Here is a 57,671-nt window from a genome sequence, read left to right as displayed (position 1 = left end):
GTCATGTTACTGCGCATTTCTCCCGGCGTGCATCCATAAGTCTTACGGAATAGCCGGATAAAGTAACTGCTCTCCATGCCCAGATTAAGGGCAATTTCCTGGATGGGCAGCTCCGGGTTCTCCTCCATCAGCTGCAGCGCCCGGGTTAACCGCAAATTCTGCAGATACTTATGCGGGGTGACCCCGAATTCCTGAAGGAACAAACGCTGGAAATGCTGCACGGAATAGCCGACAGCGGCGGCCAGATTGGCTACAAGCAGCGGTTCGGTATAATGGGTATTGATCAGGCTGACGGCTTGCTGCAGCGCTTCGTTGCGGACCGTTCCGGCCTCCGGGCGCTCGGGGGCGCCGGCGGTCTGCTCCGCGGGGCGCAGCAACAGCAGCAGCCGGTAGAGGATGGCGGACAGTTCGGACTGTCCGGTATTGTGGCCGTTCGCCTTATGCCAGATGTCGCCGATGGCCTCCCAGCAATCCTTGAAATCGGCGGGCAGAGAAGGCGAGGAGGGCAGCAGCCCGAGCGTATGCAGCACCGGCGAAGCCTCCGGGCCATAGATGCCGATGAAGCCGACCCGCCACGGCTCATGCGACAACGGATAATACTCATGGCCGCGGTCGGGAGGAAAGGCAAAGACCATTCCCGGGCCCAGCACGGTTTCGCTTCCGTCCGCAAGATCGCGGAACAGGCCCTGTCCGCTGTGGATCAGAAACACCTGATGCACGGGAAAACCGCCCGGACGGACATGATGATACTGGATGTGGCGCCCGGCAGAGTAGGGGTACAGAGGAAATGCTCCGGAACCGCGCGGCAGTTCCACCAGCGAAAAAGGCAGCATCGATGTTCACCTCATCTTCATTTTGTACTATGGAATCGCGAGATTAATCCTACAGGGTGTAATCGTTTATCCTATATTATATATAGTATGAACAATCGATTCTGTAAAGGCTGGTTCTTTTGTCTGGAAGAAATCAGAGAAATGTACCACCCTGCACAGACTAGAGTACGAAAGGATGAAGATGAACAATGACGATGAAATTACCTCCGGTCAGCAGCAAAGCACCTGTAATGCTGCATGGGGCCGATTATAATCCCGAGCAATGGCTGCGTTATCCCGAGATTCTCCGCGAGGATATCCGCCTGATGAAAGAGGCGGGCTGCAATGTGATGTCCGTCGGTATTTTTTCCTGGGTGTCGCTGGAGCCGGAAGAAGGCGTATTTACATTTGAGTGGATGGACCAGCTGCTGGATTCGTTTGCCGCGAACGGTATTTATGCCTTTCTGGCTACGCCGAGCGGTGCGCGTCCGGCCTGGATGTCGCAGAAGTATCCCGAGGTGCTGCGGATAGAGCGCAACCGCGTGCGCAATCTGCACGGGGTCCGGCATAATCATTGTTACACTTCACCGGTTTACCGCGAAAAAACAGCACTTCTGAACGGAAAGCTTGCAGAGCGGTATGCGCATCACCCGGCGGTGATCGGCTGGCACATTTCCAATGAATTCGGCGGCGAATGCCACTGTGACCTTTGCCAGAATGAATTTAGAGCGTGGCTGAAGGTGAAATACGAAGGCAGCCTGGACCAGGTGAACCATGCATGGTGGACTACGTTCTGGAGCCACACCTATACTTCGTGGGAGCAGATCGAATCCCCGGCTCCGCACGGCGAGACGCAGGTGCACGGCCTGAACCTGGACTGGCGCCGCTTCGTCAGCGAGCGGACGATCGATTTCTGCCGTCATGAAATCGAATCCGTGCGTTCCTACAACCCGGAATTGCCGGTCACGACGAATATGCACAATATCGACGGCGTCGACTACCGCAACCTTGCCCGGATTCTCGATGTTGTTTCATGGGACGCTTACCCCGACTGGCATTATACGGAAGACAACGACGATGCACGGTTAGCTGCCTGGGTAGGGATGCAGCATGATTTGTTCCGCAGCCTCAAGCACAAGCCGTTCCTGCTGATGGAGAGCACGCCATCGCTGACCAACTGGCAGTCGGTCAGCAAGCTGAAGCGGCCGGGAATGCATAAGCTGTCTTCCCTGCAGGCTGTGGCCCATGGCTCGGATTCCGTGCAGTACTTCCAGTGGCGCAAGAGCCGTGGCTCCAGCGAGAAGTTCCACGGTGCCGTGGTGGATCACAGCGGCCATGGCGATACCCGCGTCTTCCGCGATGTCGCCGAGGTCGGCAAGGCGCTGGCGGACCTGACAGAACTGGTAGGCACTACGGCGCCGGCTAAGACGGCAATTCTGTTCGACTGGGACAACCGCTGGGCCATTAAGGATGCCCAGGGTATCCGCAATTCCGGGCTGAAATACGAGGAGACTGTTCTTCAGCATTACCGTGCCCTGTGGGAGCTGGGGATTCCCGTGGATATCATCGGTTCGGATGACGAGCTGTCTTCCTATTCATTGGTCATTGCCCCGATGCTGTACTTGATCAGCGAGGCGAATGGCGCACGGATTGAGAAGTATGTTGAAGAGGGCGGCAATTTCCTGGCTACCTACTGGTCCGGCGTCGTCAATGAGACCGACCTGTGCCATCTCGGCGGCTTCCCCGGCCCGCTGCGGAAGACGCTGGGCATCTGGGCCGAGGAGACGGAAGGACTGCACAGCCGTGATCTGAACGGCCTGGTCATGGAGAGCGGCAATGCCCTCAAGCTGGACGGAGAGTATGATGCGCATGAAATAGCAGAGCTGATTCATCTGGAGGGCGCAGAGGCGTTGGGACATTACCGCAGCGACTTCTATGCCGGCCGTCCGGCATTGACCGTGAATAAGCTGGGTGCAGGCAAGGCGTATCACCTGGCGACGCGGGTGAAAGATCCGGCGTTCTATGTGGACCTGTATGCTGCCATTGCAAGCGAAGCAGGTATTGCCCGTGTCCTGGACAGTGAGCTGCCGGCGGGAGTAACCGCACAGCGCCGCACCGACGGCGAGCATGATTATGTGTTCGTGCAGAACTTCAGCGGCAGTGTTCAGACGGTTGCGCTTGATGGACGGGAGTATACGGATATGGAGACCGGTGAAGCCGCTCCGGCCGAACTGCAGCTGCCGGTGAACGGGCTGGCTATATTGAAACGCAAGGCGGCAGGGGTTTAACAGTCATATAATTTGAGCCTGTAAGCTCCCGGCAAGCATTTCAAAGATTTACTTGAGCTGTAACTGAATAAAGGCAGAACCTGCTTCTGAATAGCCCGCGCTTGATTGTCTTCAAGCCCGGAGCTGTTCAGCCGGGGTTCTGCCTTTTATTGTAGGTATACAAAGCGGAATAGCCGTATAAAAATTATGCGCTGCGCTCTGCCTGCCGAAGGGACCGGGCATAGAGCATTCCGATCAGAACGGCAGAGCAGGTCAGTACCGCCGCAAACAGATAGAGCTTGACGATGCCGAACGTCTCCGCTACCCAGGCCATGCCCAGCAGCGAGATGCAGAAGAATAAATGCATCAGCGCCGCCTGTGCGGACAGCACCTTCGGCAACTGCCCGCTGCTCACGCTGCGCTGCACCAGCGTCCGCCGGGTGACCGCGCTGAGCTCGGCGAATGGGCCCATGATCAGGACCAGTACCAGGGCGGTATAAGGAACGGTATTGACCGCATACAGAAAGGTCAGAATCCCGTAGCCGGCCATGCCGGCAAGCATGAAGGGCAGCAGGCGGTTGCCGATCCGGCGGACCATGGCGATGACCAGCAGTCCGCCGCCGACGGTACCGGCAAAATAAACCGCATTGATAAATCCCCACCATTCCTCGCCTTGGCCCAGCGCCTGCTGTACAAAAGCGAGCATAAACGCTCCGACCCAGACGGAGCCGCCGAGCATGTCGATGGCGTCGATGGCGGTCAGCGCCCGCAGGCTGCCGGTATGCCAGATGATCCGCCAGCCTTCGGTCAGCAGAGCCAGACGGGGCGCAGCGGCTTCCCCTGGCTCTGCAGCATTCTCCCGGGCGGCAACCCTAGTGCCGTCCCGACCGTCCGCAGGTTCCCGCACCTGCAGGGTAAGCAGGGCAGCCAGGCCATAGATAACGGCGGTGACGAGCAGCGTGGGACCGGTCCCGATCCAGGCAATGACCAGGCCGCTCAGTCCCCAGCCGGCGAACTGCACGACCTGGTCGCTCACGGAGAGCAGGCCGTTGGCCTTGAGCAACCCTTCCCGGGTACCGGACAGCCGCGGAACGAGTGCATTGCGGGCGGGAACCGTCCAGCCGTCCAGAAAGGACATCGCGAAGATCAGCGGGAATACGACGAGCAGAGAGGCGCCTGTTCCTTGGATACCGAGATAGACGGACATCACGGTAAAAAAGAGAAACTGGCCGGCCTGCGACAGCAGCAGTAGCCGGGGCAGCCGGTAGCGGTAGATCAGCAGCGGCGCCAATAAACCGCTGAGCATCTGCGAGAGCGAGCGGAACAGCGGGACCAGCGTGGCGGAAATCAGGCTGCCGGTGTGGTCCAGCACCAGCACGGTCAGAGCCATGATGTACAGCACATCGGCTGCATTGGCAGCGGTTTGTGTGCCCCATAAATAATAGAAAGCTTTGCCAAGCTTGGGTGAATTCATGGTGAAGTCTCCATAGGAATAAATTAATTGGTATAATTAAGCAAATGCAGCCGCAATACCTTCGATAACCTTTGAATAATATGCTGCCTCATGCGGCACGAACTGGCCGATTTCCGCCATCTCGTCAATTTCTGTGCGGAGTCCTGCACTCATCCGGAAGCCGCGGATGCGGATGGCAGCGGCTTCGCCCTGCCAGAGCCTGCGGAAGTCGGCGAAGCTGGCCGTGACAATGCCGGCCACTTCTTCTTCCTGCAGATGAAAGGCTTCGAGAGAGTAAGAGTTACTGAAGAGATAGACGTTCGCCCGCTCTTTGTCGGAGAAGCCTGCCGATTCCATGGTATACGGCACGATGCCGAGCGGAACCAGTTCATCAAAGCTTACCGTAATCCCGAGCTCCTCCCGGATTTCGCGGATGCCGTCCTCCGGGGTCTCGTGGGCCAGCAGATGCCCGGCGGCGGTAATATCCAGCAAGCCGGCGTAATCCCGTTTCTCCGTGCTCCGCAGCTGAAGATACACGGTCAGCTCCTGCTGCTCCCGGCCGACGAACCAGCAGTGGAAGGTCTCATGCCACAGGCCCAGCCGGTGAACCTCAGAGCGGGGTGCGGCTCCGGTAATGTTGCCAAGTTCATCAAATGTTGTGAGCAGCTCGTCGTTCATGCGGAACTCCTTTCCTAATCGTTGGTTTAGTCAATCTGTTGAAAATCATATCTACATTAGATTACCACAATGGTGTACAAATAAGGCAATAGGCGGGGAGGGAAAGAATGCAGCCTCTTGCAGTAATGGATAAGGAAACCTTCCAATCATTAAGTGATGAAGCCCTCGGGCGTGCCTGTATGGAACCGGTATTCGGCCAGATCCGGGGGAAGTCTCCGCAGCTCAAGGCCCGGGTGGTTGCAGAGCTTGGCCAAGGCCGGGCGGCGCTTTGCATGTTCCGTGTGATGTACGACCACAGCAGCCCTTCGGCAGCGGAATTTTATGCCTGGATCAGTTATATGCAGGAGCAGCCGGGGTATTGGAGCGGAGTGCTCCGGGGTCTTGAATTTTTTGGGGACCGCATCATGTACGGGTTTCTGGAGGAAACGCGCCAGACCTTTGCGGCCTGGAATTTGCGCGGGGGAAGAGGGTGGGAGGAAACGAGCCTGAGTGATCTGGAACGGGATCCGGAGCTGCGCAGAATCGCAGAAACCCTTTATGTACGGTTTCAAACGGTTGCGGCGGAGAGCTTGAGAATCATTGCGGCTTATATCCGCGAGCATCCGCAGGAGTTTGTAAGGTTCGGTCAAGATGATAGCTTCCCCCTCTAAAAAGAACAAAGCCGTACGGATACACCGGTAACCGGTGTTCTGTACAGCTTTGTTGACCGTACGCAGATTAGCGGGCGAGCCATCCGCCGTCTACGGCAAGAATATGGCCGTTCAGGTAATCGGAAGCTGCGGAAGCAAGGAACACAGCCGGTCCCTTCACATCATCGGCAGTACCCCAGCGTCCGGCCGGAATGCGGTCGAGAATTGAATCGGAACGCGCTTGGTCGGCGCGGATCGGCGCAGTGTTCTCGGTAGCCATATATCCCGGTGCGATAGCGTTCACGTTCAGGCCAAACTGTGCCCATTCATTGGCGAACGCTTTGGTCAGGCCGGCAACGCCGTGCTTGGAAGCGGTATAGCCGGGAACGTTGATGCCGCCCTGGTAGGAGAGCATGGAGCAGATGTTGATGATTTTGCCCGTGCCTCTTTCCAGGAAGTGGCGGCCGGCGATTTGCGACAACAGGAACACGGTGTTCAGGTTGAGGTTGATGACATCGAACCAGTCTTTTTCGCTGTGGTCTTTGGCCGGTGTGCGGCGGATCATGCCTGCGCAGTTCACGAGGATATCCACTTTGCCGGTCAGCTTCAAGGAGTCGTCGAACGCACCCTGCAGCTTGCTGTGATCGCTCAGATCGGCTTCAATGCTTACGGCTTTTACGCCGAAGGCTTCTGCTGCCTTAACGGTTTCTTCACTGGAGTTCAGCGATACGGACACTACGTCTGCGCCTGCTTCGGCGAATGCCAGAGCGATGCCTTGGCCCAGACCTTGAGCGGCTCCGGTTACAATTGCTGTTTTGCCTGCCAAACTGAATAATGATGACATGGATGAATCTCTCCTTTGAGTTGAGTGAGTAGATGGGACTCCGCTAATGATTCTTTATTTGCCGCACTCAAGCTGCACGCCTGCTGCCCGGAACTGTTCAGCTGTCCCGTCCGTAAGCCCGCTGTCCGTCAGCAGTACATCCACTTCCTGAAGGGAAGCGAAGGTGCGCAGGGCGGTTTGCCCGAATTTGTGATGGTCGCAGGCGGCATAGACGGTGCGGGCCGTAGCGACGAGGGCCTGTTTATAATCGATCAGATCACCGGTGTAAATCGACAGCCCTTGTTCAATATGAACGGCTGTAGCCGACAGAAAGGCTTTTTCTATATTTAGCTTGCGAACGTAGGCGACGGCCTCCGGTCCGGCCAGCATGTTGCGCACCCGGTATCCGCCGGGAACCACGAGCCTGATGTTGTCCTTCGGAACCAGCTCGCTGATAATGTACACATCGTTGGTAACGACAGTGAGAGGAGTATTGCCGAGCCGCCGCGCGATTTCCAGCGTCGTACTGCCGCCGTCCAGCGCAATAATGTCATCCGGTGCAATGTGGGCAACTGCGCAGACGGCAATTTCCGCCTTCTCATCGGCGTATTTGTCCAGTGGGTCCCTGGCCGGCAGAATACCGAACTGGTCGCTCTGCGCCAGCACCGCCCCGCCGTGCACCCGCACAATCAGCCCTTGCTCCTCCAGCTTGCTGAGGTCCTCGCGGATCGTCTTCCCGCTGACCTGAAGCTTCTCGGTCAGCTCGTTCACCGTAACATCCTTCTGGTTCAGCAAAACTTCCATTATCATCTCATGTCGCCGTATCGGGTTCATCCGTCTGCCTCAGCTTTCCGTAATTGTTGTGATGCTATTTGAGTTCCTTCATGGATACGGGGTCCATATCGTCATAACGTTTGTTGTCTCCGGCCATGCTCCAGATGAAGGTGTAGTTGTTGGTGCCTACCCCGCTGTGGATCGACCAGCTCGGCGAGATCACCGCTTCTTCATTGCGCATAACGATGTGCCGGGTTTCGGAAGGCTCGCCCATCAGATGGAACACAACGGCATCGTCCGGCAGATCGAAGTAGAAGTAAGCCTCCATCCGGCGAGGATGGGTATGGGCCGGCATCGTGTTCCACATGCTGCCTGTCTTCAGCTGCGTCATCCCCATTACCAGCTGCGCGCTCTGTACGCCGTTCGTATGAATGAACCGGTGAATCGTGCGCTCATTGGAATTCTCAAGGCTTCCGAGTGCGGCGGATTCCGCTTCGGCCAGCGAAGTCTTGGTGGTCGGATAAGACTGGTGAGCAGGGGCGGAGTTCAGGTAGAACTTGGCCGGCTTGGCGCTGTCTGCGCTCTTGAACACCACATCCTTGGCACCCTGTCCGACAAACAGGCATTCTTTGAAATCGATCTCATATTCAGTCCCGTCAACGACGATCGTGCCTTTGCCGCCGACATTGATGACGCCCAGCTCACGGCGCTCCAGGAAATAAGTGACACCCAGCTCTTTCAGGTTTGTCGTGAGCGCCACATCCTTGTTCACCGGATTTGCGCCGCCGACGATCATGCGGTCTTCATGGGTGAGGACCAGCTTCAGTTCATCAGGCGCAAAAATAACAGGAATATGGAACTCCTCACGCAGACGCCCGGTATCGAACTGCTTGACTTCATTGGGATGGGAAGCAAAACGTCTTTCCATTGCGGTTTCATTCTCCTTTGCGAAGCAAAATGTTGTTCGTATAGGTTCAATTTAATCCATATTGGTTCATTTGGCAAGAGGTAATCTTTTTTAGTTCGTTTAATTTAGTTCATTTATGAGATTATACGATTGCCATATGAACTAAAACAGCGCAAAATAAAGGGCGTAGCCGAACAAATATACAGTAGCAAGGGGAGAGTGAACCGCGTTGGAAGAGTCGCTTAGCCGTACGCCGCGGGAACGCAGACAGGAGATTATATTAAAGATCGCGGTTGCCGCCCAGAGCCGGGAGCTGCTGCCGGGCGGATTATGGTTCCATGATGATGTGCGAAATAACTTCTATTATGCTTCATACCTGCTGGCGGCAGCGGCGGATGCTTCGCTTGATGTCCCGTTTGGCCGCGAAGACGCCAAGCGCAAGGCAGAGGCGGTGCTGCTGGAGACGGTGCTGCTGCAGAACAGGGTGCCCGGCACCAGTCTGTACGGGCATTGGCCGCTGAACCTGAGTCCGGTGCCGCGCGCAGCCAGTCCGCATGCCCTTCCCGCAGAGCTGATGGGCAGCCTAATGGTATGGTTCTGCGCAAAATATGGGTCGCACCTGGGAGCTGGTCTGAGAGTGGCTTTCCACACGGCGATTGGCCATGTGTACCGGAGCGGATTCTTCCGCCGGCCGGTTGAGGCGTTCAACCATCATGAGGCTAAGTCTACGGCCGCCAAGCTGATTTTCGGTAAACGGTTCAATGATGAAGAGCTGCGGGAGGACGGCAAGCGGAGCCTGATCACTACGCTCAAGCATCTGCGCAGCCAGGGGATGCCGGAATATGGCGCGCTCCCCTGGTTCTGGCACTGGGTGCAGGCCTTTACCTGCGCCTGGGAACTGGAGGAGGAGACCGAGATTTCACAGCTGCTGGCCGTTATTCTGGATGAGCTTTGGCAGGTGCGGGCAGAGTGGTATCTGCGCGGAGCCTGGGTGGGCGCACATTCCAGGGGCTGGCCGCATGATATGCCGGCAGACGGCAATGTTCTGCACGACTACATCCAATTCGGCGATTTCGAACTGCCTGCCGCGCTGCCGCGTACGGAGTATGCCGGTCTGCTGTTCTATGAAGCGCCGGAAGCGGCCCGGCGGACCGCACTGAACCGGCGGGCGCCTGTGGAAATCAAGAAGCTGGTACACAAGGTGCCAGCCGGTTCGTCCGCACCGGAGCAGCCGCTTCATTCCTATGCTTATATTACCAAGGATTTTGCCGCAGGAGGCATGTGGGAAAGGCAGGAAGAGTTCGATAATGAGCAGCTCCGCTGGAGCCTTTCCTTTCCGGTGAGGGGTGACGGACTCGGGAACCAGCTGTACTTTTTCCATCCGGGAGCAGGGTACCGGGAGGGGGACCCGAGACACCAGAGTGAATCCATGGAAGTCCTGTATCATCAAAATACGGTGTTGGGGCTGTTTCCGGTTCCCCGGGATAATAAAACTGCGGCGTCCGGCGTTCTGCCGCACGGCGAATGGCTGCAGAAACCCGGCGCTATGTTCGGCAGGATCGGCAGTGTATACGTTGCCGTGTTTCTTCCAGAGTCTTACGAGTTACGCGAATATGCCGCTTATCTCGGGGTAATCCTGCCCGCCGGTGCCGGAGGCGTGGCGGTGGAAGCCTTAAGCTCAGCGCTTGCCGCAAAGCGGGGAATCCACAGTCTGGATCAATTTGCCGAGGTGATGTCGCAGCGCGCGCCTGTCTTTGCGGCAGACGATGAACCGGAAGCGGAATACCGCAACTGGTGGAACGAGCGGCTGACCCTGCGCATTGCCGGGACAGGGGAAACGGAGGCCTATGTGAACGGAAGCCTTATTTCTTTTGACGATTACACGGTCTGACGCTTCCGGATTACTGTTTCTTCTGCGCACCTTAAGGTTGATGATATGCCTGCCCATGGTATAATGGAATGATAAGCGTGCAGGTGGGCTTAATCCCTGGAGAGGACAACTACTGGAGGAATAGCGTGGCAAAAGCGAAAGTGGCCAAACGGCCGACAAGAGACGAGTTTGTACTGGAGGAAATCGGCAATCAGCTGACGGAAGCGATGCATGAAGCCTCCGAAGTGCTGCTCACAGTTTGGGGAATGGAAGAACCGGTACGGGGGACGATTGTAGGCATGGACCCGCGTACGGGCAAGGTGCATGTCGGCAAGGATGAAGCGATTACCAAGGTGCCGTTTATGGATATTATGGCGGTGAATTATCCCCGGGACTAAAGGAGCGGGGACGCTCCGGTGCAGCGGGATAACTTCAGTTTGGCATACGGATAGAAATGCTTGGTTTAAACCGAATATCGGGTATTTGACCATAGACAAGGCTCCATGAATTTGCATGGAGTCTTTCTGTTAAAAAAGATCATTGCTAAAGCAAGCTTTTCGTTGACGGGAGTTCTTGCCGCAAAATAAGAAAACGCTTACATTTGAGGTGCCGGACGATGTGCGCATCGAATTCCAACCGGCTATTATCAAATGGAGGCCTGATTGAAGTGGCTGCACGAACAGGCAAGATCTGGTTCCACAGTTTGCTGGCCATCGCTCTGTTTGCGGCATCGATATTTTGGTCGCCCGCCCTCTCCCGGGCAGCGGGTGAGAATCTGCTCGGCAACCCCGGCTTTGAAGCGGGAGATGCGGGCTGGGAGAAGTGGGGAAGCCCTGCAGTGTCCATTGCGGAGAAGCACAGCGGGGCTAAGAGCCTGCTGGTAAAACGGAATACGGGAGGTGCATCGGCTGCGGTTCCGGTGACGCCCGGCAAGACGTACCGCGTCGGGTTGTGGGTCAAATTCGCCGCAACCGGTGTGACCTCGGCTGCGGTGGATATGGATTATTTCGGGTCGCAGCAGGGCAAGGAACGGCTGACCTTCTCGGGTTCTACCAGCTGGGAATACCGTCAGCTGCTGTACACGCCCGCGCCCGGCGTCTCGTATGTCCGGCTCTCGTTCTGGAACGGCACAGCCAAGGATTATTATATCGACGACGCCGTGATCCGGGAGAATGTCGACATTGAACGGCCTACTGCTCCGGGCGCCTGGCAGGCAACGGCCGAACCGGAGTCGCTTACGTTAACCTGGGCGGGATCTACCGATGATATGGCAGTACAATCCTACGAGCTATCCTACAAAAAAAGCGATGTACCCGGCTGGAGCACCATTTCCGTTCCCCACCAGGAAACGGTGACGCATTATACGTATACGCTGGATCAGTTGCAGCCTTATTCCGTATACGCGGTGATGCTGCGTGCCAAGGATACGGCAGGCAACACTTCGGAGGCGGTGATGGGGCTGGAAGCAACGCCGGGAAACAATCTGGTGCTGAACGGGGACTTTGAGGCCGGCGGTATTGCGCCTTGGGTTACGGTGGCCGGTACGGTCCAAACGGCGACCTATGACACCTATGGCGGGCAGTACGCGCTGCAGCTGTCCGGAGGAGGCGCAGCCATCCGCACAGAAGAAATGGAGGCAGATGAAGGAGGAGCTTACCTGGTATCGTTCTGGAGCCGTTCGGACGCGGCGGCGCCGCAAGCGCCAACGGTTAGCCTTGCGGTTTACAGCGGCAGCGCAGAAACGGTTTATCCGCTGGCTGCTGCGCCATCAGCGGTCTGGAGCCGCTCGCGGCAGCTCATAAAGGCCGGAACTGATGCGGTCTCGATGACACTTCGGGCCGAGAATAACGGGGCTGCGGAGCTGATGCTTGACGAGGTATTCGTCGGCAGGCTGCCGGCCCTGCCCGGAGATCTCGCTCCGGAGGTTCCCGCCGGGTTCACCGCAACCGGTGTCGACGGGGTGTCGGCGGATTTGGAATGGCAGGCCGCGGACGGTCCGTTCGGTGTCCGGGAATACAAACTAAGCTACAAGCCGGTCTCCGCAAGCGGGTGGAGTACGCTCACGGTTCCCTACGTTGCAGGCCAGACAGCTTACAGCTATAAGCTGGAGGGGCTGGTTCCCGAAACGGCCTATGAGCTTGAGCTCAGGGCGGTGAGCGAAGGCACAGCCATCTCGGCTCCGGCCGCTGCAACGGCCGCCACCGGCACTATGGAGCCTGTGAATCCGAATGCCAGCGCGGCAGCGGCAGCGCTGCTGGACCGCCTGTACGCGACCGTCGGCCATGCCGTCTACACCGGCCAGCATAATTATTATGAAGCACCGGGTGAGTGGTACGATACCGCTGCAGAATTGACGGGCTATTATCCGTCGCTGTGGGGCTCGGATTTTGCCTATTATATCGGAGGGGACATGGCGGCGCTGCGGCAGGGCATGATCGACGAGGCCATCGCGCAGGGCCAGGCGGGTGCGATGGTCACCCTGACCTATCATCAGATCCGCCCGTCAGACCCGGCGACTTCCGGCTGGGAAAGCGTTACGGGCGATGTTACGCCTGCGCAGATGGCGGATATTGTCACGCCCGGCACCGCACTCTACGCCGCATGGTTAGCGCAGGTGGACGAAGTGGCAGGATATTTGGCGCAGCTGCGGGATGCCGGAATTCCGGTGCTGTGGCGGCCTTATCATGAGATGAACGCCGAGTTCTTCTGGTGGGGCGCCCGGCCGGAGCTGTTCCGCCAGCTGTGGCACAATATGTATGACCGGTTCACCAATGAACATGGCCTGAATAATCTGCTCTGGGTGTGGAGCCCGAATGCCGAAAGCTCCTGGGCCTACGACTCGCAGCCGTATTACCCCGGGCATGATGAGGTGGATGTGCTGGCCATGGATATCTACAACAACGATTTCCGCGATTCCTACTACAACAAGCTGAATAAACTAAGCGGAGGACGCGTTATCGCAGTCGGAGAGAACGGCGAGCTGCCGGATATGGAGATGCTGCGGGAGAAACAGCCGCGCTATGCGTACTTTATGACCTGGTCCAATTATTTGACCGACAAAAATTCGCTCAGCGCCATCCAGGCCGTCTACAGTCATCCCCGTGCCATAAACAACGGTGAGACCGGCAACGGACCGTATGTGCCGCCGCCGCAGGACAGCTATTTGATTGACGACTTTGAAGGGTACGGCGGTTCAAACGGCAGCCTGCGCGCCAAGTGGCAGCGCAATGTCTCCGGCAATGCCGGTACCGTTACGCTGGATACGTACCATGTAAGTGAAGGCGCGTACAGCCTTAAACTCGATTATACCGTAGGCAATCCCGGGTATGCCGGCTTCTACCGTTCCATGGGCAAAGAATGGCCCGGCATGGAAGCGATCTCGTTCTGGCTGACCCCGGACGGGTCGAACCGGCAGCTCGCCGTGCAATTCCATGAGACGAACGGCGAGGTCTGGGAGGCCAGCCTGCGGCTCCAGGGGACCGTGCCCGTTCAGGTTACGCTTCCGTTCAGCGCTTTTGTGCGCCCGGGCTGGTCGAGCGGCGGCAACGGTATTATTGATCCCGGCTCCATCAAGGAATTCGCCTTCTATATCGCCCAAGGCAGCGGCACGCAGGGAAGCGGCACGCTCTTTATAGACGATGTCAAAGCCGTCAAGCTGCCCGGCGGCTCCTGACCCCCTCTGCCGAAACCGGCTTCGGCTTGTATTGGCCATTATGAAATAAAGGTAGTTGCAGCAGGCGGCCGTAGAGTATACTGAATAAAGGGACATCCTTTTATTACTATAATAAATAAAATATAGAATTACATGCAGCCTTTTCTCTTCTTGTATCCGACGCGCCAGTTCCTACATCGCTTTGAAGGATGGGATAGGGATGTATCATATGCTGCTGGTGGACGATGAGCTGTACGATCTGAGGCGTCTGGACACCCTGCTGGAGTGGGAAGCGCTGGGGCTATCGGTAATTGCCTGCGCAGACGGCGGCGATGAAGCGCTGGAAGTGCTGAGAGCGGAAAGCGTGGATATAATGATTACGGATATCAACATGCAGCCCGTATCCGGAATAGAGCTTGCCCGCCAGGCCATGGAGCTGCAGCCTGGCCTGAGGGTCGTTTTTATTAGCGGCAACGGGGATTTCGGGCAGGCCCAGCAGGCGATTGCCCTGAATGCTTCCGGTTATTTGCTTAAGCCGGTCAGCGAAGATGAGCTGGCCCGCACCCTCGGCGGGGTGAAGCAGTCGCTGGACCGCGAACGCGCCTGCTCGCAGCTGGAGCGCTACTATGAGGATGCCGAGCCGCTGCTGCGGCGGGAGCTGTTCGTGCAGCTGCTGGAGGGTTCCCGCGAGGCGGATACAGCCGTGTCCCTGCTGCGGCGGAGCGGGCTGCCCTGGGACTCAACGCGGCTTTATGCCGCACTGCTTAGCCCGGATGAGCTGTTCCGGCAACTGGACAGCTGCGGGGAGGAGGCGCCGGCACAGCTGGAACGGCGTCTCGAGGAGGCGGTAGAGCGGTATTGTGCTGCAGAACGGGTGCAGTCCTGCCGGCTCGGGCGGCTGGAATATGCTCTGATCCTGCAGGAGGAATACGACAGCGGGCGGCTGGAGCGGCTGATCGGGATGGCTGCTGAAGCCACCTCGTCATCAGTTACCATCGGCGTCGGACCCGTCGTGCCGAGGCTGGAGGAGCTGCACATTTCCTTCCGCAAAGCCAAGGCGGCGCTGGAGCTGAAGCTGTTCCTGGGTACAGGCAAGGTGATTGCCTATACTGCAGACACGGAGGCCATGGCGGAGAGGACCGACAATCTGGACCAGATTTTGCAGGCGCTGTTTCAGGCCATTGCCGCATACCGGCTTGTTGAGGTGGATGATTGCATCGAGCAGCTGTTCGTCACGGTAGGCCGGCTCCGGAACAAGCTGGATATCTTTCAGCTGTTTCTGCATATTGTCGAGCGTCTGGATGCGTACCTGCATACCTTGCATGAGGATTTCTTCGTGCTGTTGTCGCTGGACCGCAGGCAGCTGCATATTCTGTATCATTTCGAGACGACCCGAGAGATGAAGTCCTGGCTGCGGCGCCGGATGTTCGAGCTGTCGGAACACCTCCGGCAGAAGCGGCACAGCAGAAAACGCAGGCTGGTAGAAGAAATGCAGGCCTATGTCGAGGCCCGTCTGGGGGAGACGCTGCTGTTGCGTGAGGCGGCCAGGCATTTCTCGTTCTCGCCCAATCATTTGGGGCAGATTTTCTACGAGGAGACCGGCATCTATTTCTCCGACTACGTCAGCCGGCGGCGGCTGGAGCGGGTGAAGCAGCTGCTGGCCGATCCGAAGCTGAAGATCTACGAAGCGGCAGAGCAGGCGGGCTACAAGAACCTGTCTCATTTCGGCAAACAATTCAAGGCGTATTTCGGCATTACTCCCGGAGAATACAGACGGCGGCTCTGAGCTGAACCGAACAACCCCCGGCACTCCTGGCAGGAGCGGCGGGGGTTGTCTATATGTATGATGACGCGGCTGGTGCAGGGTGGATCAGCGCAGTTCTTTTTTCAGATAATACTCTTTGGCTCCGTCGTAGGGAGAATCGTCCAGCACACCAAATATCGTAAACCCCAGTTTCTGATAAAAATCGGGGGCCTGGAAGCTGAACGTCTCCAGCCGGATATACCGGCAGCCGTGCTTACGTGCCAACTGTTCGGCCTGCTCCAGCAGCTTCGTGCCGACCTGTTGACCGCGCAGCGATTCATCGACCCACAGAAAATCCACATGCATCTGCCGCCAGTAGATGGATGCCGTGATCCCGGCCTTGATCTCACCGCTCCCGTCTGCCATCGTAAGCTCTACCGTATCTACCTTGTCGCTCAACTTACCTGCGGCCTGCGCCAAATTGTATTGCAGCAGCTTTGGCCTGACCTTGCTGTTCTCCTTGGATATCCACGATTCTGTAATGTTCATTACCGCACCTCCATGAATTTAATTTACAGGGATTTCCTCCTCCGAAGCGGTTCAGCCATTATCGCATGGCTCCGCCTGATTGTCAAAACAAGGTTGCCCGCCGTACAGCCTGTGGATTATACTATTACAAATCAAACAACAGCCGGAAAATACTGGCAGAGAGTACAGGGAGGACGGAGAGGGATGCAGACAGCCAAGACGAATGCGCAGCGCCTGCTGGAGGCCAAAGGCATTGAAGTTTCCATATATACTTATGACAATGAGGACGGAGCGATTCACGGAACTGCAGTAGCGGACAAAATCGGCCTGCCGCCGGAGACGGTGTTCAAGACGCTTGTCGCTCACAGCGGGGCCAATCTGTATGTGTTCGTGATTCCTGTCGCGGAGGAGCTGGATCTGAAGAAAGCGGCCAAAGCGGCAGGGGAGAAGAAGATTGAAATGCTGCCGCTGAAGGACCTGCTGAAATTTACCGGCTATGTCCGGGGCGGCTGCTCACCGGTAGGGATGAAGAAGCTGTATCCGACATTCATTGATGAAAGCGCGGAGATTCAGGAACGAATCGCTGTCAGCGCCGGTAAAATCGGGCTGCAGATGGAGGTAGCGCCGGAGGAGCTGGCCGGGGTGGTCGGGGCGACTTTTTGCGGATTGCTGAAATAGGGGGGACCGGGAATCACGGGCCTATTCAAATGGCGGGCCGGATTCCGGCCCGTTATTGTTGTGTTCAAAAGGCTGCTGCCAGCAGCCCCAGATACTCCTTCAGCGCGGTTGCGGTGGTCGACAGCGCATCACCGGAAGGGGTGAATTTGCCCGGATAGACGGCGGTCCCCCGGCTGTCGAGATAGTCGGTGGGGTAGGCCTGGGGCGCCAGTCCGGCGTCCGTGAACTGCTTCACCGCCCGCGGCATATGGAAGGCCGAGGTGACGAGCACCGGGCGGCTGAAGCCTTCGGCAGCCATCAGCTCGGCGGTATACTGCGCGTTCTGCTCGGTGTTGAGCGAGCGGTTCTCGGCCAGAATGGCCGATGCCGGCACGCCCAGGCCGATCAGCTGGCGCTTCGCAATATCGGCTTCATTTCCGCTGTCGCTGAACACCTGGCCGCCCGAGAAGAGAATGGGCAGCCCGCTCTCACGGTACAGGCGCGCGGCGGTCAGCAGCCGGTTGGCGGCCGAGCCGTACAGGTTCCCTTGGCCGTCCAGGTCCGGTGTGCCGGACGAGGCGCCGCCGCCGAGCACGACGATCACATCGCCGTCAGGGCGGACCGGCTGTTCATAGCGGTGCTCCAGGCTGCCGACCAGCGGGGCGGCGACCAGGCTGATTGAGGAAAGATAGAGCAGCAGGGCTACCGTCAGCAGTGCAACCGCAGGACGGCGGCTGCTGCGCCATAACCAGCCGGCAATGCCGAGCAGCAGCACAATAAAGATACCCGGCGGCAAAATAAAGCTGTAGATAAATTTAATGACGTAAATCAGTGGATTAACCGCCTCTCCATAGATAGTGTGATCATGGGGACAAAGGATTGATTATTTCCCATTCACCTTAAGCTGCATCAAATCCCCGGGATTTAAGGCGCCGCTCTCAATGACAATGGCCGTCATTCCGACGGTTGTTCTGGTTTCATGCCATTCATCCCGTTCCCAGAAGACGGCATCGCCGGGATAAACGGATGCTGTAATCCCTTCATTCCCGGTAACCTGCCCCTCGCCGGAGACAATCAGCAAGAGCTGCGGAACAGGCGCAGCGTGACGGCCGATCACTCCATCCGTTTCCAGATGCATGCAGCCGATAAAAGCGGGTTCCGGCGTACGGACGATACGTGAAATGATGAATTTGGAGTCATAAGCGGTAATGGACTTACCAGCAGCTGGGTCAAAAGAGTAAATTTGCATGATACCTCCCCGGGCTTGAATGAGTCACTTTCAATCATTGTGTTACCCTTTAGCCTCGTGTGCCGCCCGTCTCCTGTTCGGCGGTCAGGCGGCGGAAGCCCATGGGCGGCCTTCCGGTCCAGCGCTTGAACTGCTTGCTGAAATGGGAGACGTCGCGGTAGCCGAGCCGCAGCGCGATGGTCTCCACGGACAGGCTGTTGTCGAGCAGGAGCAGCTTGGCATGGCGGATAATCAGGTCGGACAGGTATTGCCGCGGAGACATGCCGAAAATCTGCTGGAACACGCGGTTGCAGTGGTTCGTGCTGTAGCCGAGCCTGGCGGCGATGCTCTCGATGCCGCCGCCTCTGCTGCCGGTGGCTGCAGCGGTAAAGACGGACTCCTGCAGGAGTCCTTCAATAGCGCTTGCCAGCGCCACGGTATTCTCGCTCGCGCCCGGCCGGGCCATGCGCGGGTCGTCTGCCGTCCCGGCGAGCGCCCAGCCGCACAGGGCGGAGAACAAGCCCAGCGTGGCCTGCAGCGTCTGCATGCGGCTGCGCTTGGCACCCTCGGCCTCGGATAGAATGGCCGAGGCAATCAAGCTGTCCAGCGCGGAGCGGATGGCCGCCAGTTCAGGGGCTTCGCCGCCCAGGCTGACGGCATCCAGCGTCAGCAGCGCACGCCGCAGCACCAGATCGTCAATGTCGAAATGCAGGCAGTAATAAGTCATTTCGCCTCCGTTCCTGGTGCCAAGGCTGGAGTGGGTGACGCCGGGGCGGATGAACAGGATGTCCCCGCTTTCCTGGACATAGCTTCGCCCGTTGACAACCATGTGCTGGCTTCCCTGAAGCACGACATTGATCTCAAAGCTCGGATGCGTGTGCTCCGGATATTGCCAGCGGGCATTGACCTTCCGCCAATGCGAGGAATAAATATGAAAGGCGGTCTGGAGATCCGGAGACATCCGTCCGTCAATGGAATGCATCTCTCCGGGGCGGTTTGCTTTCACGCGCAGTCCTCTTTTTCTAAATGAAATATGTATCATTATAGCATACTTCCGCTGATGTTTGATTTGCCCAAATAATCGGCATCTTTGGCCCTGTTGTGCTGTCAGCAGTGAAGCTAACATGGGAATATAGCCCGGCACAACCGGGAAAATAAGCGGAGGGAGTATAATACCAAAATGCCCAATAATATATTCTATAACGCCCATCATTCACCGATTGGCGCTTTTGCCAGCTTCACCTTAGGATTCAAGGGAGCAGGCGGAGGATTTGACCTGGAAGCGGGCAGACCGCCGCAGCAGAATATCTTTGTCGGCTTGCAGCGGCGGGACGGCAACGGCTACGACACTTTGCCGTTCCATCAGCATAGCGGGAACGATGAGAGCAAGCGCTATGATGTCGAGAATTCCGGCAGCCGGCCGGAAGTGAAGCGGGTGCTGAATCCTTTTGCCGATGAAGAGATCCGCCGTGAATTCAAGCTTGGCAGCGATACCTGGACTGCAGGGGACTTGACATTCCGGATTTACTCGCCGGCCAGGGCTGTGCCGGACCCGGAGCAGGCCCCGGAGGATGAACTGAAGGCCGTACTGCTGCCGGCGGTGCTGGTGGAGCTTGAAGTGGATAATACCGCAGGTAATAGTGTGCGGCGGGCCTTTTTCGGCTTCCAGGGCAATGATCCCTACACCGCCATGCGGCGTCTGGATGATGTCTCTTCCGAGCTGACCGGTGTAGGACAAGGCCGGTTTGTGGCAATTGCCGCCGCAGCCGGAACCGCACGCTCTGCACTGCATTTCCGGCTGGAGGATATCCTGCTTGCCGAGCTGGAAGAGAACTGGACCTTCGGCCTCGGGCGGATCGGGACCATGGTGCTGGATGTGCCGGCAGGCGTCCGGCAGACCTTCCGCTTTGCGGTGGCTTTCCACCGCAGCGGCTATGTGACGACAGGCATTGACGCTGCTTATTACTACAACCGCTATTTCCGCAACATTGAAGCCGTGGCGCAATATGCCCTGAGCCGGTTCGATGAACTGAAAGCCCGGGCGCTGGAGGCGGACCGCCTGCTGGAAGGGCGGGGGCTCAGTACGGATCAGGAGTTTATGCTGATCCATGCCATCCGCAGCTATTACGGCTCTACGGAGCTGCTGGATTACGAGGGCAAGCCGTTCTGGATCGTTAATGAAGGCGAATACCGGATGATGAATACCTTCGATCTGACGGTGGACCAGGTGTTTTATGAGCTGCGGATGAATCCCTGGACCGTTCGCAATGAGCTCGATATGTTTGTGGACAGATTCAGCTACAGGGATACGGTGCGTTTTCCCGGCGAAGCGCAGGAATATCCAGGCGGCATCAGCTTCACCCATGATATGGGGGTGGCGAACGCGGTCTCGCGTCCCGGTTACTCCTCCTATGAGCGGTATGGCATCGACGGCTGCTTTTCGCATATGACCCATGAACAGCTGGTCAACTGGGTGCTTACCGCTGCTCTCTACCAGGAGCATACCGGTGACCGTGACTGGATGGCGCGGAACCTGCCGGTGCTGGAAGAATGTCTTACCAGCATGGTGAACCGCGACCATCCGGACCCGCAGCAGCGCAACGGGGTAATGGGGCTGGACAGCTCGCGGACGATGGGCGGCGCGGAGATCACCACGTATGACTCCTTGGACGTATCGCTCGGCCAGGCGCGCAACAATATTTATCTGGCCGGAAAATGCTGGGCCGCCTACCTGGCAATGGAGAAAATATTCAAGGAGTTCGGCCTTGAGGAGCCGGCGCAAACGGCCGGTCTGCAGGCCGAACGCTGTGCTGCTACAATAGTGTCCCATGTTACGGACGGCGGTTATATTCCGGCTGTAATCGGTGAAGGCAACGACTCCAGGATCATCCCGGCCATTGAAGGACTGATCTTTCCGTACTTTACCGGCTGCAAGGAAGCCTTGCAGCCGGACGGGCGGTTCGCCGCCTATTTGTCGGCGCTTGACCGGCACCTGAAGGCGGTGCTTGTAGAAGGCGTCTGCCTGTTTACGGACGGCGGGTGGAAAATTTCGTCCACCAGCAACAACAGCTGGCTGAGCAAAATATATTTGTGCCAATTCATCGCCAGACAGATTCTCGGCCTGGAATGGGGCGAAACAGGCCAGGCGGCGGACCGGGCGCATGTGGCGTGGCTGACCCATCCGGAGCTGTCGGTCTGGAGCTGGAGCGATCAGATTATCGCCGGCAAGATCACCGGCAGCAAATATTATCCGCGCGGCGTTACGGCTATTCTGTGGCTGGAGGAGACAGCGACGTTGCGGGCAGAAGAACAGCTAACAGACATACACGTTTAAGAGCGGCGAATAGACCGGGAAGTTTCATAGCAGTTTCTCCGAATGGACAGCGGAGAAGCTGCTTTTTTTAATGCTGTGAGTGACGGTAAAAGTTTAATTAGTATAAGGTATACATAAAACTAAAAAGATTTATATAAATTTGTAAAAATCCAATTGACTATTTCCTGCAAAACCTATTAATATAGACATATCGAAAGCGTTCTCACGGTGTTTAGTTTAGTGAAGTTTAAACTAAAAGGAGGTCAGAACGTTTTTTTGATGGATTTATGTAAACGGTTCATATTTATGGATTCAGTGGAGGTGATGCGCCAGTCAGCAGGTTTGTCATCTGAATACAGGATGGAACAGAACTTTTAAATCAGCAGAATCGGAGGCATATCATAATGAATAAAGTGACGGGAAAACTAACGTCTTCACTGCTTGCATTCCTGCTGCTCGTCCCTGCTCCGGCTATGGCGGCATCCACGAATGTAAGCGATTACAAAAATATTGGGGCTTCCGGTCAGCAGCAGGCGGCGGATTACAGCGGGCATTGGGCGCAAAGCGATTTTCAATCATGGGTAGATAAAGGGCTGCTGTCGGGATACGGCAACGGAATATTCAAGCCGAACCAGGATATTACCCGGGCGGAATGGGTCAGCCTGATCAACCGGGTGTTCAAGCTGCAGACGGCTGCAGAGCTGCAATACTCTGATGTGGCTAAGGGTAGTGCGGTTTATGGTGAGATTGCCAAGGCTGTAGCTGCCGGTTATGTCTCCGGATACGACGACGGAACTTTCCGGCCGGACCAGTCCGTGAGCCGTCAGGAAGCGGCAGTCATGCTGTTCCGGCAATTTGGCCTGGAGACCGGAGCTTCCGCAGCCGCACCCGCCGATGCCGCACAGCTGCCGGCCTGGAGCAAGGATGCGGTGCTCACCCTGCTTGGCGAAGGATATTTAAGCGGCTACGAGGACGGCAGCTTTAAGGGCGCGCGTCCGGTTACCCGCGCGGAAGCGCTGCGCATGATCGGCAGGCTTGCCGGTGAGATTGTGGTGAACGGCGGCGACTATGACGGCCTGAACGCCAAGAATCTGGTAGTGAACACGGCGGGCGTTGTTCTGCGGAACGCGAGCATCGCGGGGAACCTGTATTTGACTGAAGGAATCGGCGAAGGCGAGGTAACGCTGGACAATGTCAAAGTCGGCGGCCGGATTATCGCCAGCGGCGGAGGCGCCGGCAGCGTCATTCTGAATAACACGCAGGCATCCTCGCTGGTTGCAGCCAAGAAGAACGGCAAGCTGCGCATAGTGGCCAAGGGTGCAAGCGTGGTGCCGTCCGTGCAGGTGCTTTCCGGTGTCCATCTGGAAGAGGATGCTTCTTTGACCGCAGCGGGATTCAGCAGCGTATTCATCCGGCAGGCCCTGCCGGCGCAATCTGTGATCCGGCTCAGCGGAAGTTTTGACACGCTGGAAATGTCGGCTGCAGGTGAGCCGCAGGTGATTCTGGCGAAAGGAACCGTAGGTGAGGTGAGCTTCGGCAAGAAAGGCTCTTTGCGGGTGGAAGCCGGAGCAGAGATCGCAAATCTTATCGTAACGGCTACCGAAGGGATCAGTCTTCAGGGTGAAGGCAAAGTGAAGGCTGACGAGAAATACGCCGCGCTGATCAAACGGGAGAACCCTGCGGCTACGGCAACTCCGGCGCCAACGGCCAATCCGGGAAGCGGCGGGGGAACGAACAGCACTCCGGAGCCGACCCCGACACCTGCACCGACAGCTGCGCCCTCAGCTTCTCCAACGGCTGTGCCGCAGGAGACCGCCCCGGTATTCAGCGATGTCTCGGTGCATGACCCGTCGGTCGCCAGAGATCAGGAGGGCAATTATTATGTATTCGGGTCGCATATTGAAGCGGCCAAATCGGCTGATCTCCTGAACTGGACCCGGTTCACCAACGGATATACGACACCGGGCAATGCTATCTTCGGCGACCTGTCCGCCAATTTGGCCGGATCCTTTGCCTGGGCCGGTGAGAACGATGCCGACAGCAGCGGCGGATTCTCCATCTGGGCTCCGGATGTATTTTGGAATGCCGAATATGTCAACGAAGACGGCAGCAAAGGCGCCTACATGATGTATTACAGTGCTTCCTCGACCTACATCCGTTCGGCTATCGGCTTCGCCGTGTCTAAGTCTATCGAAGGGCCCTATACGTACGGAAATACAGTGATCTATTCGGGCTTTACGAAGGAAGCGGCCAAGGATGACAAGAGCAACGTCAACAAAATCTGGTCGAACACTAATATCAGCAAGCTGGTAGAGGACGGCATCCTTGAAGGAGCTAATCCCGCCTGGTTTAATGCGGGCGGTTCCTATAACAACATGGTCTATACCAATGCTATCGACCCGACGCTGTTCTACGACAAGGACGGCAAGCTCTGGATGACTTACGGCTCCTGGTCGGGCGGTATCTTTATCCTGCCGATCGATCCGGCAACCGGCAATCCCGTCTATCCGGGAGAAGACGGCACTACTGAAGACGGACGCATCATCGACCGTTATTTCGGGACGAAGCTCTCGGGCGGATTCCACCGCTCCGGCGAAGGTCCGTATATCATCTATGATCCGGGAACCGATTATTACTACATGTACGTAACCTACGGCGGCCTTGCCTCCGACGGCGGCTATAATATGCGCGTCTTCCGCGCCGAGCAGCCGGACGGTCCCTATCTGGATGCCGCCGGCCACAGCGGTGTGTTGGCCACGAACGCTGACCATTCGGCCATCGGCAACAAGCTGCTGGGCAATTTCCTGTTCACCAATTTGAACGGAGACCCGGAATTCCAATCCTACGGATACGCCTCTCCGGGCCACAACTCCGTGGAGATCGATCCGGAGAGCGGCAAGCTCTTTAACTTCTTCCACACCCGCTTCCCTTCACAAGGAGAAGCGCATCAGGTACGGGTGCATCAAATGTTCATGAATGAGGACGCCTGGCCGGTGATTGCAGTGCACCGGTATACCGGCGAAAGTCTGGAAGCGGTACAGCCGGGTGAACTTGCCGGACCTTACCAGTTCGTCAACCACGGTCAGGATACCTCCGGTACGGTGAAATCCACTGTGCAAGTGAACCTGAACGAGGACGGAAGCATCTCGGGGGCGGTCAGCGGTACCTGGGAGCTGAAGGGGGATTACTACGCCCACCTGCTTATCAATGAAGCGGAGGGTGTGCAGCGCCTGTACAAAGGAGTATTCGTGAAGCAGTGGGATTCGACGCGCGGACAGCAGGCCATGACCTTTACTGCCATGTCCGACCTCGGCATTGCCGTCTGGGGCAGCGCGCTGGAGCAGTTGAGCGACGAACAGAAGGCGGAATATGTAGCCGCCGCCATTGAGCTGGGAGATACAGGAAGTGTGTACCGGAATCTGGTTCTGCCGGCGAGCGGAGCGCATCATGCCGTAATTACCTGGACTTCATCCGATGAAGCTGTTGTCGGTGTGAACGGCCAGGTGAACCGGCCGGCGGCGGGAGCAGGCAATGCATCGGTTACGTTGACCGCTTCCGTGCGGGTAGGCGAAGCCACGGTTACGAAGGAATTTGCGGTAACGGTCCCAGCCATGAGCAGCACCGGTGCGCTGGAAGAAAATCTGGTAGCCGTGTATGATTTCGAGGGAAATCTCGCCGATACGGCGGGTCTTCTGCCGGAAGCGGCAATCACCGGTAACCGGATTAACAATACCGGGGGAGCAATCACTTATGCCGAGGGCAAGAGCGGACAGGCGGCGTATTTCAACGGAAGCGGCGGCGTGCGTCTTCCGGACAATCTGATTACCGATGACTCTTATACTGTAAGCCTGTGGCTGAAGCCGGAGAAGCTGGAAATGTATACGACGGCGTTCTTTGCCGGCCAGTCGCCAAGCCAATGGCTGAGCCTATTGCCGTACGGCAACTCTGCCGCCACGACAAGACTGTGGTTCGGCGAGCCTTACCAGGATGCGGCGGCTGACCAGCAGATCAAAGCGGGACAGTGGAGCCACCTGGCATTCACCTACCGTGCAGGGACAGTCGATCTTTATATTAACGGTGTATTGAAATTCACCGGCACCGGCTTTAAAGATAAGCTTTCCGGTGAAGAGACGCTGTTCGCGCTGGGTGTGAATTATTGGGATAATCCGTACACCGGCTGGATGGATTCTGTACGTATCTATGACACAGCTCTGCCTCCGGAAGTTATTGACTGGCTGGTAAACGGCACACCGGATCCTAATCTGAAGGTGACCGACATTCTGCTGGCCAAGAGCAGCAAAGCGCTGGCTGTCGGCAAGTCTTTTACACCGGAAGTCTCCGTCCTGCCGACCAATGCCGGTAACCGCAGCCTGGTGTGGAGCTCAAGCGCACCGGAGGTGGCCGCAGTGGATGCAGCTACCGGAACGGTGACGGCAGTGAGTGAAGGAGAAGCGCTTATTACGGCCAAGGCAGCCGACGGAAGCGGGGTATCCCGTTCCTATAAGGTGACGACAAACGGCAGTGTCGCCCACTTTGCTTTTGAAGGCAATCTGCAGGATACACTGGGAATGTCCGCGGACGGAAGGATTACCGGTAACCTGCTGAATAACGCAACGGTAGGAAATATTACTTACGGCGACGGGGTTTCCGGGCAGGGTGCAGTCTTTGATGGAGCTTCGGGCATCCGCCTTGACGACGGGCTTATTGACAGCCATACGTATTCCGTATCCATGTGGCTGAAGCCGGATAAGCTGCAGGGCTTCACCACAGCCTTCTTCGGAGCCGCCTCGGGCAACAGCTGGATCAGTCTCGTCCCGCAAAATAATAATGACGAGCAGTCCCAGACGATGCTCTGGTCAGGTGAGGCCTGGTATGACGCGGTAACCGGGCTGCGGATTCCCGCAGGCGAGTGGACGCATGTGGCATTTACAGTGGACAATGGGAATGTAAAGGTCTATATCAACGGCGTGGAGAAATTCTCCGGCAGTAAATTCCCTGATATTTTTACAGGCAAGAATGCGGTGTTCGGCCTTGGTGTTAATTACTGGGATGCGCCGTTTACCGGGATGATGGATGAAGTGAAGGTGTATAACGATGTGCGGACGGCGCAGGAAGTGCTCGCAGAGTATGAAGCGGCGCAAGCCGCCGGGGAGTAAACCGCGGCCGCAGCATCAAAGTTAGGCTGAACCGTGAATAAGTATGGAAAAATAAGCAGAGCAGCTTTTCTCCGTTGACCGGAGGATCGCTGCTCTGTTCATTTTGTTCTATGGCAGTGCCATGCCGCAGGTCGTGTAGTATGGAGGTCAAATCTGTTCCTTGAGATCGGCCGGATGAAGTTTGGATTGTGTACGGACAGTAGTGCCTTTATTTTAGCGGAAGCTACGATTATTCGGTCCTTGCGGACCGAGATGACTGTATGAACATGGCGGGGAATCACTTTGTGGGGGCATTTATAGCCATTTCATAGCCCACTGCTCCACAAAGCCAAGCGCTTCGCCGAGCTCCCGGCCTTTGCCGGTCAGTGAGTATTCCGTACGCACTGGACGGTCGGGGATGACTGCGCGGCTGATGAGGCCGCATTCTTCCAGCTCCTTCAGACGCTCATTAAGCATCCGCTTACTGATTTCCGGAATGATGGCATGCAGCTCGCTGAACCGTTTCGGCTCCTCCAGCAAGACGTGAATGATCAGATTAACCCATTTCTTGCCGATGAGATGATGGACATGCTCCACTTTGGACAAGAGGGGCTGGACGTCGGAAGTCATGCTGACCCCCTCCTTGAATAGTTATTTTAAATAGTCTACTAACTATAACATAGTATAAAGAACGTGAAAATAATAACTTTTTGTAACTGTCGAAATGATATTGACGAAAGGAATTTACAGTCGTATGATGGGTGATGTAAAAGTTTGCGAGTAATTTAAAGTAACCATATAAATAATGTATAATAACGGGAGGAATGAAAGTGGAATCATCGACCTTTGTACTGTTCGGCGCAACCGGAGATTTGGCAAAACGCAAAATTTTCCCGGCGCTTTATAATTTGTTCGCAGATGGCAAGCTTTCCGGTCCTCTTTCCGTCATCGGTTTGGGCAGAAGAGCATTGACGAATGAAACCTTCCAGGCACAGGTGCTGGACTCGCTGCGCACCTTTTCGCGGCGGCCGCCGGCGGATTCGCCGGAGCTGCAACGTTTTTTGCTTGCCTTTGAATACAGTGTGCTTGATGTCGGCCGTCCCGAGGATTACCGCAAGCTGCTGGAGCATGTCCTGCGCCGCGAACGGGAACTGGGGCTTCCGCAGAACCGGATGTTCTATCTGTCCGTGGGCCCGGAATTCTTCGGACCGATTGCCTCCAATATTCAGGCCAGCGGGCTCGGCGATACGGAGGGCTGGAAACGGCTGATCATCGAGAAGCCGTTCGGCCGTGATCTGCAGTCGGCACGTGAGCTGAATGACAATCTCAGCCAGGCATTCCGTGAAGAGGAAATCTTCCGTATTGACCATTTCCTCGGCAAGCCGATGGTGCAGAATCTGGAAGTGCTGAAATATTCGAATCCGGTGCTGCGGGCGCTGTGGCAGAACCGCTATATCTCGAACGTTCAGATTACCGCCGCTGAAACGGTCGGCGTAGAAGAACGTGCCGGCTATTATGACAAGTCCGGCGCGCTGCGCGACATGTTCCAGAATCATATGCTGCAGCTGCTGATGATGATGGCGATGCAGCTGCCCAAAGACAGCACGCCCGAGGATGTGCGCAGCAAGAAACGGCATGTGATCTCCTCGGTCCGTCCGCTGCTGGAAGATGAGCTTGCACAGAATATCGTGCGCGGCCAATATGCGGCCGGTGAGCTGAAGGGCAAGCCCGTCCCGGGTTATCTCTCCGAGCCGGGGATTCCCGCTGCTTCGCAGAACGAGACTTATATTGCCGCCCGTCTGTTTATTGATGACCCGCTGTGGAGCGGCGTACCGTTCTATATCCGCACCGGCAAACGGCTGAAAGAGAAGTCCACGCGGATTGTGATCGAATTTAAGGAACCGCTGAGCGACATTCATAATAAGCACAAAATTTCGCTTGAGCCCAACCTGCTTGTGATTAACATTGGTCCGGAGGAAGGTCTGTCACTGCAGCTGAACACGAAGGACCCGCGGCGGCACGGGGAGCTGGAACCGGTGAGCATCCGCCACGAATCCGGTAATCCGGATCTGCCCGAGGCGTACGAGAATCTGATCTATGACGCTATGCTCGGAGATGCGACCTTTTTTGCACATTGGGATGAGGTAGAGTTGTCTTGGCAGTGGGTTCAGCCTATAATCGAGGCAACAGAGGCCGGCACATTGCCGCTGCATCCATATGCCGCCGGGTCAAACGGTCCTGCAGCAGCAGCCGAGCTGTTGGGCGAGGATCATTGGTGGCTGGACGAAGAGACGGCGGCGCCTGCCGCCCAGTCGGAGACAGCGAAGGCTGTCCGTCAGGGTGCCTAAGCTCTACTTCATTTACAGGAACCGGATAGCACAATCGTACTACTAACACAATATGGAGGGATCAATCATGAGAGTCGGTTTAGTCGGACTGGGTAAAATGGGCTTTAATCTGAGCCTTAACCTGCTGGAGCATGGACATGAAGTCGTTGCATATGACGTCAACAGCGCTGCTGTAGAGAGCATTACCGCTGAAGGTGCAGAAGGGGCATATAGTCTGGAAGAGCTGGCAGGCAAGCTGGAAGCGCCGCGCGTAGTGTGGATTATGGTGCCGCATCAGTTCGTCGATTCGGTCATCGCTGAGGTAGCGCCGCTGCTCTCCAAAGGCGATATTATTATTGAAGGCGGCAATTCGCATTACAAGGAATCGGTGCGCCGTCACGGTGAGCTTGAGCAGCAGGGCATTTACTTCCTGGATGCGGGAACCTCGGGGGGCATGGAGGGGGCCCGCCACGGAGCCTGTTATATGATCGGCGGCGACGAGGCAGCCTGGGCGGTCGCCGAACCGCTGTTCCGCGATACGGCGGTAGAGAACGGGTATCTCTATGCCGGGAAGTCCGGCAGCGGGCATTTCCTGAAGATGGTGCACAACGGCATCGAATACGGCATGATGGCAGCGATCGGGGAAGGCTTCGAGGTGCTGGAGAAAAGCGGGTACGACTTCGACTTCGAGCAGGTTGCCCGGGTCTGGAACAACGGCTCCGTGATCCGTTCTTGGCTGATGGAGCTGATGGAACGCGCCTTCGCCAAGGATGCCAAGCTCGATGAAATCCGCGGGGTGATGCATTCCTCCGGAGAAGGACGCTGGACGCTGGAAACGGCGTTTGATCTACAGGCTGCGACTCCTGTTATTGCGATGTCGCTGCTCATGCGTTATCGTTCCTTGGAGAATGACACTTTCACAGGTAAAGTCGTCGCCGCGCTGCGCAACGAATTCGGCGGCCACGCCGTGGAGAAGAACTGATACAAGAAAGCATTTTCGGATTGTCCGGTGGCAGCAAGAAATTAGAGGCGGTTTTTCACCCTATCCGGAATTAAAAGAAAGATATCCACCTTGCCTCATAGGTATTAAGCGTGGATATCTTTTTTTATATATATAAATCGGTAACGCTTTCACTATCCGGCGATTTATCATCATTAACGGTCCACCAGCACCATACAAGCCTGTACGCCCCGCCGAAACAGCAGAACGCACAGGCTCCTCTGATGAGCTTCTCTCAATAAATCACTTCGATATTCTCCTCAGCCAGCCGTTTCAGCCAGATGTCCGCAGGCTTGCGGTCGGTAATCAGCACATCGACGCCGCCGAGCGGGATCAGGTTAGTAAAAGCCGTCTTCCCGAACTTCGTATGATCCGCCAGCAGCATCACCTTCTCGGCCTGCCGCAGCATATGCTTCTTGACCTCGCATTCCGGCTCATTGGAATCGGTAATGCCGCTTGCCAGATCGATTCCCTTGCAGCTGATGACGGCAGTGTCCACGTTGTAACGGCGGATGGTATCATGGGCGACCGGGCCGACCAGCGAAAGCGACCGGTGACGCAGGGAACCGCCTGTCGAGACAATATCCATGGACGAATTCGCAAATTCGTGGAGAATATGAATGGAATTTGTGATGACCGTAAGGTTGTTCTTATTGCCCAGCAGCTTAAGAAATTCAAGGGCGGTGGAGCTGGGATCGACCATTAAAGTATCGCCGTCAGCGATCAGATCCAGCGCCTTCAGGGCAATATTCCGTTTAATGTCGGTGTTGAGCGCGCCGCGGGTAACAAAAGGCAGGTCCTCATTGGTATGCCTGTTTAGCATCGCGCCCCCGTAGGTGCGGCTGAGAATGCCATCCTTCTCCAGCTTCTCCAGATCGCGGCGGATCGTCTCCTCCGTTACCTCAAACATCCGGCTGAGATCGCTAACCAGCACCCGCTTGTCCTGATGGACGAGGTCAATAATTTTTTTACGTCGTTCACCTGCCAGCATCATAATCACCTTCCATAGTGCTTCTGGATTAAATATAGTCCATTGATATCTGTGTTTGCAATAAATAAAAGATAACAATTTGTTATTTTAGCGATATTTTCTGTGAAACAAACATTAATCAAATAAAAACAACATAATTAATATTTTATTTGTTGACAACAAAGAATGAGGGAGTTACGATGAGGATGTTCCTTTGAAAGCGTATGCCCGGACAATTAGCGCCTCTGACTGGTTAACCTGCGGTAGTCCGCCAGACCAGCCTTTAACGGCGCCGCAGCAAGACTTGCACGACTTTGCAGAGGATACAGGAGCCGGCTTTAGCCGTGTTCCGCTACTATTTTGCCGGGAGGCTGGTTTGAAGTTATGAGTACTCATGTGTTTTATGTTCCGCCTGTCAACATTATGGGTAAAGGCTGTCTGAATGATATCGCTCCTTACATTAAAGAATTAAAGCTGAACAAGGCGCTGGTGGTTACCGACAAATTCCTGATGAAGAGCGGCATCGCCGGTAAAGTGCTGGCCGTGCTGGATGAAGCGGGAATTGAATATGCGGTATACGATGAAGTGAAGCCCAACCCAACCTGTAAAAATGTTCATGACGGCGTCGATTTCCTCAAAACGAACGGCTGCGACCATCTGATCTCCATCGGCGGCGGCTCGCCGCAGGATACGGCCAAGGGCATCGGCATTATCGCCACCAACGGCGGCCATATCAAAGAATATGAAGGTGTGCACAAGTCGCAGCATCAATCGCTGCCGATCGTTGCCGTGAACACTACCGCCGGCACCTCCGCCGAAGTCACCATTAACTATGTCATTACCGACGAAGAACGCAAAGTCAAAATGGTTATGGTCGACAAGAACAGCCTGGCCGCCATTTCCGTTAACGATCCGGAATTAATGGTCGGCAAGCCAGCCGATCTGACTGCAGCAACCGGGATGGACGCTTTGACGCATGCGATCGAAGCACTGGTTACTCCGGGCGCCTATCCGGTGACCGATGCAACGGCGCTGGCAGCGGTTGAGCTGATCTTCAACAACCTGGCCCGCACCGTCAAGAACGGTCAGGATATCGAAGCCCGTGAGCAGATGGTCTATGCGATCTTCCTTGGCGGCCTGGCCTTCAACAATGCCGGTCTCGGCTATGTGCACGCTATGGCGCATCAGCTTGGCGGGGTCTACGACCTGCCGCACGGCGTATGTAACGCGATGCTGCTGCCATACGTGGAAGAAGAGAATGCCAAGGTGGTGCCGCACCGCTTCCGCAACATTGCCAAGGCGATCGGCCTGCAGGTTGAAGGGAAGAGCGACAAGGAATGCGCGGACTTCGTCATTGAGTCGATCAAGGCGCTGTCGAAGGAAGTCGGCATTCCGTCTAAATTATCCGAGCTGGGCGTGAACGAGGTCGATCTGGACCTGCTGGCCGAGAACTCGATGAAGGACGCCTGCGCACCCGGCAATCCGTTCATTCCTACGAAGGAAGAAGTCATCGCTTTGTTCCGCAAGATTCTTTAACTAATTACGCAGTAAAGGAGATTCCCCATGCGCAATCATATCGCCGTTGATATCGGCGCCTCCAGCGGGCGGCTTGTGCTCGGAACCATCAAGGACGGGACTCTCCGGCTGGATGAGCTTCACCGGTTCGCCAACGGCTTTACTGAACGAAACGGCTCCTGCTTCTGGGATATCGATGAGCTGTTTGAGCAGATTATCGCCGGGCTCCAGAAGGCCAAGGCCGGGGGCATCACCCGATGTACGCTCGGCATCGATACCTGGGCCGTAGATTATGTGCTTCTTGACGAAGCGGGCGAGCGGCTCCAGGAAGTCTACGCTTACCGCGACAGCCGTACGGACGGCGTGATGGAGCAGGTAGCCGCCAGCATTTCACCGGAGACGGTCTATGCCAAGACTGGCATCCAGCAGCTGAATTTCAATACGCTGTACCAGCTGTATGCCCATGACTCTGCAGAGCTTGCCCGTGCGCACCGGATACTGATGGTCCCCGACTATCTGTATTACCGGCTGTGCGGCCGGCAGATCAACGAGGTGACCAATGCGTCCACAATGCAGATGCTCAACCTGCAGACCCGTGAATTCGACGAGGAACTGCTGGCTCTGCTCGGACTGCGCAGAGAACAGTTCGCCGCACTCACCGAACCGGGTGAAGTGCTGGGTACGGTCAGCGCGGAACTGATGTCGCAGTACGATCTTCCGGAATGCGAGCTAATCTGCGCTCCGACGCATGACACCGCCGCCGCGGTGCTCGGCGTACCGCTGGAAGAGGGACGCAGCGCTGCCTACATCAGCAGCGGCACCTGGTCATTGCTCGGTGCGGAGCTTACCGAGCCGCTTAATAACGCACAGGCGATGGCAGCGAATTATACGAACGAGTGGGGAGCTTACGGCACGTACCGCTTCCTGAAGAACATCATGGGCTTGTGGCTGATTCAGGAGGTCCGCCGCCTGGACGGCGCCAAGCACAGCTTCGCCGAGCTGGCGGAGCTGGCCGGGAAGGCCGAGCCCTTCCGCAGCCTGATTCCCTGCAATCATCCGCGGTTTATGAATCCGGCCAACATGATCGAAGAGATCCGCGCTGCCTGCAGAGAGAGCGGGCAGCCGGTGCCGGAGTCGCCGGGCGAGCTCGCCCGCTGCATCTTTGACAGCTTGGCGTTGTCTTACCGCAGCTATCTGGAGGAGCTTGAGGCATTGACCGGCACGAAGTTCGAAGTGCTGAAGATTGTCGGCGGCGGCGCGAACAACGCGCTGCTGAACCAGCTCACCGCCGATATGATCGGCCGTGAGGTGCAGGCGGGGCCGACCGAGGCCACGGCCATCGGCAATCTCGCCGTCCAGCTCATTCAGGCGGGCGAGGTTGCCGGTATCCGTGAAGCGCGGGCGCTGATCGGGAGCTCCTTTGAGATCGCCTCGTATCAGCCCCGGCCTGTGCCGCAGCTTGATAACGTGCTGCGGCGTTGGCAAGAGCTGAATGCAGCACTGGGTTAGAATCATCTAATTGGATTATTGCCACTTAGCTGGTCTGCCGCAGCAATTCAGGAGCAGATGCTCACTCACAATACTTTTAGGAGGTCAGCAGCATGGATCAGAGCATCATCAACAGTTACAACGAAGCGAAGAAATTATACGCAGCCCATGGCATCAATGTGGACGAGGTGCTGGAGAAGCTGGCACAAATCAAAATTTCCCTGCATTGCTGGCAGGGCGACGATGTACAAGGCTTCCTGTTTAAAAACAAAGAGCTGAGCGGCGGTATCGCCGTAACCGGAAGTTATCCGGGCCGCGCCGGAACGCCGGATGAGCTGCGCCGCGACCTGGAGAAGGCGCTGGCGCTGATTCCGGGCAAGCATAAAGTGAATCTGCATGCGATTTATGCCGATACCGACGAACAGGTCGATCTGGATGAGCTGCAGCCGCGTCATTTTGCCAATTGGGTAGAATGGGCCAAAGAGCAGGGGCTGGGACTGGATTTCAATCCGACCTGCTTCTCCCATCCGAAAGCGGCTGACGGCTTCACCCTGAGCCATGCCGACGATGAAATCCGCAGCTTCTGGATCAAGCACTGCAAGGCATCCCGCAAAATCGCCGAATCATTTGGCCGTGAACTGGGCCAACCGTGCGTGACCAACTTCTGGGTACCGGACGGCTACAAAGATACGCCGGTGGACCGCCTGGCGCCGCGCGTGCGGCTGAAGGAAGCACTGGATGAAGTATTCAGTGAAGAAATTGATCCGCAGTACAATATCGACGCTGTAGAGAGCAAACTGTTCGGCATCGGCTCCGAGAGCTATGTCGTTGGCTCGCATGAATTCTATATGGGCTATGGACTGACCCGCGGCAAAGCCATCTGCCTGGATGCCGGACATTTCCATCCGACAGAAGTGATCTCGAACAAGCTGTCCTCCATTCTGATGTTCAGCGAGCAGCTGCTGCTGCATGTCAGCCGTCCGGTCCGCTGGGACAGCGACCATGTCGTAACGATGGACGATGAGCTGCTGGAAATTGCCCGTGAACTCGTCCGCGGCGATCTGCTGCCGCGCACCAATATCGGCCTGGACTTCTTTGACGGCAGCATTAACCATGTAGCCGCCTGGGTTATCGGCACCCGCAACACGATCAAGGCGCTGCTGCGCGCTATGCTTGAACCGGTAGCCGAGCTGAAGGCGATTGAGTTGGCCGGGGATTATACTTCACGTCTGGCCCTTGTCGAAGAATTCAAATCGTATCCGTTCGGTGCGGTATGGGATTACTATTGCGCCACCCAGAATGTTCCTGTCCGGGAGCAGTGGCTGGCAGAAGTGAAGACCTACGAACAAGAAGTGCTGGCTGCGAGATAAGCCTAAAAGCGGGAACATCATAACCAGGGACATCTAAAGGAGAGAAAACCTATGAGCACATCCTATACGGCTTCAGCCGGCTATATCGGCGGCACAGCAGCGCCATTTATTGAGGAAATGTCCGAAATTACCCATCATATGTGGTCGCTCGGCTGGGACGAACTGAACGGCGGCAACATCAGCTATTTGCTGGATGAAGCCGAAGTGGCTAAATATATCGACATCCGTGAAGCACAGCGGGTCATCAACCTGACCTTTCCGGTAACGGAGCTGGCCGGTAAATACTTCATCGTAACCGGCTCCGGCAAGTATTTCCGCAATGTGATCAAGGACCCCGAAGCGAACCTGGGCGTACTTCGCGTCAGCGCAAGCGGCGAAAGTGTAGAAGTACTCTGGGGGCTGCGTAACGGCGCAGTGCCGACAAGCGAGCTGGCTTCGCATTTCATGAGCCACATTGAGCGTCTTAAGGTGGATTCTACGCACCGGATCGTTCTGCATACCCATGCAACCAATGTTATTGCCATGACCTTTACGCATGATCTCAACGAGCTTCAGTTCACGAAGACCCTATGGGAGATGTGTACCGAATGCCTCGTGGTCTTCCCGGACGGCGTGGGCGTCATTCCGTGGATGGTACCGGGCAGCAGCGACATCGGCCGCGCCACAGCAGACAAAATGAAGGATTACCGCGTGGTCGTATGGCCGCAGCACGGTATTTTCGTTACCGGAGCAACGATGGACGCTACCTTCGGTCTTGTGGAGACGATTGAGAAAGCGGCAATTGTCTACAATCTGATCGGCGGCAGAGAGATCAAGCAGAAGATTACGGACCGGCAGCTGGCCGATTTGGCCCAGGCCTTCCGTGTTACCCCGAAAGCGGGTATTTTAGAGGTATAATTCCATAAAGTCCTGCAGAAAAAAAGCCGGGCAGTGATTCTCCGTGATTGGGGACTCGCTGCCCGGCTTTTTTGGTTCACCAGGGTATTTAACAGCATTTCAAGCACAGGTAAAAAGTCGTAAACCAGGCTTCTCCAGATATACCGCAGTACCAATTTTAAAGATATACTAGGATTAGAATAGTGATTTATAGGAAAGGAGTAATAGGTCAATCGTAATCTACATACGGCATTTCTCGTGAATGGTATACCAAACGGTGAAAGAAGGATGGAGCATTATGAAGAAGCGCGTTGCAGTTACCGGTTTCGGCATCAAGGTTCCAGGCGGGGAGAATAATACAGATTTCCAGCACCATTTGATCAGCGGCGATTATCATTTTGTAACGAGAAGTGAGCTCTCTCCATACGGTGAACCCTTGTTGTTCGGGGAGATTAACGGGGGGTTAGGGGAGCTGGACGGCAGGGAATACCGCGTGCTGCCGCGGATCGCCAAGCTGGCGATTCTGACGGTAAGCGAAGCCATTGAACATGCCAAGCTGCCTGTAACCGATTTGGCGGACAGGACGGGCGTGTTTTTTGGTACAACCATGGGTGGCATTACTTCGCTGGAGGATATTCTGGGCATCATTGGTAAGGATGATTTCCGGAGACTGCCTGTGTATTGCTGCGGACTGGTACATAATCATACCCTTGCTTCGGCGGTGTCCAGCCACTTCGGGTTGACGGGCCGTACCAAGACGGTTACGACCGGCTGTACAGCCGGGATTGAGGCCATGGAGGATGCCATCATGTATCTGCAAAACGGTGTCATCGACACGGCAATCGTCGGCGCCTCTGACAGCAGCAACAATAAAGCTACAGTCTTCGGCTTCGGCAAAATCAAGGGACTGCCTTTCGACCAGGGACCCGAGGCGGCCGGCGCGCCGTTCAGCAAACACAGCAAGGGCTTTATTTTGTCCGAGGGTGCTGCAACACTGATTCTGGAGACGGAAGAGCATGCTCTTGCCCGCCACGCCGAAATCTATGGTTATATCGACAAGGTGGCCTCCAACAACGACGGGGTATCCGTCAATGGCCAGGACCTCAGTGGTCAGCGGATGAAGCAGGCGGCCAGCGCCGTTCTGGACGGAAGGATTCCCGATTATTATAACAGCCAGGCGCTCGGATATGAGGCCAATGACCGGATTGAAGATATCGTCTCCCGTGATTTGTTCGGGCACGGGGTGCCGCTGACCTCGATTAAGGGGCTGATCGGCCATCCTTTCAGCGTCAGCGGACTGGCGCAGATCATCGCTTCAATGCTTGGCTTCCGCGCTTCGTTTATTCCCCGTACCATTCGTACCGATCAATACGGCTATGAGCATTTACCGCTGATTACCGGACCGGTACCGCTGAAGAACAAAGAAGTACTGATAACCAGCCACGGGTACGGTGGCAATAATGCCTGTGTCTATTTAATGAAAGAGTAGGTGTTCAGCGGCGGCGGGCCCGGCCTTCTCCGGCCAGGCTGCGCTGCCGCTTCTCCGCCTCAGACCGCCATTTCTGCGCTTCCAGCGACTGGCCGTTGCGTTCATAGAGATTCGCGATTTGCTCGTAGACGCCGAATTCTTCCTCGTTGAACAGCAGAACATACTTCAGATAAGCGATCGCGCCGGGGATATTGTGGCGTGAGGCGAGAACTTCGGCCTGATAATTGGCCAGCGCAATCAGCTCGATTTCGGTTTTGTAACGCAGATTCATGTTCCAGTCCTGGTCCAGGTTGCAGAAGATGTCCCCTTCAATTTGCCAAAAGACCGAATCGATCAGCGCCATTTTGCTGTCCACGTCTTTTTCCTCATTAGCCTTCCTGATATCCGCCAATAAACGCAATAAGTCACACTCTGCCTCACTCTGCAGCTTAATCTGCTGCTTGTCACTGTATATTAGCCCCGTTTCCTCATTGTTCAGAAGTTGCTTCAGATGGGTCAGACAGACCCGCAATTGGCCCCGGGCCTTGAGTATGTCCATGTCGCTCCACAGCTCCCCGCAAAGCCGGTCCCTGTCGGCACTCGGGTTAAGCAACAGGTAAATCAGCAGCTCTCTGGCATTCCGCCGGCCCCAGCCGCTGTTCACCGGCAGTTCACCGACAGTGACCTCAAACCGGTTGAGCAGCTGCACCTTCAAGAGGGGACTACCCGTTTGGCCGTGCGCAACCGGATTCGAATTTAATATGGTAAAGAAATCAGCATGCAGCTGATGCAGGAGCGGATCAAGCGACTGCTGGGTTTGCGAGCGCGTGTCTATAAAAGCTTTAATCTGCTGGAATGTTTCTTCCGGCTGGTCATAAAATACCATATTGGACGAATTGTATATCATCCGGTACCGGCACAGCGGATTAGACGAAGCAATAAGGCTTGACAGATAGGGCGGATACATCGGATCATGCTCTCCGGTCAGGATCAGTGCAGGAACCTGATGCTGCTTGAACATATCCATAATCTCGCTGTGGGCCGAATTAAAGAAAATCAGCAACTCAGTGTACACATCCAGCGGAACGCGGGCGAAGCTGGCGTGCAGCGCCTCCATTTCGGCAGAGCCCGGCTTGAACAGCGTGGCATTGCCCAGTACATGCTCGGCTAGTGCACGCATGGAATGCTGTTTCATGAGATCCTGGCGGTAGGTTGAATATTTGTTCGCCGTCTCGGCGGAATGGTACAGCGGCAGAGACAGCAGCACCGTCGTTTCGGCACGCCGGGGGTATGCCCGCGAGAAATACAGCGCGAGTATGCTGCCTGCTCCATGTCCGATCAAATGGACATTTGCGATTTGCAGATGCTCCAGCAGCGCGTGGATATCGCCGACCATGGCTGCAGCGGGATGATGCAATTCCTCGGCCCCTTTCTCGCTGAACCCGTGTCCGCGGAAATCATAGCGGAGCACATGGTAATGCTCCAGCATCGCCGGCACGATCCGGTCCCAGCAGCGCAGGTCAAAGCCGATGCCGTGAATCAGCAAGAGCGTTTCTGTATGCGGACCGCCATGGAGGGCGGGTTCGTATTCATAATGTATTTTCATGTTGTTGTTTATGAAATAAGGCATCCAAGGTACCCCTTCGCTAGAATCAAGATAGTATTATAATTATAGCAACAATCCCCAGAAACGGAACGCAAAAACGCGTAAAATGTGGATTTTTGTAGAAATCTGTAACGATTGTGTAACGCACGCTTGGTAGAATGAGTTTGCATAACATGATCTGGGAGCGTGAAATACAGCAATGAGAATCTTTTTTTGCCTGGCCATCCGAAATCAGGAGCTCCGTAAGCCGGAACTCTGCCAGCCCGACCACCGCAAACCGGACATTAAGCCGGAAATCCGCAGCAGTCAAATGGAAATGCTCTATGTGAATTTTACACTTCAGCGTTAAATTTATATCATACATTTAATCTGGTTTGCGTCCGGGGCTTCCCCGGGCGTTTTTCTTTTACACCGCTTTTACGGTAAAGCTACGCTGGCCCGGCGAATAATGGAATGAACCTTATATATATGATATAATTTTATATTGATGCTTTTCTGTGAGATTACTAATTATGCTTGTAAAGGACTGAACTTCATGACAAAAGAGCATAACTCACCGGACTTAACATCCGGCCAGAGTGGCCATAAGGATTACTCCAAGTATTTCGATTTCTCCGATGCCAAGCTCATCAGTGAAGAGGAAGGCAAAACCACATACAGAATCAAAGGCCGCACTGTACAGATCAATTCCAACCCCGATTATAAAGAAGGCAAACGCCGGGGCAAGCAGAACGCCGAAGTCATTGACTTCGACAGTGACGAAACTGCGCATATGCTGGCGGATTTCCGGGAAATGAACCGCGGCAAGCAGCATTATTATCACATCGCGACCTACGGCTGCCAGATGAACGAGCATGACACTGAGACGATGAAAGGGCTATTGGAGCAGATGGGTTATTTGCCGGCTGAAGAGCGCAGCGAAGCGGATATTATTCTGCTCAATACTTGCGCCATCCGCGAGAATGCCGAAGATAAAGTGTTCGGTGAGCTGGGCCATCTCAAGAATCTGAAGCTGGAAAAGCCGGGGCTGCTGCTGGGGGTGTGCGGCTGCATGTCCCAGGAGGAAGGCGTGGTGAACCGGATCATGGCCAAGCACGGCTTTGTCGACATGATCTTTGGTACGCACAATATCCACCGTCTGCCGTATCTGGTCCAAGAAGCGCTGTTCAGCAAGGAGCTCGTAGTTGAAGTGTGGTCCAAGGAAGGCGACATCATCGAGAACCTCCCCAAGAAGCGGGAGGGAATGCGCGCCTGGGTGAACATCATGTACGGCTGTGATAAATTCTGTACCTACTGCATCGTTCCGTATACCCGGGGCAAGGAGCGCAGCCGCCGTCCGGAGGACGTTATTGCCGAAGTGCGGGAGCTCGCGCGGCAAGGGTTCAAAGAAGTGACCCTGCTCGGGCAGAACGTCAATGCTTACGGTAAGGATTTTACGGATCAGGATTATACGTTCGGCGATTTGATGGATGACCTGCGGCTGATCGATATCCCGCGTATCCGCTTTATGACCTCGCATCCGCGCGATTTCGACGATAAATTAATCGAAGTCTTGGGCAAGGGCGGCAATCTGACGGAGCATATCCATCTGCCGGTCCAATCGGGCAGCACGGCTGTACTCAAGAAGATGAGCCGCAAATACACGCGTGATTCCTATCTGGAGCTGGTGCGCAAGCTGAAGGCCAGCGTGCCGGGCGTCGTGCTTACTACCGACATCATTGTCGGCTTCCCGGGAGAGACCGAAGAGCAGTTCGAAGAGACCTTGTCGCTTGTCCGCGAAGTAGGCTATGATATGGCTTATACCTTTATTTACTCCCCGCGTGAAGGAACTCCGGCTGCAGGGATGGAGGATAACGTTCCCTATGAGGTGAAGAGTGAACGGTTGCGGAGATTAAACAAGCTGGTCAGCGAGCAAAGTCGGATCGGCAATGACCGCATGCTTGGTGAGGTTGTCGAGGTGCTGGTCGAGGGGGAGAGCAAGAATAACTCCGAAGTGCTCTCCGGCCGTTCCCGTGCCAACCAGCTGGTTCATTTCGAAGGGCCGAAGGAGCTGATCGGCAGCTTCGCACAGGTGCGGATTACCGACACCAAGACTTGGTATATTAAGGGCGAGTATGTGGCGGAAGCCGCTGCCGTGCTTTAATTGCCGGTGAAGGGGTGATATATGATGAGTGAGGAGAACATGCGTATGAAAGGCATTGATTATACAGCTGAAGGTGCCAGTGATTTAATAGAGCGCCAGGATATACTATCCAAAGCCCATGAATTGGCGGGTCTGATCTCGCGCAGCGAGGAAGTGCAGCAATTCCAGCAGGCCGAGTCCAAAATCCAGCGGCACGAACGGGTGCAGGGACTGATCGCGAAGATCAAGAAGAAGCAGAAGGAAATCGTAGCCTTTGAAAGCTTTGGCAATAAGAGTATGGTAGACAAAATCGAGCGCGAGATTGCGGAGATGCAGGCGGAAATCGACGGTATTCCGATTGTCGCCGAGTTTCAGCAGAGCCAAAGTGAGATCAATGATCTGCTGCAGCTGGTGATTTCGGCTATCAAGGATACCGTCTCGGAAAAAATCACCGTGGAAGCCGGTACCGAAAGTCCGCCCGCATCCTGCGGCGATTAATCCGGAAGGCGGCCCTGAAGACAGGCATTGAAAAAGCAGCGGTAAAGGATGGTCGATTGTGAGCGAAAATGAGAAGCAGCACTATAACGCCCAAAAATACCGGACACCGGACGGAGTGCCGGCTGATATTGTAATGTTTACACTAACCAAGCGCGAGCGGAAGACTGTCACCAAGACCCTGCCGCTGCGTGAGCTCAAGGTCATGCTCATCCGGCGGAAGAAATGGCCCTGTGCGGGCATGTGGGCGCTGCCGGGCGGGTTCTGCCAGGAAGACGAGTCCATTTATGACGCGGCTAAGCGCGAATTGAAGGAAGAGACCGGCGTTGACGGCGGTCATCTAGAATACTTAGGCGTATACAGTACGCCGGGGCGCGACCCGCGCGGCTGGATTATCAGCCATGCGTTCTTTGCGCTGGTGGAGGAATGGATGCTGGAGCAGCGGCAGGCCTCGGACGATGCGGGCGAAGTCGGGCTTTTCACTCTGCAGGAAGCACTGGAGGAGTTGGAGCTGGCTTTTGACCACCGGGAGATCATTACGGATGCCTATCTGCGGATTCAGCAGCAAATGCTGCAAACGACGATCGCCCGGCAGTTCCTGCCGCGGCATTTCACATTGAGCGAGCTGTACCAGGTCATCCAGACGGTGGTGCCGGAATTTAAGGAGCCGAACTTTATCCGTAAAATCACTTCCACGCGCTCCCGCCAGGGCATTCTGAAAGAGGTGCGGGACGAAGCGGGGAATCCGCTCAGCTCCAACCAATATTCCCAGCGGCCTGCCCAGCTCTATATGTTCACCGATCATGAGCCGTTGTTATCGATTTATACCTGATTCCGGCATTCCAGTAACAGGCCTATTTCAAGGAGGGTTTACGCCATGCGAGCGTTGATCGTGATTGATTTCACTAATGATTTTGTCGACGGCAGCCTGCCGGTCGGACAGCCTGCGGTAGACATCGCCCCGCGGATTAGCGAACTGACGGAGGCGTTCGTGAAGAACGGCGATTATGTCGTAATGGCGGTCGATTTGCATGAGGAAGGAGATCCGTATCATCCGGAGAGCAAGCTGTTTCCGCCGCATAACCTGCGCGGAAGCCGGGGGCGCGAGCTGTACGGTCAGCTGAAGGATGTGTACGAAGCACATCATGACTCTATGTACTGGATGGACAAAACACGCTACAGCGCCTTCAGCGGTACGGACCTGGAGCTTAAGCTGCGTGCCCGCGGCATTACCGAACTGCACCTGATTGGGGTCTGCACGGATATTTGTGTGCTGCATACCGCGGTGGATGCATACAACAAGGGCTTTGAAATCATCATACACGAAGACGCCGTCGCCAGCTTTAATCCGCAGGGCCATGAGTGGGCGCTCGGACATTTCCGCGGCAGCCTGGGCGCAGCAGTAGTGAAGGCAGAATAAATACGACATGAAGCGCCGTTCGGCGAAGAGACAGGAGCTGAAGTTTTGAGGAAGGAATTTGCGCTGCATACCGACAAATATCAGATCAATATGATGTACGCCCACTGGGTGAACGGCAGCCACAAGCGCAAGGCGGTGTTCGAGGCTTATTTCCGCAAGCTGCCGTTCGGCAACGGATTTGCCGTCTTCGCGGGGCTGGAACGCATTGTTCAATATATAGTGGGCCTGCGTTTTTCCGAAGAGGATGTCCGCTATTTGTCGGAGCAGGAGGAGAACTATGCGCCGGCGTTTCTGGAGGAGCTGCTGCAGTTTCACTTCCAGGGCACCATCCACTCGATGAAAGAGGGGGCGCTGGTGTTCCCGGATGAGCCGCTAATCCGCGTGGAAGGCACCATTATGGAAGCGCAACTGGTGGAAACGGCGATTCTGAATTTTATGAACTACCAAACACTGATCGCCACCAAGGCTTCGCGCATTAAGCAGGTAGCACCGGACGACATTCTGCTGGAGTTCGGCACCCGGCGCGCACAGGAGGCGGATGCCGCAGTGTGGGGTGCACGCGCGGCCTATGTCGGCGGCTTCCATGCCACCTCCAACATGCTGGCCGGCAAAATGTTCGGCATCCCTACCAAGGGCACGCATGCCCATTCATGGGTGCAGAGCTTCGGCAGCGAGCAGGAGGCGTTTGATACCTATGCACGGGTACTGCCGGATAATGTAACGCTGCTGGTGGATACGTTCGATACGCTGCGCAGCGGGGTGCCGCATGCGATACACACCGCCAAGCAGCTGGAAGCGCAGGGCAAACGGATGAACGCCATCCGCCTGGACAGCGGTGACCTGGCCTACCTGTCGCGCCAGGCGCGTAAAATGCTGGATGACGCCGGACTGGACTATGTGAAGATCGTCGCCTCCAATGATCTGGACGAGAATACAATCATGAACCTGAAAGCCCAAGGAGCGGCCATCGATACCTGGGGTGTCGGCACACAGCTGATTACCGCTTCCGACCAGCCATCGCTGGGAGGAGTGTACAAGCTGGTTGAGATCGAATCGGCGGAAGGCGAGATGATTCCGACGATCAAGATCTCCTCCAATCCGGAGAAGGTCTCGACCCCCGGCAAGAAAGAGGTGTTCCGGATTGTCGGCACCCACGGCAAGGCGCTGGCCGATTATATCAGCTATCCGGAGGACACGGCTCCGCGCAGCGGCGCCCGGCTGAAGCTGTTTAACCCGCTTCATCCGTATTTGAAGAAGAATGTGGACCGTTATGAGGCGCTTCCGATGCTGGAGCCGATCTTTGTGAACGGCTTTCAGGTCTACAAATTGCCGGAGCTGGAGGAAATCCGCCGCTACCATGAGCAGCAGCTGGATTTGTTCTGGCCGGAATACCTGCGTATCCTCAATCCGGAGGTCTACCGGGTGAACCTGAGCGAGCAGGTCTGGGACCGCAAACAGCGGCTGATCGCCGAGCATATGCAGCAGGACATGGAATAGCATAACAGGAAATACGAGCTGCAAAAGCTGTTCTTCTACAAGGTTATCTAACCTTTGGAAGAGCAGCTTTTTTTGTTTATTTCGGGTCAATACGGAGCGGGGGCTAATGTTATTGACAGTGGAGATATGGAATAATATATTAAATATGCTTTAAAATACTATTTTTTTCAGCCGGTGAGGTGATGTTTCGTCCTGTCCGTATTGTTGCAGCACCAATAATGCTAAGGAGTGAAGATGGATGAAAAAGCCTGGGAAGCTCAAATGGGGTGGAAAAAGCATGTTGGCCTTCTGTCTGGCACTGTTTCTTCTGCCGGCAGGGTCCGCTTTTGCCGCTGTAAACAAACCGTTTCCGCAGCATACAACCTACACGGCCGGCACTATCAAACCCAATCATGTAACGCAGACCGCCATGGATAATGCCGTCAAGACCAAATGGGATGCCTGGAAAGCAGCGTATTTGAAGCCCGCCGGGACCGGCAAATATTATGTCAAATACAATTCGGCGGGGGAGACCGTATCGGAGGCGCATGGCTACGGCATGCTGTTTACGGTGCTTATGGCCGGATACGACGGCAGCGCCCAGACCTATTTCAATGGATTATATAACTATTATACAGCCCATCCCAGTTCGATTAACCCTTACTTAATGGCTTGGAAGCAGAACAGCAGCTTTCAGAATATAGAAGGCGAAGATTCGGCTGCGGACGGGGATATGGATATTGCCTATTCGCTGCTGCTTGCCCATAAGCAGTGGGGCAGTACGGGAACGGTGAACTATCTGCAGGCTGCCACGAACATTATCAATGCGATTATGAACAGTGATATTAACCAGACCCAGTGGACGATCCGTCTCGGCGACTGGGCTTCCAGCGGGACTTATAATACGGCGACCCGGACTTCGGATTTCCTGCTGAATCATTTAAAAGGCTTTAAGGCCGCTATGGGTGATGCCCGCTGGCAGAATGTTATCGACAAGACATACAGCATCATAGGCAGTCTGTATTCCGGATACAGCTCCACAACCGGATTGCTGCCGGACTTTTCGGTATACTCCGGCGGGGTATATAAACCGGCTGCAGCCAACTTCCTTGAGGATGCCAATGACGGGCACTATAATTACAATGCCTGCCGCACACCATGGCGGATTGCAACCGACTATTTAATCACCGGTGATAACCGCGCACTGGCCCAGCTGACGCAGCTTAACAGCTGGATCAAGACCAAGACGGGGAGCGCCCCGGCCAATATTGTGGATGGCTACAAGCTGAACGGAACCACTTTCGGGAGCTATAACAGCGGAGCCTTCTATGCACCCTTTGGCGTCAGCGCTATGATTTCTCCCTCCAACCAGAGCTGGCTGAATGCGCTGTGGACCCATACGGCCGGAAGCGGCGCCGAGGATTATTATGAGGACAGCATCAAGCTGTTCTCCATGCTGGTGATGTCGGGAAACTGGTGGGCATATTAAGCGTAGTCTCTTAACAGATCAAGGTACTCGTAGAGCGTATCCCGCCGGCCTGCAGGCCGGCGGGTATTTGTCATGGGAAGGCTCCGGCCTGCTCCTGCCAGATGCGAAACTAGTGATTTTTATCATGAGTAAATGTGATAAATTTAACATCTTAATTTTTAATATTACGGCTTAATTAAAGTTGACAACCGTTCAACAATTCATTGGGAACTGCCGGATTACACATAATGTTCATATTCTGCAGAGTGGATGGCAGCATTCCTGCTTATGAAGTAACGTCACTCTGTCGCATATAAATAAAACAATAAAAATCCATAAATAATTGTGATTCCCAATGAGTGGATAATGCAAGATTTATCACTTCGCGGCAGGGTGAATCAAGTTACAATCGTTGAAAAAGTCAAAAGGATGTTATTCTACTTGACACTATGAAAGGGGTTATGTCGGTGGTACATTTACCAAAAGTTAACGCGCTCGGCTTCTTCGAGATCCGCCTGGAGTCCATTGGCGGTCTGGGGGCCAACCTGGCCGGCAAGATGCTCGCGGAAGCAGGAGTAGTCGGAGCCGGCCTGAACGGCGTCAGCTTCTCATCCTACGGCTCAGAGAAGAAGGGGTCGCCGGTTAAGGCGCATATCCGGTTCTGTGATTTAAACACACATATCCGCGATACTTCTCCGGTGGAACGGCCGCATGTCGTCGGAGTATTCCATGAAGCGCTGGCCAAGACCGTCAACGTCACCAGCGGAATTACGGAAGAAAGCACCGTTCTCGTGAATTCGGCCAGGACGCCGGAGGAACTGAAGGAGCTGCTTAAGCTGAAGGCTGGCACGCTCGCGGTGATTGACGCAACAAGCATTGCGCTCAAAGAGAAGAACCGGGTAAATATGGCGATGCTCGGAGCTTTGTTCCGGCTCTGCCCGTTCCTGGACACCGAGACGATGAAGGGCGTCATCGAGAAGTCTCTCGGCAAGAAGTATCCGCAGGCGGTTGAATCGGCAATCCGGACCTTTGAGCGCGGATATAATGAAGTACAGTTTATGCATTTTGATCTGCCGGCAGGAGAAAGCATGCCCGAATATGTGCGTTCCGACCTGTCTCCGCTCGGCTATGAGACTCAGCCGATGGGCGGCTCGATCGTCAATCCGGGCAGCACCTTCCTGAAGAACCTGAGCATCTCGCGCTCGGGTATGCTCCCGGCATATGAGCAAGAATCCTGCATCAATTGCGCGCAGTGCGATACCGTCTGCCCTGACCAGTGCTTTGTCTGGGAGGAGCGGCTGGACCGCAAGGGCCGTTCGCAGATGTTCCTGCTGGGCATCGATTATCAATACTGCAAAGGCTGCCTGAAATGCGTAGGCGCCTGCCCGACCTCGGCGCTCTCCAGTATGCGCGAGCAGGAAGGCTATGCAGATGCCCATACGGTCCGCCACACGTTCGATCTTGCGGATCTTGTGGCCCAGTCCTAAACTCCCGGAGAAAGGTGGAATGAAGAGTGGCTATCGATTATGAAAAAGAAATAGGCTCCGCCCAGGTGGAGCAGAAATTCCTGTATGAGTCCGGCAACGAAATGGCTGCCTATGCGGCTCATCAGATCAATTACCATGTGATGGGTTATTTCCCGATCTCCCCTTCCACGGAGGTTGCACAGTTTCTCGATACGATGAAAGCAGCCGGACAGCACGACATCATGCTGGTTCCTTCCGACGGCGAGCACAGCTCAGCCGGGATCTGTTACGGTGCCGCTACCGCCGGCGGACGCGTATTCAATGCGACCAGCGCCCAAGGATATATGTTCATGCTGGAGCAGCTGCCTGTACAGGCCGGCACCCGGATGCCGATGGTCATGAACCTGATCTGCCGGTCGATTTCCGGGCCGCTGAACATTCACGGCGATCATTCGGATTTGTACTTCGCGCTCAATACCGGCTGGCCGATTCTGATGTGCCGCGATCCCCAGTCTGTCTATGACATGAACCTGATGGCGCTCAAGCTGGCCGAGCATGCCAAGGTCCGCCTGCCGGTGATGGTAGCGTCCGACGGCTATTTCACCTCCCACCAGAAACGCCGCGTGCAGGCATTCGCCCACCGTGCGGATGTGCATAAATTCGTCGGTGAACAACCGCCTGCCGGCTTCACCGATACCCTGGACCGCAACAATCCGGTTACGGTCGGGCCTTACATGAACGAGCCGGATTATATCAACAACCGTTATCAGCAGTCGGTGGCAATGTACAATGCGGGTGAGGTGTTCGAGGAGATTGCCGAAGAATTCGCGCAGTTAACCGGGCGCCATTATCCGCTGCTGGAGCAGTACCGGATGGAGGATGCCGACGTAGCCGTCTTCCTGATGAACTCCGCTTCAGAGATCATTAAGGACGTTGTGGACCAGCTGCGCCTGCAAGGGATTAAAGCCGGAGCCATCTCTCCGAACATGATCCGTCCGTTCCCGCAGAAGCAGATTGCGGAAGCGCTGAAGAACGTCAAAGCCATCACTGTTGGCGACCGTGCGGACTCGGTCGGCGGACACGGCGGCAACATGGTCAACGAAATCAAGGCTGCATTGTTCACATATGGTAATACAACGACCAAGGTTATCAGCCGGATTTACGGTCTGGGCGGCAAGGACTTCTACGCCGAAGACGGCCATGCTTTCTTCCAACTGGCCATGGACGCTGTGGTTGCCGATAAAGTCGAGGTTCCGTTCGATTATTACGGCCACAATCCGGGCGAACCGGACAAGGCGCCGAAGCGGCTGCTGAAGCCGATGGATTTTGATGCGCTCAAGACCGGCCTCATCACCGTAACCCGCAATGAAGAGACCGGCAAGCTGAGCGTTAAGGTTCCGCCGGTGCGCAGCCTGATGAAGAAGCCGAGACGGCTCTCGCCGGGACACGGCGCCTGCCCGGGCTGCGGGATCTTCTCCGGCCTGGAGCTTTTCTTCAGAGGGATTGAAGGCGATATTGTGGCGCTGTATCATACAGGCTGCGCGATGGTTACCACCACCGGCTACCCGTATTCGGCGCATAAATCGACATTTATTCACAACCTCTTCCAGAACGGGGCGGCTACGCTTTCCGGCGTAGTGGAAATGTTCTGGGAACGCAAACGCCGCGGCGAGCTGGACGGACTGGGACTGAAGGATGATTTCACCTTCGTCATGGTTACCGGCGACGGCGGGATGGATATCGGCATGGGACCGGCCATCGGTGCAGCACTGCGCGGCCACAAGATGATTATCGTCGAGTATGATAACGAAGGGTATATGAATACCGGTGCTCAGCAGTCGTATTCCACGCCTCTCGGCCACCGTACTTCGACCTCCAGCATCGGCAAGACGCAGCAGGGTAAAGTCACCCAGCACAAGGATACCGCCCAGATTATGGCTGCGGCCAATGTGCCTTATGTCTTTACCGGCTGCGAGGCGTATCCGCAGGATCTGCTGAAGAAAGCCGCCAAGGCCCAGTGGTACGCCCAGAATGAAGGCATGGTCTACGGTAAAATTCTGATCGCCTGCCCACTGAACTGGATGACCGAGGACAAGGATGGCACCGAACTGGTGTCGAGGGCGGTAGAGTCCTGCTTCTTCCCGCTGTATGAAGTGGAACAGGGCGTTACTACACTGACCTATGATCCGGAAGCCAAAGACAAACGCATCGACGTGTCTGAATGGCTGAAGGGGATGGGCAAGACCCGCCACCTGCTGAAGCCGGAGAACGAGGAGGCTCTGACGAATTTCAGAAACGAAGTCCAGCGCCGCTGGACCCGTCTGAAGGCTAAGCACGAGCATCCGGATCTGTAAGACAGTATCGCCCGACGAACTAATCTCTAATTCATCTTCAACCCGGCAGGTGGCTGCCGGGTTGTTTGCTTTATGTCCGTGTTCTAAGAATCTGAGCATAATTATGCCGCTAAAAGAGCTATACTCAGGAAAAAAATATTTAATAAAACACTTTAATAAAGTATTATAGAATAGAGGTGAAGGAAGTGGAGAATATCGGCGGTAATGCCCTGGTCATCAGGGAGGTCAATATGAATCTGGTTAGGCGGTGCCTGAAGGAGCAGGGGCAGGCAACCAAACGGCAGATTGCCGAAAGCACGGGGCTCAGCATTGTTACAGTAGGTACCGTGCTCCAGCACCTGCTTCAGGAACGGGAGGTGCTGGAGACCGGGTTAGTATCCTCAATGGGCGGCAGGCCGGCGCAGCAGTACGCGTACAACGATGAGCACCGGCTTGCGCTGGTGCTGTTCCCGCTAGAGCGGGCGGGGAAACGCTATATTCACAGCAATGTCGTTTCGCTTACCGGGCGCAGCCTGACTAAGACCGATACGGTGGTGGCGGAAATCAATCTGCCGGCTTTTGAAGCGGTTATCGATGAGCTGCTTATGCAGTTTCCCGCCGTCGCTGCGCTGGGTATCGGACTGCCCGGTACCGAAAGCGAGGGTAAAATGGCGGTATCCGACTATGAATCCCTGCGGGATGTGGCGGTAACCGGGCATTTCCGGGCGCGGTATCACCTGCCGGTAATCATTGAGAACGATGTCAATGCGGCCGTAACCGGTTATTGCCGCAGAATGAACAAGCCGGCAGAGGCGGCCGTCGTCTATTTGTACTTTCCGGACCGCTTTCCGCCGGGAGCGGGAATTGTTCTGGGCGGCAGGCTGTACCGGGGCCCGCGCGGCTTCGCCGGTGAAATTGCCGGTATTCCGCTTGGCGCCGCCTGGGGGCCTGAGCTTTACGCTTCTCCTGCCGGGCTGACCGAAGCGGTCGCGAAGCTGGTAATCGCGCTCAGCGGTGTTCTGAATCCCGATGAAGTGGTGCTGAACGGCAGCTTCATCACGCCGGGAATGCTGGACGAAGTAAAGGCCATCTGTTCCGCGTTGCTGCCGCCAGCAATGGTGCCGCAACTGCTGCTGGTACAGGATTTTGCCGCGGATTATGTCCAGGGCATGATTGTCCAGACTTTGCATACACTGGAGCCCCATGTGCAATTAACTAAATCTAAAGCTTAGGTGGTTTTGAAGTGGCAACTTTTTTTCTGATTATCATTTATTTAGCTTTTATCAGTCTCGGATTGCCCGACTCCATGCTCGGCTCAGCCTGGCCGGTGATGCGTCTTGATTTCGGTGCGCCGGTCGATCGGGCCGGGGTGCTCTCGGTCATTGTCATCAGCGGCACCATTATTTCCAGCTTGCTCAGCGACCGGGTGCTGAAGCGGTTCGGCACCGGGCCGGTTACCTTTGTCAGCGTGGCTGTAACGGCATTGGCGCTGCTCGGTTATGCGTACTCCCCCTCGATCTGGTGGCTGGCGGTGCTGGCGCTTCCGCTGGGTCTGGGCGGCGGCTCGATCGACGTTGGGCTGAATAACTATGTGTCGACCCATTATAAAGCCCATCACATGAGCTGGCTGCACTGCTTCTGGGGCATCGGGGCCATGCTGGGACCTGTTATCATGTCGGGTTATATCTCGTCTGGTGAATCGTGGCGGAGCGCCTTCCTGACGGTCAGTCTGATCCAGTTCGGGCTGGTGGTCCTGCTGTTCTTTACACTGCCGCTGTGGAAGCGTGCGGAAGCAGGCGGGGTCCAAGCGGCAAGCGAAGGAGGCGGAGCGGCGGCCGAGCCGCGTGCGGAGCCTCCGGCCGGGGGGATACTCAGGCTGAAGGGCGTCAAGCTGGCGCTGGTTACCTTCATGTTCTACAGCGGCGTGGAAGCGACGCTTGGCCTCTGGGGCAGCAGCTTTCTGGTCAATGCGAAGGGTCTGTCTGCTGCAACTGCGGCGGGCTGGGTATCTTTATATTATGGAGGCATTACAGCAGGCCGGTTTGTGGCCGGGTTCATTACGTTTAAATTATCCAACCGGGCCTTGATCCGCATCGGGCTACTGGTCACCCTCGCCGGTGCGCTGGTCCTGGCCCTGCCGCTGCCGGCGGTATTCTCGCTGATCGGGTTTATTCTGATCGGTCTCGGCCTCGCGCCGATCTTCCCGAGTCTGCTGCATGAAACGCCGGCCCGGTTCGGCAAAGAGAACTCGCAGAAAATTATCGGTTACCAAATGGCGTTTGCCTATACCGGCGGGGCCATTCTGCCGCCGCTGCTCGGGTGGATTGCCGGGCGAACCACATTCATGATTCTGCCGCTGGCCATGCTCGGATTTACGGTAATTATGCTGCTCAGCTCGGAGAAGATTAATCAGCTGATAAATAAACGAAATCAGAAGGAGGCCGTATAGATGAAAATTGTGGATTGGCAAAGCGGCAATTGGACTAACGAGCCGGTGTCCTGCCGTGAAGTTGCAGAGGGCTTTGCGGTGGAAGCCGTGCAAGGCAGCGATTATTGGCAGACCACTTTGTACGGCTTCCGGCACGGTGACGGACATGCGCTGCTTGTCCCCTGGGAAGAGGAAGCGGCCGCTGAGGTCAGCTTCTCTACTCGGGGCTTCAGCGGCCTCTACGATCAGGCCGGAATCATGCTGTGGCACAGCGGTACAGTCTGGATCAAGGCCGGAATTGAAATCAATGACGGAGTGCCGCATCTAGGTGCGGTTGTCACAGACGGTTACTCGGACTGGTCGCTTTCGCCCGTCCCGGAGTGGGCTGGGAAAGAGATTACCCTGCGCGCGTCGCGGATGAAGGATGCCGTAATAATCCGGGCGAGAGCGGAAGGTGAAGGGTGGCGGACGATCAGAGTGGCGTGTCTGCAGCCAAGTACCGGTTGGCAGGCGGGACCGATGGTCTGTGCGCCGACCCGTTCCGGACTTGAGGTCACCTTTACCCGCTGGGTCTTTACCGCTCCGGATACCGATTTGCATGAGGATCCGCCGGAAACTTGATGATTCTGAACTTTCGAAGAGAAACCGCCCCGATCATATATTGATTGGGGCGGTTTACTTGTCGAGGAAGAATGAACAGCAGTCTAGCCGCCGCTACTCCCGCTTGTAGATTTCACGCATAACATGCCTAAGCTCGGGAATGATCAGCCGCTCCATCGCCAGCTTGATTGCGCCGGTCGAGCCGGGCATGGAGAAGACCGCCGTGCTGCCGATGGTGCCGGCAATGGCCCGGCTAAGAATTGCGGCGGAGCCGATATCCTCGGTAAAGCTGAGCAGCCGGAAAATTTCTCCGAAGCCGGGCAGCACCTTATCCAGCAGGGAGGCTACCGCTTCATACGTGGTATCCCGCGGTGAAATGCCGGTCCCGCCCGTCAGCAGAACGGCTTCGATGCCGGAATGAACAGAGCACTTGTAGACCAGCTCGCGGATCTCTTCATAATCGTCTTTGACGATGGACCGCCCCTGTACGATATAGCCTGCTTCTTCAAGCAGGCTTTGCAGCAGGGCGCCGCCGGAATCGGTCTCCATGGTGCGCGTGTCGGATACGGTAATAATATGACAAGTTACAGTCTTCGGCGCTTCGCGCCGGTGTTCATCGGTGGAGGACATGCGGACCAGCTCCTTTTTCGAATAGGTAATGTTCCTCAAGCGATACAATCATTCTTTCCATCATAGGGGATGACTGAAGCAAAGACAAGCACCCGAAGAATACGCCGGCTTTTGAGCGCCCTGCCCGTGACGCCTTGCATGCAGTTCCGACTTGTAGTACACTCGCTACCATACCGAAAGTGCAAGGGGAGAGATGAAGATGGAACAGGCTGTACCGGTTTACATATTATCGGGGTTTCTGGGGAGCGGCAAAACGACGCTGCTGAAGCGTCTGCTGGACCATTGGCAGGACAATGGGCTGCAGCCTGCTGTAGTGATGAATGAGCTGGGAGAAGTGAACCTGGACGGATTAATCGTGGAGCAGACGGTGCCGATGGCCGAACTGCTCGGCGGCTGCATTTGCTGTTCGATCCGCGGAGATCTTAGCACAGAGCTGGCTACCCTGATTAAGAAGGAATCACCCGATGTCGTCGTGATTGAAGCGACCGGCGCCGCCAACCCGCTGGAAATCGTCGATGCGGTCACGGAAATTTCCCTGTACCAGCGGGTGGAGCTGAAAGGGCTTCTTACCGTCGTTGATGCCGCTCATTTACTGGAATTGTACCGCGAGCAGCAAGGCGCCACTTACCGGCTGATGCAGGAGCAGATCCGCTGCGCTTCCCTGTTGATTCTGAATAAAACCGACCGGGTAACGGCTGCGGAAGCTTCCGAGATTACGGAGATTGTGCGCAAATGGAATGCTTATGCCGAAATTTTGCCCGCGGTCCGCTGCGATCTTCCAGTAGAAGAGTTGCTGGCCAAAATCGGCGGAGCGCACAGCGAATTTACTGCGGAGAAACAGACTGAAGATATGGCGGATTCCGCCGGAGGGCAGAAGGCGGGGGAGCAGCTACATCAATCTCACGACCACGTTATGGCTTATACGCATTACTTCCGTCAGGCGGTCAACAGCGAGGAATTTGAACAGTTTGTCAAAGAGCTGCCGCGCGACGTATACCGGGCCAAGGGGATCGTGACCTTTAGCGATACGCCGAGCCGTTTTCTGTTTCAGTATGCCTACCGGGAAGCTGATTTTATGAAAATCACCCCTCAGGGCGATGTGCCGGATGTAGCCGTATTTATTGGCGAGCACTTCTCCTCTTCAGAGCTGCGCCGCCGGCTGCTTGAGCTGGAGAAACGGCTGATCGCGCGTCCGTCCCGGATTAAACGCAGCCTTTAGACTTAAGCCGGGTGCGGTGAGGGCAATGGTTCGTTTTCAGGCAGGCAGGTTAATACATAGGCATAACCTATCATAAATTGCAGGAGGATAAAGGCTTATGACCCGAATTCATTACCAGGAATGCATTGACGCTTGCATCAGATGTATGAACGCCTGTAACTACAGCTATGTCTCCAGCCTGAAAGAATATGACCTGGCCGCGCTGCGCGAGAGTATCCGGCTGGACCGTGAATGTGCGGATATCTGTTCTTTCGCCGTCCAGGCAATGACCCGGCAAAGCCCGTTTGTGGTGGAAATTCTGCGCCTCTGCGCCGAAATTTGCGAACGCTGTGCGGAAGAGAGCGCCCGTCATGAGCTTACGCACTGTCATGAATGCATTGAAGCCTGCCGCAATGCCGCTATGGCCTGCCGTCTGATCAGCGGTGCGGTAGAGGTGTACGCTTAAGAAACTCATTGGCGGAAACCTCCGCAGCAATGATAAATAACCAGAGCCATGCAGTAGTGTAATCTGCTGGGTTCTGGTTTTTTTATGTTGACGGGAAGAGGAGATAGCCTGCCGGCCGGCGAAATACATGGAGAACAATGTTTCTGTGTCACGCTCAGGAAGCCAGCACCTCTGGATGACTCCGGATGAACTTTATATACATAGAGCAGGAGCCGTTCTCCTGGAACTGAAGAGGAGAGCGGATCTTAAAGGGGGAGGAAGGATGAAGGATACACAAATACCTGAGAGTGAGCAATCCAAAGAGCTGTTTGCTTATTTCGGCCTCGCGGTGTACTACTGTCAGGCGCTGGAACAACAATTGACCAATCTGCTGCTGCTTAGCAAGCTGTCGCAGGGACAGACATTGTCTGAAGCGGATCTGGCCGAATTATACCAGCGAAAGCTCAGTAATTCACTCGGCCAGCTCATCAAAGAAATCCAGCATCATTTTCCGTTCTCGGAGGAGGAGACGCGTCAGCTGCAGTCGGTCTGGAAGCAGCGCAATCATATCGTCCACGATTATTTCAAGGAGCGCATCCAGCAGACATTCACTCCGGCGGGCAGGGCCCAGATGATCCGCGAGCTTAAGCGTTTCAAGAATAAAGCGAGAAGGCTGGAAGTCAAACTTCAAAGCTATAGCACAGATATGTATATCAAGCTGGGCATTGAAGAAGAGTCCATCATGAAGTAGGAAGCCGTAAGCTGGCACATCAACGTAAATCCACACTACCACAAGAAACAACGCCCGCAGAACTCATCCGCTGCGGGCGTTGTTCTATTGAGGAGCCCCAGCCGGTCCCTGCTTCAGGGCTTTGTCTAGTTTGCCAAGCTTGTTCTGCCTGACAATCCCGGGTGCGAAGACGACTGCTGTGGCTCTGGTGCAGCGGGCGAGCGATTGCAGGGCTGCGCTGAGCAGAGGCGCCATGCCGTCATCCAGCGCTTCGTTCGGCTCCCACCACCAGCCGGCGATGGTCAAGATGCCGCTCTTCTTGTTCATGACCGGCTCCAGTCTGGCCACGAACCTGTCGCCATACAGCAGCGGCAGGACATAATACCCGTATTCGCGTTCGGCGGCAGGCTTGTATACCTCCCAGCGGTACGTGAAGCCGAACAATTGAGCGACCAGTTCCCGCTCCCACAGCAGATTATCCAGCGGAGCCAGCACGGCGGCACAGCCGGACTCAGACGCAGTATCCGCTTGCGCCCCCATGACGGCTTCCAGTTCCGCTGCATCCTCGGTGCGGATATAAAGCGGCTGCTTAAGACCTTCCACACGGACCTCACGTACAAGATCACGCTGCAGCAGCCGCAGAATGGCCGCCGTACGCTCCTTGCTCTTCAGATCGGCAATGCCCAGCCATCCGTCGCCGGATTTGTTCCATAACAGGCCGATACTGCCGATACGCCGCAGCACATACCAGTCCTGATACTCCACTTCGGTCGGGATGGGGTCTGCAGCCTGGATGATGCTCTCCGGTAGCAGCTTCGCGCTGAAGTCATAGTAACGGCGTGTATTGACACGGTGATGCACGGCCAGCTCACCCCAGAAATACATGCTCTCCATGGCTGCCCGCGATACCCGGGCCGGTGCCCAGGCCCAGTCCATCTTCTCCTTACCTTCCAGGTCCAGCGAGGAGAGCGGACCGCGCAGCCTCAATTCCCGGCGGACTTGCTCCGCCGTTGCCAACAACAGTTCGTTACCCCCGTATCTCCGGTAAGCTCTGTCTCTGTAACGCCGGAAGTATGGCCAATCCTCCGTGCTATAAATCGACATGTTCTTATCCCAGCCGTCGATCAGATCCCGGTCCTGGTACAGCAGCTCGTAGGCCATCTCCGGGAGAAAACCGGATACCCGCGCCTGAAGCACAAGCTCATGATTATGTCCGGCGATGTTCAGCGGATCATACTGGATACAGCCGACATGGCGGACATATTGCCGGATGCCTTCCTTGCCTGCCGGCAGGCTGCCGGGCAGCAGCCGCTGATGGCGCAGCAGAAATTGCCTGGCCTGCTGTTTATCGATCTCATAACTGGGCATAACAAGCCACTCCGTTCTTATGTATGATTATTCCATTATATAGAACGGATGTTCTGAATTCAAGCAGGAAGAATAAACCCAACCGATATACGCCATATACGGATTCCGCTGCAAAATAAAAGAGCCTGGATAACCAGGCTCTCAGATTGTCGAGAAACCCAGGTCATTCAAAGACCCTGGGTTTCTTTTGTGTTCCAAAGTTGGCCTACGAGCTGGAAAACGAGGGGGTTATCCCCGTTTTTCCTGGCGATCCAGGTGGATCGCCATCTTCTTCATGTTCTGCACGGCTGCCGTCATCAGTGCTTGTTCCCTGACGTTCGGCAGTCCGCGCAACCGGCAATAGCGAAACCCATGGAGCTCTTTAGCATCCGCGAAGCTTCGCTCAATCGTTTCTTTTCGTTT

46 protein-coding genes (1 of these 46 running past the window's edge) are annotated in these 57,671 nt (G+C 55.8%); 30 read left to right on the top strand and 16 right to left on the bottom strand.

Annotation, left to right across the window (positions count from 1 at the left end; genetic code table 11):
* Nucleotides 1-833, bottom strand: the 5' portion of a protein-coding gene (locus F1381_RS11725; protein ID WP_151735046.1) for a helix-turn-helix transcriptional regulator. Its footprint begins 16 nt before the window's first position; only the first 833 of its 849 coding nucleotides appear in the window; its start codon is at nucleotides 831-833; its stop codon lies beyond the left edge, outside the window.
* 188 nt (nucleotides 834-1,021) lie between these two features.
* Between F1381_RS11725 and F1381_RS11720 the strand changes: the two genes are divergently transcribed.
* On the top strand, nucleotides 1,022-3,100 hold the full coding sequence (locus F1381_RS11720) for a beta-galactosidase (protein WP_151735045.1): 2,079 nt from the start codon (nucleotides 1,022-1,024) through the stop codon (nucleotides 3,098-3,100).
* A 184-nt stretch (nucleotides 3,101-3,284) separates the two neighbouring features.
* On the opposite strand, the gene F1381_RS11715 is transcribed toward F1381_RS11720, so the two are convergent.
* Together F1381_RS11715 and F1381_RS11710 are read right to left on the bottom strand one after the other, a co-directional pair.
* Nucleotides 3,285-4,553, bottom strand: a complete 1,269-nt coding sequence (locus tag F1381_RS11715; protein WP_151735044.1) for an MFS transporter — start codon at nucleotides 4,551-4,553, stop codon at nucleotides 3,285-3,287.
* Nucleotides 4,554-4,589: 36 nt separating this feature from the next.
* On the bottom strand, nucleotides 4,590-5,210 hold the full coding sequence (locus F1381_RS11710; protein WP_151735043.1) for an NUDIX hydrolase: 621 nt from the start codon (nucleotides 5,208-5,210) through the stop codon (nucleotides 4,590-4,592).
* A 125-nt stretch (nucleotides 5,211-5,335) separates the two neighbouring features.
* Here F1381_RS11710 and F1381_RS11705 point away from each other — a divergent pair, with 125 nt between their 5' ends.
* Complete coding sequence (locus F1381_RS11705; RefSeq protein WP_187355305.1) at nucleotides 5,336-5,860, top strand: hypothetical protein; 525 nt, start codon at nucleotides 5,336-5,338, stop codon at nucleotides 5,858-5,860.
* A 67-nt stretch (nucleotides 5,861-5,927) separates the two neighbouring features.
* Here the strand turns inward: F1381_RS11705 and kduD are convergent, their stop codons facing one another.
* The 3 genes from kduD to kduI are packed head-to-tail and all read right to left on the bottom strand — an operon-like array spanning nucleotide 5,928 to nucleotide 8,364.
* Entirely contained in the window at nucleotides 5,928-6,683 is a 756-nt protein-coding gene (gene kduD / locus F1381_RS11700) for a 2-dehydro-3-deoxy-D-gluconate 5-dehydrogenase KduD (RefSeq protein ID WP_151735041.1), read from the bottom strand.
* A gap of 54 nt (nucleotides 6,684-6,737) precedes the next feature.
* Complete coding sequence (locus tag F1381_RS11695; protein WP_151735040.1) at nucleotides 6,738-7,496, bottom strand: DeoR/GlpR family DNA-binding transcription regulator; 759 nt, start codon at nucleotides 7,494-7,496, stop codon at nucleotides 6,738-6,740.
* Nucleotides 7,497-7,530: 34 nt separating this feature from the next.
* Entirely contained in the window at nucleotides 7,531-8,364 is an 834-nt protein-coding gene (gene kduI, locus F1381_RS11690; RefSeq protein ID WP_151735039.1) for a 5-dehydro-4-deoxy-D-glucuronate isomerase, read from the bottom strand.
* A gap of 208 nt (nucleotides 8,365-8,572) precedes the next feature.
* Between kduI and F1381_RS11685 the strand changes: the two genes are divergently transcribed.
* The 4 genes from F1381_RS11685 (at nucleotide 8,573) to F1381_RS11670 (ending at nucleotide 15,651) form a co-directional block, all read left to right on the top strand.
* Complete coding sequence (locus F1381_RS11685) at nucleotides 8,573-10,234, top strand: hypothetical protein (RefSeq protein WP_151735038.1); 1,662 nt, start codon at nucleotides 8,573-8,575, stop codon at nucleotides 10,232-10,234.
* A 125-nt stretch (nucleotides 10,235-10,359) separates the two neighbouring features.
* Entirely contained in the window at nucleotides 10,360-10,611 is a 252-nt protein-coding gene (locus F1381_RS11680) for a YolD-like family protein (RefSeq protein WP_151735037.1), read from the top strand.
* 269 nt (nucleotides 10,612-10,880) lie between these two features.
* Nucleotides 10,881-13,886, top strand: coding sequence for a glycosyl hydrolase (locus tag F1381_RS11675; protein ID WP_187355304.1), 3,006 nt, complete (start codon nucleotides 10,881-10,883; stop codon nucleotides 13,884-13,886).
* A 199-nt stretch (nucleotides 13,887-14,085) separates the two neighbouring features.
* The gene (locus F1381_RS11670) at nucleotides 14,086-15,651 is read left to right on the top strand and encodes a helix-turn-helix domain-containing protein (RefSeq protein ID WP_151735035.1); all 1,566 of its coding nucleotides are present in this window, start codon (nucleotides 14,086-14,088) and stop codon (nucleotides 15,649-15,651) included.
* An 84-nt stretch (nucleotides 15,652-15,735) separates the two neighbouring features.
* Here the strand turns inward: F1381_RS11670 and F1381_RS11665 are convergent, their stop codons facing one another.
* Nucleotides 15,736-16,158, bottom strand: coding sequence for a GNAT family N-acetyltransferase (locus F1381_RS11665; RefSeq protein WP_151735034.1), 423 nt, complete (start codon nucleotides 16,156-16,158; stop codon nucleotides 15,736-15,738).
* Nucleotides 16,159-16,341: 183 nt separating this feature from the next.
* Between F1381_RS11665 and ybaK the strand changes: the two genes are divergently transcribed.
* On the top strand, nucleotides 16,342-16,815 hold the full coding sequence (gene ybaK, locus F1381_RS11660) for a Cys-tRNA(Pro) deacylase (protein WP_151735033.1): 474 nt from the start codon (nucleotides 16,342-16,344) through the stop codon (nucleotides 16,813-16,815).
* Between the two features lie 64 nt (nucleotides 16,816-16,879).
* On the opposite strand, the gene F1381_RS11655 is transcribed toward ybaK, so the two are convergent.
* The 3 genes from F1381_RS11655 to F1381_RS11645 are packed head-to-tail and all read right to left on the bottom strand — an operon-like array spanning nucleotide 16,880 to nucleotide 19,028.
* On the bottom strand, nucleotides 16,880-17,626 hold the full coding sequence (locus F1381_RS11655; RefSeq protein ID WP_151735032.1) for a YdcF family protein: 747 nt from the start codon (nucleotides 17,624-17,626) through the stop codon (nucleotides 16,880-16,882).
* Between the two features lie 51 nt (nucleotides 17,627-17,677).
* A complete protein-coding gene (locus tag F1381_RS11650; protein ID WP_151735031.1) occupies nucleotides 17,678-18,043 on the bottom strand; it encodes a cupin domain-containing protein in 366 nt (121 codons plus the stop codon).
* 49 nt (nucleotides 18,044-18,092) lie between these two features.
* Nucleotides 18,093-19,028, bottom strand: a complete 936-nt coding sequence (locus F1381_RS11645) for an AraC family transcriptional regulator (RefSeq protein ID WP_187355303.1) — start codon at nucleotides 19,026-19,028, stop codon at nucleotides 18,093-18,095.
* A 174-nt stretch (nucleotides 19,029-19,202) separates the two neighbouring features.
* Here F1381_RS11645 and F1381_RS11640 point away from each other — a divergent pair, with 174 nt between their 5' ends.
* Together F1381_RS11640 and F1381_RS11635 are read left to right on the top strand one after the other, a co-directional pair.
* On the top strand, nucleotides 19,203-21,356 hold the full coding sequence (locus tag F1381_RS11640; protein ID WP_151735029.1) for a glycoside hydrolase family 52 protein: 2,154 nt from the start codon (nucleotides 19,203-19,205) through the stop codon (nucleotides 21,354-21,356).
* A 383-nt stretch (nucleotides 21,357-21,739) separates the two neighbouring features.
* A complete protein-coding gene (locus F1381_RS11635) occupies nucleotides 21,740-26,491 on the top strand; it encodes a LamG-like jellyroll fold domain-containing protein (protein WP_151735028.1) in 4,752 nt (1,583 codons plus the stop codon).
* Nucleotides 26,492-26,785: 294 nt separating this feature from the next.
* On the opposite strand, the gene F1381_RS11630 is transcribed toward F1381_RS11635, so the two are convergent.
* Complete coding sequence (locus F1381_RS11630; protein WP_151735027.1) at nucleotides 26,786-27,100, bottom strand: winged helix-turn-helix transcriptional regulator; 315 nt, start codon at nucleotides 27,098-27,100, stop codon at nucleotides 26,786-26,788.
* A gap of 200 nt (nucleotides 27,101-27,300) precedes the next feature.
* On the opposite strand from F1381_RS11630, the gene zwf reads away from it, so the two are divergent.
* Nucleotides 27,301-28,818, top strand: coding sequence for a glucose-6-phosphate dehydrogenase (gene zwf, locus F1381_RS11625; RefSeq protein ID WP_151735026.1), 1,518 nt, complete (start codon nucleotides 27,301-27,303; stop codon nucleotides 28,816-28,818).
* Between the two features lie 67 nt (nucleotides 28,819-28,885).
* Complete coding sequence (gene gnd / locus F1381_RS11620; protein ID WP_151735025.1) at nucleotides 28,886-29,779, top strand: phosphogluconate dehydrogenase (NAD(+)-dependent, decarboxylating); 894 nt, start codon at nucleotides 28,886-28,888, stop codon at nucleotides 29,777-29,779.
* Nucleotides 29,780-30,032: 253 nt separating this feature from the next.
* Here gnd and F1381_RS11615 read toward each other — a convergent pair whose 3' ends face one another.
* Nucleotides 30,033-30,788: a DeoR/GlpR family DNA-binding transcription regulator gene (locus tag F1381_RS11615; RefSeq protein ID WP_151735282.1), complete on the bottom strand. Its 756-nt coding sequence runs from the start codon at nucleotides 30,786-30,788 to the stop codon at nucleotides 30,033-30,035.
* 363 nt (nucleotides 30,789-31,151) lie between these two features.
* Between F1381_RS11615 and F1381_RS11610 the strand changes: the two genes are divergently transcribed.
* From F1381_RS11610 to F1381_RS11590, 5 genes are all read left to right on the top strand, one after another.
* Nucleotides 31,152-32,303, top strand: a complete 1,152-nt coding sequence (locus F1381_RS11610) for an iron-containing alcohol dehydrogenase (RefSeq protein ID WP_151735024.1) — start codon at nucleotides 31,152-31,154, stop codon at nucleotides 32,301-32,303.
* Nucleotides 32,304-32,330: 27 nt separating this feature from the next.
* The gene (rhaB, locus tag F1381_RS11605; RefSeq protein WP_151735023.1) at nucleotides 32,331-33,791 is read left to right on the top strand and encodes a rhamnulokinase; all 1,461 of its coding nucleotides are present in this window, start codon (nucleotides 32,331-32,333) and stop codon (nucleotides 33,789-33,791) included.
* A 92-nt stretch (nucleotides 33,792-33,883) separates the two neighbouring features.
* Nucleotides 33,884-35,140, top strand: coding sequence for an L-rhamnose isomerase (gene rhaA / locus F1381_RS11600; protein WP_151735022.1), 1,257 nt, complete (start codon nucleotides 33,884-33,886; stop codon nucleotides 35,138-35,140).
* Between the two features lie 51 nt (nucleotides 35,141-35,191).
* Nucleotides 35,192-36,037: a rhamnulose-1-phosphate aldolase gene (gene rhaD, locus F1381_RS11595; RefSeq protein ID WP_151735021.1), complete on the top strand. Its 846-nt coding sequence runs from the start codon at nucleotides 35,192-35,194 to the stop codon at nucleotides 36,035-36,037.
* Between the two features lie 277 nt (nucleotides 36,038-36,314).
* Nucleotides 36,315-37,505 carry a beta-ketoacyl-[acyl-carrier-protein] synthase family protein gene (locus F1381_RS11590; protein WP_187355302.1) on the top strand — a complete coding sequence of 397 codons (1,191 nt, stop codon included), beginning with the start codon at nucleotides 36,315-36,317 and terminating at the stop codon, nucleotides 37,503-37,505.
* Between the two features lie 4 nt (nucleotides 37,506-37,509).
* Here the strand turns inward: F1381_RS11590 and F1381_RS11585 are convergent, their stop codons facing one another.
* On the bottom strand, nucleotides 37,510-39,090 hold the full coding sequence (locus F1381_RS11585) for an alpha/beta hydrolase (RefSeq protein ID WP_187355301.1): 1,581 nt from the start codon (nucleotides 39,088-39,090) through the stop codon (nucleotides 37,510-37,512).
* A gap of 535 nt (nucleotides 39,091-39,625) precedes the next feature.
* On the opposite strand from F1381_RS11585, the gene miaB reads away from it, so the two are divergent.
* From miaB to F1381_RS28230, 11 genes are all read left to right on the top strand, one after another.
* Nucleotides 39,626-41,233 carry a tRNA (N6-isopentenyl adenosine(37)-C2)-methylthiotransferase MiaB gene (gene miaB, locus F1381_RS11580; RefSeq protein WP_151735018.1) on the top strand — a complete coding sequence of 536 codons (1,608 nt, stop codon included), beginning with the start codon at nucleotides 39,626-39,628 and terminating at the stop codon, nucleotides 41,231-41,233.
* Between the two features lie 24 nt (nucleotides 41,234-41,257).
* Nucleotides 41,258-41,710, top strand: coding sequence for a YlbF/YmcA family competence regulator (locus F1381_RS11575; RefSeq protein WP_151735017.1), 453 nt, complete (start codon nucleotides 41,258-41,260; stop codon nucleotides 41,708-41,710).
* A 58-nt stretch (nucleotides 41,711-41,768) separates the two neighbouring features.
* Nucleotides 41,769-42,539, top strand: coding sequence for an NUDIX domain-containing protein (locus F1381_RS11570; RefSeq protein WP_425495263.1), 771 nt, complete (start codon nucleotides 41,769-41,771; stop codon nucleotides 42,537-42,539).
* 45 nt (nucleotides 42,540-42,584) lie between these two features.
* The gene (locus F1381_RS11565) at nucleotides 42,585-43,127 is read left to right on the top strand and encodes a cysteine hydrolase family protein (protein WP_151735015.1); all 543 of its coding nucleotides are present in this window, start codon (nucleotides 42,585-42,587) and stop codon (nucleotides 43,125-43,127) included.
* A 45-nt stretch (nucleotides 43,128-43,172) separates the two neighbouring features.
* Nucleotides 43,173-44,624: a nicotinate phosphoribosyltransferase gene (locus tag F1381_RS11560; RefSeq protein WP_151735014.1), complete on the top strand. Its 1,452-nt coding sequence runs from the start codon at nucleotides 43,173-43,175 to the stop codon at nucleotides 44,622-44,624.
* Between the two features lie 238 nt (nucleotides 44,625-44,862).
* Complete coding sequence (locus F1381_RS11555) at nucleotides 44,863-46,092, top strand: family 8 glycosyl hydrolase (RefSeq protein ID WP_151735013.1); 1,230 nt, start codon at nucleotides 44,863-44,865, stop codon at nucleotides 46,090-46,092.
* Nucleotides 46,093-46,538: 446 nt separating this feature from the next.
* A complete protein-coding gene (locus tag F1381_RS11550; RefSeq protein ID WP_246187998.1) occupies nucleotides 46,539-47,558 on the top strand; it encodes a 2-oxoacid:acceptor oxidoreductase family protein in 1,020 nt (339 codons plus the stop codon).
* A 26-nt stretch (nucleotides 47,559-47,584) separates the two neighbouring features.
* Entirely contained in the window at nucleotides 47,585-49,891 is a 2,307-nt protein-coding gene (locus tag F1381_RS11545; protein ID WP_151735011.1) for a thiamine pyrophosphate-dependent enzyme, read from the top strand.
* A gap of 176 nt (nucleotides 49,892-50,067) precedes the next feature.
* The gene (locus tag F1381_RS11540; protein ID WP_246187997.1) at nucleotides 50,068-51,102 is read left to right on the top strand and encodes an ROK family transcriptional regulator; all 1,035 of its coding nucleotides are present in this window, start codon (nucleotides 50,068-50,070) and stop codon (nucleotides 51,100-51,102) included.
* Nucleotides 51,103-51,113: 11 nt separating this feature from the next.
* A complete protein-coding gene (locus F1381_RS28235; protein WP_187355300.1) occupies nucleotides 51,114-52,319 on the top strand; it encodes an MFS transporter in 1,206 nt (401 codons plus the stop codon).
* Nucleotides 52,320-52,919 carry a DUF1349 domain-containing protein gene (locus tag F1381_RS28230; RefSeq protein ID WP_187355299.1) on the top strand — a complete coding sequence of 200 codons (600 nt, stop codon included), beginning with the start codon at nucleotides 52,320-52,322 and terminating at the stop codon, nucleotides 52,917-52,919.
* Nucleotides 52,920-53,012: 93 nt separating this feature from the next.
* Here the strand turns inward: F1381_RS28230 and F1381_RS11530 are convergent, their stop codons facing one another.
* A complete protein-coding gene (locus F1381_RS11530; RefSeq protein ID WP_151735009.1) occupies nucleotides 53,013-53,528 on the bottom strand; it encodes a MogA/MoaB family molybdenum cofactor biosynthesis protein in 516 nt (171 codons plus the stop codon).
* 199 nt (nucleotides 53,529-53,727) lie between these two features.
* Here F1381_RS11530 and F1381_RS11525 point away from each other — a divergent pair, with 199 nt between their 5' ends.
* From F1381_RS11525 to F1381_RS11515, 3 genes are all read left to right on the top strand, one after another.
* A complete protein-coding gene (locus F1381_RS11525; RefSeq protein ID WP_151735008.1) occupies nucleotides 53,728-54,747 on the top strand; it encodes a CobW family GTP-binding protein in 1,020 nt (339 codons plus the stop codon).
* A 97-nt stretch (nucleotides 54,748-54,844) separates the two neighbouring features.
* On the top strand, nucleotides 54,845-55,192 hold the full coding sequence (locus tag F1381_RS11520; protein WP_151735007.1) for a four-helix bundle copper-binding protein: 348 nt from the start codon (nucleotides 54,845-54,847) through the stop codon (nucleotides 55,190-55,192).
* A 262-nt stretch (nucleotides 55,193-55,454) separates the two neighbouring features.
* Nucleotides 55,455-55,922, top strand: a complete 468-nt coding sequence (locus F1381_RS11515; protein WP_151735006.1) for a hypothetical protein — start codon at nucleotides 55,455-55,457, stop codon at nucleotides 55,920-55,922.
* Between the two features lie 84 nt (nucleotides 55,923-56,006).
* Here F1381_RS11515 and F1381_RS11510 read toward each other — a convergent pair whose 3' ends face one another.
* Nucleotides 56,007-57,269 carry a winged helix-turn-helix domain-containing protein gene (locus tag F1381_RS11510; RefSeq protein WP_151735005.1) on the bottom strand — a complete coding sequence of 421 codons (1,263 nt, stop codon included), beginning with the start codon at nucleotides 57,267-57,269 and terminating at the stop codon, nucleotides 56,007-56,009.
* A gap of 228 nt (nucleotides 57,270-57,497) precedes the next feature.
* Nucleotides 57,498-57,671 (bottom strand): transposase (locus tag F1381_RS11505; protein ID WP_187355298.1); only part of this gene is annotated, 174 nt, incomplete at its 5' end.

Origin of the sequence: Paenibacillus tengchongensis, from assembly GCF_008973665.1 — a bacterium.
GTDB classification, from domain to species: Bacteria; Bacillota; Bacilli; order Paenibacillales; family Paenibacillaceae; genus Paenibacillus_AQ; species Paenibacillus_AQ tengchongensis.
Note: the sequence above shows the minus strand (reverse complement) of the source record. Positions and strands in the feature narration are given on the sequence as shown.

Coding starts and splice junctions, on each gene's coding strand:
- F1381_RS11715 (WP_151735044.1), bottom strand. CDS start 4,553: ATGAATTCACCCAAGCTTGGCAAAGCTTTCTATTATTTATGGGGCACA.
- F1381_RS11555 (WP_151735013.1), top strand. CDS start 44,863: ATGAAAAAGCCTGGGAAGCTCAAATGGGGTGGAAAAAGCATGTTGGCC.
- F1381_RS11635 (WP_151735028.1), top strand. CDS start 21,740: ATGAATAAAGTGACGGGAAAACTAACGTCTTCACTGCTTGCATTCCTG.
- F1381_RS11530 (WP_151735009.1), bottom strand. CDS start 53,528: ATGTCCTCCACCGATGAACACCGGCGCGAAGCGCCGAAGACTGTAACT.
- F1381_RS11515 (WP_151735006.1), top strand. CDS start 55,455: ATGAAGGATACACAAATACCTGAGAGTGAGCAATCCAAAGAGCTGTTT.
- F1381_RS11710 (WP_151735043.1), bottom strand. CDS start 5,210: ATGAACGACGAGCTGCTCACAACATTTGATGAACTTGGCAACATTACC.
- F1381_RS11695 (WP_151735040.1), bottom strand. CDS start 7,496: ATGAACCCGATACGGCGACATGAGATGATAATGGAAGTTTTGCTGAAC.
- F1381_RS11720 (WP_151735045.1), top strand. CDS start 1,022: ATGACGATGAAATTACCTCCGGTCAGCAGCAAAGCACCTGTAATGCTG.
- miaB (WP_151735018.1), top strand. CDS start 39,626: ATGACAAAAGAGCATAACTCACCGGACTTAACATCCGGCCAGAGTGGC.
- gnd (WP_151735025.1), top strand. CDS start 28,886: ATGAGAGTCGGTTTAGTCGGACTGGGTAAAATGGGCTTTAATCTGAGC.
- F1381_RS11565 (WP_151735015.1), top strand. CDS start 42,585: ATGCGAGCGTTGATCGTGATTGATTTCACTAATGATTTTGTCGACGGC.
- F1381_RS28230 (WP_187355299.1), top strand. CDS start 52,320: ATGAAAATTGTGGATTGGCAAAGCGGCAATTGGACTAACGAGCCGGTG.
- kduI (WP_151735039.1), bottom strand. CDS start 8,364: ATGGAAAGACGTTTTGCTTCCCATCCCAATGAAGTCAAGCAGTTCGAT.
- F1381_RS11665 (WP_151735034.1), bottom strand. CDS start 16,158: ATGAACATTACAGAATCGTGGATATCCAAGGAGAACAGCAAGGTCAGG.
- kduD (WP_151735041.1), bottom strand. CDS start 6,683: ATGTCATCATTATTCAGTTTGGCAGGCAAAACAGCAATTGTAACCGGA.
- ybaK (WP_151735033.1), top strand. CDS start 16,342: ATGCAGACAGCCAAGACGAATGCGCAGCGCCTGCTGGAGGCCAAAGGC.
- F1381_RS11590 (WP_187355302.1), top strand. CDS start 36,315: ATGAAGAAGCGCGTTGCAGTTACCGGTTTCGGCATCAAGGTTCCAGGC.
- F1381_RS11610 (WP_151735024.1), top strand. CDS start 31,152: ATGAGTACTCATGTGTTTTATGTTCCGCCTGTCAACATTATGGGTAAA.
- F1381_RS11705 (WP_187355305.1), top strand. CDS start 5,336: ATGGATAAGGAAACCTTCCAATCATTAAGTGATGAAGCCCTCGGGCGT.
- F1381_RS11585 (WP_187355301.1), bottom strand. CDS start 39,090: ATGAAAATACATTATGAATACGAACCCGCCCTCCATGGCGGTCCGCAT.
- F1381_RS11520 (WP_151735007.1), top strand. CDS start 54,845: ATGACCCGAATTCATTACCAGGAATGCATTGACGCTTGCATCAGATGT.
- rhaA (WP_151735022.1), top strand. CDS start 33,884: ATGGATCAGAGCATCATCAACAGTTACAACGAAGCGAAGAAATTATAC.
- rhaD (WP_151735021.1), top strand. CDS start 35,192: ATGAGCACATCCTATACGGCTTCAGCCGGCTATATCGGCGGCACAGCA.
- F1381_RS11650 (WP_151735031.1), bottom strand. CDS start 18,043: ATGCAAATTTACTCTTTTGACCCAGCTGCTGGTAAGTCCATTACCGCT.
- F1381_RS11510 (WP_151735005.1), bottom strand. CDS start 57,269: ATGCCCAGTTATGAGATCGATAAACAGCAGGCCAGGCAATTTCTGCTG.
- F1381_RS11670 (WP_151735035.1), top strand. CDS start 14,086: ATGTATCATATGCTGCTGGTGGACGATGAGCTGTACGATCTGAGGCGT.
- F1381_RS11640 (WP_151735029.1), top strand. CDS start 19,203: ATGCCCAATAATATATTCTATAACGCCCATCATTCACCGATTGGCGCT.
- rhaB (WP_151735023.1), top strand. CDS start 32,331: ATGCGCAATCATATCGCCGTTGATATCGGCGCCTCCAGCGGGCGGCTT.
- F1381_RS11630 (WP_151735027.1), bottom strand. CDS start 27,100: ATGACTTCCGACGTCCAGCCCCTCTTGTCCAAAGTGGAGCATGTCCAT.
- F1381_RS11525 (WP_151735008.1), top strand. CDS start 53,728: ATGGAACAGGCTGTACCGGTTTACATATTATCGGGGTTTCTGGGGAGC.
- F1381_RS11615 (WP_151735282.1), bottom strand. CDS start 30,788: ATGCTGGCAGGTGAACGACGTAAAAAAATTATTGACCTCGTCCATCAG.
- F1381_RS11575 (WP_151735017.1), top strand. CDS start 41,258: ATGAGTGAGGAGAACATGCGTATGAAAGGCATTGATTATACAGCTGAA.